48 protein-coding genes (2 of these 48 running past the window's edge) are annotated in these 57,671 nt (G+C 38.4%); 21 read left to right on the top strand and 27 right to left on the bottom strand.

Going from position 1 to position 57,671, the window contains the following annotated elements; genetic code table 11:
* Positions 1-383 carry the 5' portion of a pyridoxine 5'-phosphate synthase gene (locus ACN1CD_RS10660; protein ID WP_419130376.1) on the bottom strand. 334 nt of this gene lie to the left of the window's left edge, so the window shows 383 of its 717 coding nt (coding positions 1-383); its start codon is at positions 381-383; the stop codon falls past the left edge of the window.
* An 84-nt stretch (positions 384-467) separates the two neighbouring features.
* Here ACN1CD_RS10660 and ACN1CD_RS10665 point away from each other — a divergent pair, with 84 nt between their 5' ends.
* From ACN1CD_RS10665 to ACN1CD_RS10675, 3 genes are all read left to right on the top strand, one after another.
* Positions 468-2,108, top strand: a complete 1,641-nt coding sequence (locus tag ACN1CD_RS10665) for an ArnT family glycosyltransferase (RefSeq protein WP_419130377.1) — start codon at positions 468-470, stop codon at positions 2,106-2,108.
* A 1-nt stretch (position 2,109) separates the two neighbouring features.
* Positions 2,110-2,490 (top strand): GtrA family protein, encoded by a 381-nt coding sequence (locus tag ACN1CD_RS10670; protein WP_419130378.1) that lies wholly within the window; start codon positions 2,110-2,112, stop codon positions 2,488-2,490.
* A 175-nt stretch (positions 2,491-2,665) separates the two neighbouring features.
* Entirely contained in the window at positions 2,666-3,649 is a 984-nt protein-coding gene (locus ACN1CD_RS10675) for a polysaccharide deacetylase family protein (protein WP_419130379.1), read from the top strand.
* A gap of 4 nt (positions 3,650-3,653) precedes the next feature.
* Here the strand turns inward: ACN1CD_RS10675 and ACN1CD_RS10680 are convergent, their stop codons facing one another.
* The 6 genes from ACN1CD_RS10680 to ACN1CD_RS10705 all read right to left on the bottom strand — a co-directional run bounded on the left by ACN1CD_RS10680 (position 3,654) and on the right by ACN1CD_RS10705 (position 8,525).
* Positions 3,654-3,875 carry a VF530 family DNA-binding protein gene (locus ACN1CD_RS10680; protein ID WP_419130380.1) on the bottom strand — a complete coding sequence of 74 codons (222 nt, stop codon included), beginning with the start codon at positions 3,873-3,875 and terminating at the stop codon, positions 3,654-3,656.
* Positions 3,876-3,905: 30 nt separating this feature from the next.
* Entirely contained in the window at positions 3,906-4,514 is a 609-nt protein-coding gene (locus ACN1CD_RS10685; RefSeq protein ID WP_419130381.1) for a class I SAM-dependent methyltransferase, read from the bottom strand.
* Between the two features lie 5 nt (positions 4,515-4,519).
* Positions 4,520-4,930, bottom strand: a complete 411-nt coding sequence (locus tag ACN1CD_RS10690) for a RidA family protein (RefSeq protein WP_419130382.1) — start codon at positions 4,928-4,930, stop codon at positions 4,520-4,522.
* Between the two features lie 367 nt (positions 4,931-5,297).
* Positions 5,298-7,274 carry a M1 family metallopeptidase gene (locus ACN1CD_RS10695; protein WP_419130383.1) on the bottom strand — a complete coding sequence of 659 codons (1,977 nt, stop codon included), beginning with the start codon at positions 7,272-7,274 and terminating at the stop codon, positions 5,298-5,300.
* Positions 7,275-7,367: 93 nt separating this feature from the next.
* Positions 7,368-8,108 (bottom strand): hypothetical protein, encoded by a 741-nt coding sequence (locus ACN1CD_RS10700; RefSeq protein WP_419130384.1) that lies wholly within the window; start codon positions 8,106-8,108, stop codon positions 7,368-7,370.
* Positions 8,109-8,177: 69 nt separating this feature from the next.
* Complete coding sequence (locus ACN1CD_RS10705; protein WP_419130385.1) at positions 8,178-8,525, bottom strand: Spx/MgsR family RNA polymerase-binding regulatory protein; 348 nt, start codon at positions 8,523-8,525, stop codon at positions 8,178-8,180.
* A gap of 212 nt (positions 8,526-8,737) precedes the next feature.
* Between ACN1CD_RS10705 and ACN1CD_RS10710 the strand changes: the two genes are divergently transcribed.
* The 5 genes from ACN1CD_RS10710 (at position 8,738) to ytxJ (ending at position 12,137) form a co-directional block, all read left to right on the top strand.
* Positions 8,738-10,276 (top strand): sensor histidine kinase, encoded by a 1,539-nt coding sequence (locus tag ACN1CD_RS10710; protein ID WP_419130386.1) that lies wholly within the window; start codon positions 8,738-8,740, stop codon positions 10,274-10,276.
* A 36-nt stretch (positions 10,277-10,312) separates the two neighbouring features.
* Entirely contained in the window at positions 10,313-10,987 is a 675-nt protein-coding gene (locus tag ACN1CD_RS10715; protein WP_419130387.1) for a LytR/AlgR family response regulator transcription factor, read from the top strand.
* A 65-nt stretch (positions 10,988-11,052) separates the two neighbouring features.
* Positions 11,053-11,544, top strand: coding sequence for a 6,7-dimethyl-8-ribityllumazine synthase (gene ribH, locus ACN1CD_RS10720; RefSeq protein ID WP_419130388.1), 492 nt, complete (start codon positions 11,053-11,055; stop codon positions 11,542-11,544).
* 50 nt (positions 11,545-11,594) lie between these two features.
* The gene (locus tag ACN1CD_RS10725) at positions 11,595-11,717 is read left to right on the top strand and encodes a hypothetical protein (RefSeq protein WP_320466282.1); all 123 of its coding nucleotides are present in this window, start codon (positions 11,595-11,597) and stop codon (positions 11,715-11,717) included.
* Positions 11,718-11,804: 87 nt separating this feature from the next.
* Positions 11,805-12,137 (top strand): bacillithiol system redox-active protein YtxJ, encoded by a 333-nt coding sequence (ytxJ, locus tag ACN1CD_RS10730; protein ID WP_419130389.1) that lies wholly within the window; start codon positions 11,805-11,807, stop codon positions 12,135-12,137.
* A 79-nt stretch (positions 12,138-12,216) separates the two neighbouring features.
* On the opposite strand, the gene ACN1CD_RS10735 is transcribed toward ytxJ, so the two are convergent.
* Positions 12,217-13,725, bottom strand: a complete 1,509-nt coding sequence (locus ACN1CD_RS10735; RefSeq protein WP_419130390.1) for a malate:quinone oxidoreductase — start codon at positions 13,723-13,725, stop codon at positions 12,217-12,219.
* A 435-nt stretch (positions 13,726-14,160) separates the two neighbouring features.
* Between ACN1CD_RS10735 and ACN1CD_RS10740 the strand changes: the two genes are divergently transcribed.
* The 4 genes from ACN1CD_RS10740 to ACN1CD_RS10755 all read left to right on the top strand — a co-directional run bounded on the left by ACN1CD_RS10740 (position 14,161) and on the right by ACN1CD_RS10755 (position 17,992).
* Entirely contained in the window at positions 14,161-15,462 is a 1,302-nt protein-coding gene (locus ACN1CD_RS10740) for a hypothetical protein (RefSeq protein ID WP_419130391.1), read from the top strand.
* A gap of 113 nt (positions 15,463-15,575) precedes the next feature.
* Entirely contained in the window at positions 15,576-16,469 is an 894-nt protein-coding gene (gene lipA, locus ACN1CD_RS10745; protein WP_419130392.1) for a lipoyl synthase, read from the top strand.
* A gap of 114 nt (positions 16,470-16,583) precedes the next feature.
* On the top strand, positions 16,584-17,135 hold the full coding sequence (locus tag ACN1CD_RS10750; protein ID WP_419130393.1) for an RNA polymerase sigma factor: 552 nt from the start codon (positions 16,584-16,586) through the stop codon (positions 17,133-17,135).
* 2 nt (positions 17,136-17,137) lie between these two features.
* Complete coding sequence (locus ACN1CD_RS10755; RefSeq protein WP_419130394.1) at positions 17,138-17,992, top strand: anti-sigma factor; 855 nt, start codon at positions 17,138-17,140, stop codon at positions 17,990-17,992.
* 67 nt (positions 17,993-18,059) lie between these two features.
* Here the strand turns inward: ACN1CD_RS10755 and ACN1CD_RS10760 are convergent, their stop codons facing one another.
* Both ACN1CD_RS10760 and ACN1CD_RS10765 read right to left on the bottom strand, forming a co-directional pair.
* Positions 18,060-18,761, bottom strand: coding sequence for an AIM24 family protein (locus ACN1CD_RS10760; RefSeq protein WP_419130395.1), 702 nt, complete (start codon positions 18,759-18,761; stop codon positions 18,060-18,062).
* Between the two features lie 305 nt (positions 18,762-19,066).
* Positions 19,067-20,557, bottom strand: a complete 1,491-nt coding sequence (locus ACN1CD_RS10765; RefSeq protein WP_419130396.1) for an NAD(P)H-hydrate dehydratase — start codon at positions 20,555-20,557, stop codon at positions 19,067-19,069.
* Positions 20,558-21,372: 815 nt separating this feature from the next.
* Here ACN1CD_RS10765 and ACN1CD_RS10770 point away from each other — a divergent pair.
* The 3 genes from ACN1CD_RS10770 (at position 21,373) to ACN1CD_RS10780 (ending at position 24,643) form a co-directional block, all read left to right on the top strand.
* Positions 21,373-22,068 carry a gamma-glutamyl-gamma-aminobutyrate hydrolase family protein gene (locus ACN1CD_RS10770; protein WP_419130397.1) on the top strand — a complete coding sequence of 232 codons (696 nt, stop codon included), beginning with the start codon at positions 21,373-21,375 and terminating at the stop codon, positions 22,066-22,068.
* Positions 22,069-22,217: 149 nt separating this feature from the next.
* The gene (locus ACN1CD_RS10775) at positions 22,218-24,167 is read left to right on the top strand and encodes a beta-N-acetylhexosaminidase (protein WP_419130398.1); all 1,950 of its coding nucleotides are present in this window, start codon (positions 22,218-22,220) and stop codon (positions 24,165-24,167) included.
* Positions 24,167-24,643 (top strand): CYTH domain-containing protein, encoded by a 477-nt coding sequence (locus ACN1CD_RS10780; protein WP_419130399.1) that lies wholly within the window; start codon positions 24,167-24,169, stop codon positions 24,641-24,643. The genes ACN1CD_RS10775 and ACN1CD_RS10780 overlap by 1 nt, the downstream gene beginning before the upstream one ends.
* A 345-nt stretch (positions 24,644-24,988) precedes the next feature.
* Here ACN1CD_RS10780 and ACN1CD_RS10785 read toward each other — a convergent pair whose 3' ends face one another.
* The 3 genes from ACN1CD_RS10785 to ACN1CD_RS10795 all read right to left on the bottom strand — a co-directional run bounded on the left by ACN1CD_RS10785 (position 24,989) and on the right by ACN1CD_RS10795 (position 28,014).
* Positions 24,989-25,927, bottom strand: coding sequence for an FKBP-type peptidyl-prolyl cis-trans isomerase (locus ACN1CD_RS10785; protein ID WP_419130400.1), 939 nt, complete (start codon positions 25,925-25,927; stop codon positions 24,989-24,991).
* Positions 25,928-25,998: 71 nt separating this feature from the next.
* Positions 25,999-26,967 (bottom strand): FKBP-type peptidyl-prolyl cis-trans isomerase, encoded by a 969-nt coding sequence (locus tag ACN1CD_RS10790; RefSeq protein WP_419130401.1) that lies wholly within the window; start codon positions 26,965-26,967, stop codon positions 25,999-26,001.
* A gap of 36 nt (positions 26,968-27,003) precedes the next feature.
* Entirely contained in the window at positions 27,004-28,014 is a 1,011-nt protein-coding gene (locus tag ACN1CD_RS10795; RefSeq protein ID WP_419130402.1) for a DHH family phosphoesterase, read from the bottom strand.
* Positions 28,015-28,214: 200 nt separating this feature from the next.
* Between ACN1CD_RS10795 and ACN1CD_RS10800 the strand changes: the two genes are divergently transcribed.
* From ACN1CD_RS10800 to ACN1CD_RS10810, 3 genes are all read left to right on the top strand, one after another.
* Positions 28,215-28,634, top strand: a complete 420-nt coding sequence (locus tag ACN1CD_RS10800) for a nucleoside-diphosphate kinase (RefSeq protein ID WP_056088170.1) — start codon at positions 28,215-28,217, stop codon at positions 28,632-28,634.
* A gap of 130 nt (positions 28,635-28,764) precedes the next feature.
* Positions 28,765-29,541 carry an FKBP-type peptidyl-prolyl cis-trans isomerase gene (locus ACN1CD_RS10805; RefSeq protein WP_419130403.1) on the top strand — a complete coding sequence of 259 codons (777 nt, stop codon included), beginning with the start codon at positions 28,765-28,767 and terminating at the stop codon, positions 29,539-29,541.
* Between the two features lie 57 nt (positions 29,542-29,598).
* Positions 29,599-29,772 (top strand): hypothetical protein, encoded by a 174-nt coding sequence (locus ACN1CD_RS10810; protein WP_167515633.1) that lies wholly within the window; start codon positions 29,599-29,601, stop codon positions 29,770-29,772.
* Between the two features lie 55 nt (positions 29,773-29,827).
* On the opposite strand, the gene ACN1CD_RS10815 is transcribed toward ACN1CD_RS10810, so the two are convergent.
* Together ACN1CD_RS10815 and recF are read right to left on the bottom strand one after the other, a co-directional pair.
* Complete coding sequence (locus ACN1CD_RS10815) at positions 29,828-30,118, bottom strand: DUF721 domain-containing protein (RefSeq protein WP_419130404.1); 291 nt, start codon at positions 30,116-30,118, stop codon at positions 29,828-29,830.
* Positions 30,111-31,214: a DNA replication/repair protein RecF gene (gene recF, locus ACN1CD_RS10820; RefSeq protein WP_419130405.1), complete on the bottom strand. Its 1,104-nt coding sequence runs from the start codon at positions 31,212-31,214 to the stop codon at positions 30,111-30,113. The genes ACN1CD_RS10815 and recF overlap by 8 nt, the downstream gene beginning before the upstream one ends.
* Positions 31,215-31,339: 125 nt before the next feature.
* On the opposite strand from recF, the gene ACN1CD_RS10825 reads away from it, so the two are divergent.
* Positions 31,340-32,005 (top strand): tetratricopeptide repeat protein, encoded by a 666-nt coding sequence (locus ACN1CD_RS10825; protein ID WP_419130406.1) that lies wholly within the window; start codon positions 31,340-31,342, stop codon positions 32,003-32,005.
* 128 nt (positions 32,006-32,133) lie between these two features.
* On the opposite strand, the gene pth is transcribed toward ACN1CD_RS10825, so the two are convergent.
* The 3 genes from pth to ACN1CD_RS10840 form a co-directional block, all read right to left on the bottom strand.
* Positions 32,134-32,694, bottom strand: a complete 561-nt coding sequence (gene pth, locus ACN1CD_RS10830) for an aminoacyl-tRNA hydrolase (RefSeq protein ID WP_419130407.1) — start codon at positions 32,692-32,694, stop codon at positions 32,134-32,136.
* 769 nt (positions 32,695-33,463) lie between these two features.
* On the bottom strand, positions 33,464-34,048 hold the full coding sequence (locus ACN1CD_RS10835; RefSeq protein ID WP_419130408.1) for a 50S ribosomal protein L25/general stress protein Ctc: 585 nt from the start codon (positions 34,046-34,048) through the stop codon (positions 33,464-33,466).
* A gap of 153 nt (positions 34,049-34,201) precedes the next feature.
* Positions 34,202-35,143 carry a ribose-phosphate pyrophosphokinase gene (locus ACN1CD_RS10840; protein ID WP_419130409.1) on the bottom strand — a complete coding sequence of 314 codons (942 nt, stop codon included), beginning with the start codon at positions 35,141-35,143 and terminating at the stop codon, positions 34,202-34,204.
* Between the two features lie 364 nt (positions 35,144-35,507).
* On the opposite strand from ACN1CD_RS10840, the gene ACN1CD_RS10845 reads away from it, so the two are divergent.
* Entirely contained in the window at positions 35,508-38,531 is a 3,024-nt protein-coding gene (locus ACN1CD_RS10845; protein WP_419130410.1) for a DUF2723 domain-containing protein, read from the top strand.
* A gap of 223 nt (positions 38,532-38,754) precedes the next feature.
* On the top strand, positions 38,755-41,802 hold the full coding sequence (locus tag ACN1CD_RS10850; protein ID WP_419130411.1) for a DUF2723 domain-containing protein: 3,048 nt from the start codon (positions 38,755-38,757) through the stop codon (positions 41,800-41,802).
* A gap of 779 nt (positions 41,803-42,581) precedes the next feature.
* Here the strand turns inward: ACN1CD_RS10850 and ACN1CD_RS10855 are convergent.
* From ACN1CD_RS10855 to ACN1CD_RS10895, 9 genes are all read right to left on the bottom strand, one after another.
* Positions 42,582-43,544, bottom strand: coding sequence for an acetyl-CoA carboxylase carboxyltransferase subunit alpha (locus ACN1CD_RS10855; RefSeq protein ID WP_419130412.1), 963 nt, complete (start codon positions 43,542-43,544; stop codon positions 42,582-42,584).
* A 436-nt stretch (positions 43,545-43,980) separates the two neighbouring features.
* On the bottom strand, positions 43,981-45,540 hold the full coding sequence (locus tag ACN1CD_RS10860) for a S10 family peptidase (RefSeq protein ID WP_419130413.1): 1,560 nt from the start codon (positions 45,538-45,540) through the stop codon (positions 43,981-43,983).
* A gap of 856 nt (positions 45,541-46,396) precedes the next feature.
* The gene (locus ACN1CD_RS10865) at positions 46,397-47,764 is read right to left on the bottom strand and encodes an MFS transporter (protein ID WP_419130414.1); all 1,368 of its coding nucleotides are present in this window, start codon (positions 47,762-47,764) and stop codon (positions 46,397-46,399) included.
* Positions 47,765-47,994: 230 nt separating this feature from the next.
* Complete coding sequence (locus tag ACN1CD_RS10870) at positions 47,995-49,836, bottom strand: alpha-amylase family glycosyl hydrolase (RefSeq protein ID WP_419130415.1); 1,842 nt, start codon at positions 49,834-49,836, stop codon at positions 47,995-47,997.
* Positions 49,833-52,151, bottom strand: coding sequence for a glycoside hydrolase family 65 protein (locus tag ACN1CD_RS10875; protein ID WP_419130416.1), 2,319 nt, complete (start codon positions 52,149-52,151; stop codon positions 49,833-49,835). The genes ACN1CD_RS10870 and ACN1CD_RS10875 overlap by 4 nt, the downstream gene beginning before the upstream one ends.
* Before the next feature lie 206 nt (positions 52,152-52,357).
* Positions 52,358-53,044: a beta-phosphoglucomutase gene (gene pgmB / locus ACN1CD_RS10880; RefSeq protein ID WP_419130417.1), complete on the bottom strand. Its 687-nt coding sequence runs from the start codon at positions 53,042-53,044 to the stop codon at positions 52,358-52,360.
* 369 nt (positions 53,045-53,413) lie between these two features.
* Positions 53,414-55,333 (bottom strand): glycoside hydrolase family 13 protein, encoded by a 1,920-nt coding sequence (locus ACN1CD_RS10885; protein ID WP_419130418.1) that lies wholly within the window; start codon positions 55,331-55,333, stop codon positions 53,414-53,416.
* A 63-nt stretch (positions 55,334-55,396) separates the two neighbouring features.
* The gene (locus ACN1CD_RS10890; RefSeq protein WP_419130419.1) at positions 55,397-56,428 is read right to left on the bottom strand and encodes a SusE domain-containing protein; all 1,032 of its coding nucleotides are present in this window, start codon (positions 56,426-56,428) and stop codon (positions 55,397-55,399) included.
* 19 nt (positions 56,429-56,447) lie between these two features.
* Positions 56,448-57,671, bottom strand: partial view of a RagB/SusD family nutrient uptake outer membrane protein gene (locus ACN1CD_RS10895; protein ID WP_419130420.1) — the 3' portion only. Its footprint extends 393 nt past the window's final position; 1,224 of the gene's 1,617 nt are visible here — the last part of the coding sequence; its start codon lies beyond the right edge, outside the window; the stop codon is at positions 56,448-56,450.

The raw sequence follows: 57,671 nt of genomic DNA on the forward strand, positions 1-57,671 counted from the left end.
CTGATGCCTTCTTTTTGAAAAACATCAACCATTTCTTTTAAGTAATCTTTATGCTTTATGGTATCCCAACCATGATTAGAGGTAATCTGACCTTCAACATCGGGTACTAAGGTAACTTGAGCTGGTTTATTTGCCAACACTAAATCAACAAATTTATCTTCCCGGCAATTCCCTTCGATATTAAATTCAGTGGCAATTACAGCTTTCAAATCATACACGTCCTGATACCTGATGTGACGCTCATCTGGCCGTGGATGTACTGTAATACCCTGCGCACCGAAACGTTCACAATCTAATGCAACTTTAACTAAATCAGGATTATTACCTCCACGACTGTTGCGAAGCGTAGCAATTTTATTGATGTTAACCGATAACTTTGTCATGCCTCAAAGATAAGGCTTTGCCTTTGTTAATCGGAAACGTTGAGGAAATTTGACTTTTTTTTGCTCATATTTGTTCAAATCAAAATGAATTTAAAGGACACAACACTATATAAACTCCTGATCGTTTTACTTGCACTGGCAAGTATCCCCGCATTGTTTGGAAGCGTAATGGAACCCGATGGCGCATTGTATGCATCGATGTCGAAAAACATCATCCTTTTCCAGGATTGGTTTAACCTTTACGGCCGCGGTAGCGACTGGCTAGACAAGCCACATTTAACTTTCTGGATCACCGCAGCATCTTTCAAAATATTCGGAATCTCTGCTTTTGCCTATAAATTACCTTCCTTTCTTTTTGGCTTACTTGGCGCCTGGTATCTGTATAAACTGGCAAAAGATATTTACGATGAAAAAATTGGATTAATCTCTTCGGTGATCTTTCTAAGTGCGCTCCACATCATCACCTCCACATTTGATGTTCGTGCGGAAATTTACATTACCACCTTTACACTGGCATCCATTTATCATTATTACAAAGCGCATCATGGCTCATTCTGGCAGATTATTACCGGTTCATTTTTTGCTGCCTGCGCAATTTTGATTAAAGGAATATTTGTGCTGATTCCTGTTTTTGCAGGTTTTATTATCTACTGGTTATTCACTAAGCAATATAAACAGTTGTGGCAGCCAAAATGGTGGATCGCAATCGTATTGATCTTTGTCTTCATCACTCCCGAACTTTATTCACTTTACACTCAATTTGATTTACATCCGGAGAAAGTTGTATTTAACAGAACAGGTGTTTCAGGTTTAAAATTCTTCTTTTGGGATAGCCAGTTTGGTCGTTTTTTTAACAACGGACCAATCAAAGGAAAAGGCGATATTTCCTTTTTCCTACACACTACGTTATGGGCATTTTTACCCTGGTCTATTTTATTTTACACCGCGGCTATCAATCTTTTCAAAAAGAAGAATAGGATTAATCTGGCGCCAGAAAGTGTAATGATCTGGGCAAGTGCCGCGGTTACTTTTTTAATATTTTCACTTTCTAAGTTCCAACTACCGCATTACATCCTGATTATTTTTCCTCAGTTTTCGATCATCACAGCACTCTATTTAAGAAAACTGGAAGGCAAAAACCTGAAGATTTTCTTTAACGTGCAAAATGCATTAGCCATTTTAGTTTTCACATTACTTTCTGCCTTAAGCATAGTTTACGGGTTCGATTATCCTTATTTAATGATCGGAATGCTATTGGTGGTTTTAGCTGGCTCATTTCTTTTTTTCAAAGGAATTAAGCTCGAAACCATTATTGCAAGAAGTGCATTTATTTCTGTTGGTTTAATGCTTTACCTTTTTATATTCTTCTATCCGGCCATATTGAAATACCAGGCGGGCAGCATTGCCGGCGAATGGTTAAAGAAAACCTATCCAACAGCAAAACCTGCCGTTTTAAATTATATAGATGCTTTTTCTTTTGATTTTTATGCGCCAGGCGAAGTAATATATCTCCATAATTATGATGATTTAAATAAAATCAAGCAAGAGCAAAACTTAGTCATTTATGTTCCTGAAGCTGAACTTCCAAGATTAAAAAGCGAATATGGTGCAGAAGTTTTAAAATCGTTCGAGTATTTCCATACCACCAAATTAACTGGCAAATTTTTAAATGCGAAAACCCGTCCTCAGGTTTTAGAACATTTCTATCTCGTTAAATTGCATTAGTATGGACGTATTCTTCCGCATCATTAAATTTGGATTAACAGGCTTACTCGGAATGGCAATTGATTTCGGGGCCACCTGGCTGTTTAAAGAAAAAATAAAGGTTAATAAATACGTGGCCAATGCCATCGGCTTTTCACTAGCAGTTACAAACAACTATTTAATTAACCGGATATGGACTTTCCAAAGCACCAACATGCACTGGGGGACAGAATTTGGTAAATTCCTGGTGGTGAGCTTGATTGGATTAGGCTTGAATACTTTTATCATTTACCTTTTCCACCAGCGTAAAAATGGAACAAATTTTTATGTGGCTAAGTTCTTTGCTATCGTAATCGTGTTCGTTTGGAATTTCCTGGCCAATATGCTGTTTACCTTTAAGTAACATTTTTGCCAATAAAGTAAAATACAACGAGCCAGATTAGTCCTTTAATCAGGAAGAATAAAAACCCGATTAAGCCAACCCGCTTAAACCATAATTTTACCTTTTCTTTGTTCATTACCTTATTGGTAAAGATAAAATATTTTCACTAAATTAGAAAGATTTTAAATAAGGAATAATGATTGCAACAAGATTTTCACACTTTGTTTTCTTTGCCTTACTCTTTTTATATTCGAATAGCTTTGCACAGCCTTTCAACAACATCGGACATTATAAAACTAACTTTTCTATCGCGTCAAACGGTACAGAAAAACTCATTGCAATCAGAAGTTTTACTAATGATAGTCAGAAGTATTTCTTATTAGTTAATCCAACAACGTTAGATACAAAAGTCGATCTGGCCAGCCATTATTCTACCAGCAGTCTACAATGGTCAAATGTATTGGCTATTTTCAAAAACAGCCCTTACATCAGATCTTTAGAAATCGCGACAGCCAAAGATTGGCAGTTGCAAAATGCAGGCATTGATCACGCTATTCCCGGCGAAAAAGGCATCGCGCTAACCATTGATTTATGTCCATCGCATAAAAGTTTAGATCGAATTATTTTCCAATCTGTTTTTGATGAATTTAATAAAACAGAACAACCTGCCCCTTTAGCAATTTCTGCTTCTGGCAAATGGATGTTAAAACATCAGGATGATTTAAACTGGCTGAAAAGCCTCGTAGATAAAAAAGAATTAAACATTACCTGGGTAAACCACTCTTATAATCATGAGGTTAATAGTTTGCCTTTGGCAGAGAACTTTTTATTAGCACCCGGAACCAATCTGGATGTTGAGGTTTTAGAAAATGAAAAGCTGATGCTTAAAAATGGGTTAACACCATCTGTATTTTTCCGCTTTCCGGGCTTGGTATCTGATAAAAGTATAGTGGATAAAATAACAGCTTACGGACTAATTCCAATTGGCAGTGATGCCTGGCTGGCAAAAGGGCAACAACCAAATGCAGGCAGCATTGTATTGATTCATGGCAACGGGAACGAAGAAATTGGCGTAAAAGATTTTATTCAATTACTCAAAAACAAGAAAGCTGATGTAAAAAACAAGCAATGGTTATTGTTCGATTTAAGGCAAGGACTAGAAAAAGAATTTGATAGATAAGATGCTATTTATGGAAAGTATCTAAATATAAATCTTCTACCTTTTTACGGGCCCAAGGCATTCTTCGCAAGAAATTTAAACTCGATTTGATACTTTGATTATTGGTGAAACAATCAATCCTGATTAAAGAACCGAGTTTTTCCCAACCATAATGAACCTGCAAATCGGTTACAATTTTTTCGAGGTTGATACCGTGTAATGGATTATTTTTTTGTACTTCCGCCATGTTACAAAGGTAAGTTAATTCACAAAATTATTAAGGAATATATTGCGCCATCCAAACTGTTGCCCCGCCACAGCTTTCATCATTAACGCGATGCTCCAACACCGTAAAATTATGCGTTGATAAAATAGATTTGTAACTTTCTGTATTTAGCGAGGCGTGATGCAAATGCTCTCCACCAATGAATCCCCAGGCCTCTCCATCTTCCGCACCAGAAGTGAACAACAGAACGCCATTCGCCTGAAGATGATCGGTAAAAACACTAAACATATTGGCTTGGTCTGTTGCTGGCAAATGAAAGAAACTGTGCCAGGCAATGATTGCATTAAACTTTTTAGCTAAATGAAGTTTGCGCATATCTTCCAACACAAAAGTGGTATCAGGAAAGTTTATTCGCGCCATGTCTAACATTTTTTCACTGGCATCTACGCCCGTTACGTTAAATCCTGAATGATTTAAATATTCTAGTATAGGCTTCCCGTTTCCACAACCTACATCCAATATTTCGGCATTCGCAGGCATCAGCCTGATCAGTTCATCGAGGTATTTTTTTTCTATTAAATCCCCATCCCGATTATTTGAAAACCAACCGGCAATTTTATCATAAACCTTATAAACATTTTTCCTTTCGCGATTTTCCATGGAAGTTAGGAGCTTACTGCCGTTGCATCGATTTCAATGAGCATCCCATTAAGTGCCAACCTTGAAACCGGAATTAATGTATTCACCGGAAATTTCAAATCGGGCCATATTCTGGTAGATTCTTCAATTAAAATTTCATGTTTTTCATCATCGTAGTCTACAACCAGCGTAGTTAATTTGGCGATTTGATTCATTTTCAGACCCTTGCTTGCCAATGCAATTTCAATATTCTCAAACACGATCTTAACCTGTATCCTGAAATCATCACTTAAAACCCCATCCGTTCTGCTCCCACCCTGCCCTGCAACAAAAACCAATAAATCAGTTGCTGACACCGTTGCTACATGAGAGTAGGCATGATTACGCGGGTCATAAATATCTGCCGGATTGCTTATTTCTAAATGATTATTTTCCATGCTGATCAAATTTAAGCAGCGAATTTATTCATTTCGAAACCTAGAAATGTAGCCTAATTGCAATAAACAAAAATGGTTTATTTTAAAAAAAATGTCACACCTTGCCGCCGAATAACACCTAAAATTTAAGGCATTTCAGCAAGCTTAGTGTGACAAATTGAAAAGGGAGTTTATGAAAAATCTCTTTATTTTTTAAATCTGTATTAATTATTTATTACCATTTACACCCCGGTCTGCAACCACCCTCCGATCCATCGGAGGGAATGGCGATCGTAATTCTCCTCTTTCAGAGGGGTGCCCAAAGGGCGGGGTGGTAAAAAAACAATAAATCGATCAAATATTATTAATCGATCTCAACTTATTATGTTTAATTTGTTCCAGCGGTCCAGATGTTATTGTCTGGGTTGCTATCCGGTAAAACTTTGTTTGGATCTAATGTTACGGAAACAATTTCTTCCGTTGTTGGATAACGAACCGACCAGGTTGAATTTTTCATCCAAACATCAACAGGAAGTTTAATGATATCCGTTTTACCACTTTTTGTTTTTACCTCAAGAATAATAGGCATTGGCATTTTTTCCAAGTTTAATACTTTGATGGTGTAAGCGGTAAGCTTTCCATCGGTTTTAACCTCCTGAACAGCACCGATTGCCTGATCCATTTTCCAGCTATTCAAAAACCAGCTTCTCCAAAACCAGGCTAAATCTTCCCCCGCACCGTTTTCCATTGAACGGAAAAAATCATATGGTGTTGGATGTTTGAATGCCCAGTTTTTGATGTATTGACGAAAGGCATAATCAAAACGGTCTTCACCTAAAATCTGGTTTCTCAAAATATCAAGACCCCAGCCTGGTTTGGCATATAAATTAATCCCAATATTTGCTTCGGTCATTCCATCAGGCATGAGCATGATGTTTTCAAATTTAGGGTTACCAATTACCTGCTTGCCAATAGCATTCATATTGGCATCACGCTTGGCATATTCTCCCTTGTTAAAGTTTTTAGATGAAATACCATTGATAAAAGTATTAAAACCCTCATCCATCCAACCGAACTTGCGCTCATTAGATCCAACAATCATCGGGAACCAGGTATGACCAAATTCATGATCAATTACCCCCCAGGCACTCCCTTTTTTAGCTTTCCACCCACAAAATACGATACCAGGATATTCCATGCCACCAATATTGGTAGCCACATTAACAGCCATTGGGTAAGGGTATTCAAACCATTTTGTAGAATAATGTTCGATCGTTGTTTTTACATACTCAACACCTCTTCCATAAGCGTCTGCACCATTGCTTTCTACAGGATGTGCAGAAACAGCTAACGATTTTTTACCGCTTGGCAAATTAATACGCGCAGCATCTAAAACGAAAGCTTTTGATGATGCCCATGCGGCATCACGTGCATTAATAATTTTGTACTTCCAGGTTAATTTATCTTTCGCAGGACGAGATTTAGGGTCAGTAACTTCAGCTTCTGAACGGATGTGTACGGTTTCATCACTATTTTTTGCAGCATTCCACCTTTTTAATTGTTCGGGTGTAAAAACTTCAGCAGGATTTAATAACTCGCCAGACCCCATCACGATGTGACTTGCAGGTGCTGTAATTGCAAAATTAATATCTCCATATTCACAATAAAATTCACCACCACCCCAATAAGGCAATGTGTTCCAGCCAATTACATCATCATAAACACACATACGTGGAAACCATTGAGCAATTGCGAAAATTTCTCCGTTTTTGGTGGTCAGGTGTCCGGTTCTATCTGATCCTTCTTTAGGCACTACATAAGAATAATCTATCTTAACCGTAATTACATCGCCATTTGCAGCTAAAGGTTGATCCAAACGGATTTGCATCCTCGTATCTTCCACCAGAGAAGTGAACTTTACTGCGCCTGCTTTTTTAGAGACACTTATATTTTTAATTTCATAGCCGCCAGAGAATTTTTCGCCCTGGGCACCATATCGGCTTTGCGAAGGCGTAATCTGCTTGCCACGGGAATCTTCTTTAAATGTATTCTGATCCAGTTGTAGCCATAAGTAAGGCAACTGATCCGGACTATTATTCTTATAGGTTAAGGTAACTGAGCCCGTTACTAAATTTTGGGTTTCATCAAGATTAGCGGTGATATTATAATCTACCCGGTTCTGCCAGTATTTTACACCTGGAGCGCCATTTGCAGAACGAAATTCGTTTCCATTTTGAGTGTAGAACAATGGTCCGAAAGCATCGGCCGGATTGTAATTTGATACCGGAGCAGCCTGTTGCGCAAAAGCAGAGAATGCAGAAGCACAACTAAGTGCGCACAAAGCGACTAGTTTGGTTATTTTCATGTGAATAAGTTGTATTACGGATGTAAATATAAAAAATAAGCACATATGACTACATATGTGCTTATAATGTTACCCCTGAAATATTAGATTAAATTAATTTACCTTCAATTTTGGTAAATCTTGTAGTTTTTTCTGCTGTGGTGTAAGTTTTTGCCAGGCAACGAATGCCCTCGAGATATAATAACTATAGCGATAAGGTCTTTCTGCTTTTACCAGCTCAACCGAAGGGCGATAAATGATCATAAAGTTCTTCAGCTCTTCGCCTTGCAGTTTGGTTAACTCTGTAACCGCTTTCTCGCTAAAGTTTGCATCGATTTCTTCGAGATACATATCTTTTTCTTCAAGCTCTGCTTCTTTGCGTTGCTGCCTTTTATATTTTCCGTATCCTAGGTTTAAATTTAAGCCTCCAACTTTATCGGTCATTCTTTTTCTCTGCAGGTTTCCGCCTGTATTTAACAAAGTATATTTTTCTGCAAGTGGATCTTTTGCGTCTGTAATCTGGCTGTTCATTCTCACCCCTCTCACATCTACATCTGCCAAACTATTAGATTTTACCGGCAAATAGATCGTTCTGTTCAGCAGGTTGGTTAAGTATAAGGTATCGGTGTGATAACCAACCGCAGAAAATTCAATTAAATCGCCAACCGTAGCCGGAATTGTGTATTTACCATCGGTACTGGTAGTGGTTGTTTTCTTACTATTCAGGTTTCGAACTGAAACACCTGGTAATGATATTGTTTTTTTAGAATAATCGAATACGGTACCTGTAGTTACGGTTTGCGCAAACACGCCAAAAGGCAGGGCGAGGAGAAAGAAAATAATCAGCTTATACATAGGTCAAAAGTAATTGAGTAAAGAGTCTAAAGTCTGTATTTAACAAACTTTAACATTAGAACAACTGAGTTAAGCTAGTGTTTGATTATAATGTAATTCATCAAAGGAAATAAGGATCGCATTGCCATCCTTTTCTATAATCGGGCGTTTAATCGCACTGGTATTTTCTACAAGGTATGCAATGGCTTTTTCCTGGTTATCTATAGCAGTTTGTTCCTCTTTCGTTAATTTTTTCCAGGTTAAACCCTTACGGTTTAATACGGTTTCCCAACCAAAAGTATCACACCATTTATTTAATTTTTCCGGCGTAATTCCTTTTTTCTTGAAATCGTGAAACTCGAAATCGACATGGTGCGCTTTTAACCAGTCGAGTGATTTTTTTACTGTATTGCAGTTGGGAATTCCGTAAACGATCATGTGAATATTGAATTAGTGAGTGAGTGAATTAGTGAGTGAATGAATTTTTTTGTGCTCAAAGATAATAAGTGAATAATGAAATACTCTTATTTATACCTTTATATCCATTAAACGGAGAAATCTTACGTTCATCACATTTTTTTAACTATCCATCACATTTTAAATCGCAAATAAATAAGTCTTTGTAGCATTGCAGTATATAACACACCAATATGTACGTTTTATCAGAAAATTTTACGCCTTCAAAAACTAAAAGTATTAACCAGCTGGAATTCTGGATTTCTACTACACTTTACATCCTCGCTATAATCAGCATTTGCTCGCAAACCACTTATGGATCTGGCAACGACCAGCGGTTTTCTGATCAGTTGATAGATTTCTCTGTGATGAAAAATTTCTTCCTACCCGAATTATTTAAGATTAGCACTTTATACATCAGTTTTCTGCTTTTTAATTTTTGCTTCATGCCGCAGCTGGCGCGGAAAAATAACATTACGTTAAATGTGATATTATCAATTTTAGTGACTGCCTTTTCGGTGGTCACCTGGATGGTTGCCAATACCTACTCACAAGCCTATCGTCTGGTTGAATTCGATGATATCGATAATGCCTATGGGGTATTTTTTGGCGAAGCTTTTTATTATATTTTCTTTCTCTACCTGCTCTTTTGTATTTATTCCTTCTTTAACGAACAAGGGATAGTACTTTTAAACAAGATTAATTTATTAAAGCGTTACCACAAAAATATCATTCAGGAGATCTTTACCGTTACCAGGATCTGGTTAATATCGCTAATGGCTTTAACGGTTATGCTCTCAGGCACCTTCAATTATGAATTCCTGCTTTTTTGGTTTGTAGGCCCGCCCATCAATATTATTGTATGTTTCCTTTCTATTTATCACCTTATTCCGATGCTAAGAAAAGAGCAGAAGGGTTTCGGACGATATTTCTGGGGAAACGTAGCGCTAGCCGTTCCTATTGTACTTATTCTCCTCTTATCACTCATCACCTTTACAAGAGGTGGCCCCGCATTACCAATTGCCTTAATTTTAACCTCAATTAGCTTAATCTGTATCACCACCCCTGCCGCCTGGTATATTTATAAAAATAAATTTGAAAAGCTTACCGAAATTCAAATGCTTAAAACAGAACTCGGAAAATCTGATGCCAATTTAAACTTCTTGAAATCGCAGATTAACCCACATTTCCTGTTTAACGCATTAAATACGTTATTCGGAACGGCCTTGCAGGAAAATGCCGAAAGAACGGGAGAAGGGATTCAGAAACTTGGCGATATGATGCGATTTATGCTCCATGAAAATACGCAGGATAAAATTTCACTTACCCGTGAGGTAGAATACCTTAATAATTACATCGATCTGCAGAAATTACGAACATCCCGCTCTGCGGATATTAAAATTGATACTCATATTGAGGAACAGATTAACAACCTGCAAATCACACCGATGCTGCTGATTCCTTTTATCGAAAATGCCTTTAAACATGGGATCAGTTTACAACAGCCATCTTACATCAAAATTACGCTGCAAACAAAAGAAAGCACTTTGTATTTCGATATTAGCAATAGCATTTATACAAAGGCAGATCATGATCCTGAAAAACTTAAAAGTGGTATTGGCCTGGAAAATGTAAAGCAAAGGCTCTCCTTACTTTACTATGGAAAACATGAACTGATTATCCGCGAAAGCGCAAAAGAATTTTTTGTTCATCTAACCTTACAATTGGATTAATCTAATCCTTATATTGCTGCTTTGAATAATTAAAAGATGATTGCTATTGCCATAGATGATGAACCCATTGCGCTGGATATTGTAAAATCACATGCGGCAAAGGTTCCCTTTTTAGATCTTGTAGAAATGTTTACAGATGCTTTTCTGGCAATCAGCTTTTTGCAGCAAAATAAAGTTGACCTAATTTTTCTAGACATTAAAATGCCCGACATTAGCGGCATCGATTTCCTTAAAAGTTTAAGCAATCCACCGATGGTTGTTTTCACCACCGCCTATACAGAACATGCCGTGCAAAGTTTTGAGCTCGATGCGATCGATTATTTACTAAAGCCTTTTTCCCTCGCCCGTTTTTTAAAGGCTTGTAATAAGGCTCAGGAACTTTATAACCTGAGAAACCAAAAGCCGGAAACTAAAGCAACGCACATTTTCATCAAAGATGGTTACGAACAAATTAAAGTAGAATTGGCCGATATCCTTTATGTTGAGGCCTCTGGAAACTATACGCAGATACACTTGAAAGAGAAATTGCTGAGCTCCAGAATAACCATTAACGATTTGGCAGAATTACTGCCGAAGAAAGATTTTATCAGGTGCCACAGGGCCTTTATTGTTGCTAAAAACCGAATCTCTAAGTTCGACCGCAATCAAATCTGGATAGGAGAAAAAATTATCCCGGTAGGTGCAACTTATAGCGGCATCCAGTTAACGTGATTAAAACTTACAACCGTTAAACATTTATGTTTCCAACATTCAAAGCTTAGCGTTATCTTTGCCCCATGTCAACACAATTAAAAAATCTTTCAGATTTCTCTCACACTACTGTACCTAATGGTGCAAACTATAAATTCGGAATTATTGTAGCCGAATGGAATGCAGAAATTACTGGTGCGTTATACAATGGTGCTTTAAAAACTTTAATAGAGAATGGTGTAAAAGAAGAAAACATTGTTTCTTTACCTGTTCCGGGAAGTTTCGAGTTAACTGTTGGTGCTGAAATATTATTGAGTAAGAGAAATGATATCGATGCGGTGATCTGTTTGGGTTGTGTGATTCAGGGCGATACTAAACATTTCGATTTTATTTGTGATGCAGTAGCGCAGGGGGTAACAAATGTTGGTATAAAATATAGTAAGCCCGTTATTTTTGGTGTATTAACTACAAATAATTTAGAACAAGCTCAGGATCGTGCTGGCGGTAAGCATGGCAATAAAGGAGATGAAGCTGCAATTACCGCGATTAAAATGGCCGATTTATCTGCAAACATTTAAATTGTATTTCGTAAACTATTTGTACCTTAGCTCATTAAATTAACCATCTAATGAAAAAAGTAGCCATCTTACTCTTGGCGGTGTTTAGCACCATTACCATTTTAGAATCTTGTTCTTCTAAACTTTGTCCGGCTTATAGCTCTTATCCCGAAGGCAAACGTAGAAGGAACTAACCTACAAAACTTTTCAATTTTCATTTTTACGTCATTTGCAGAACATTATCTTCAATGCAACTGTTGTGCCTATAAACAATACTTACTATGACTTGGGTTAATTTAACATCGCTGGATCAGTTAAACGAAATAAAAAATGCAGATGGCTACAGCTTGATATTTAAGCACAGTACTCGTTGCTCTATTTCAATGATGGCAAAAAGAAATTTCGAATTTAACTGGGAAGTGATTCCAGTGGATACAAAACTTTACTTTTTAGATTTGATCAGCTATCGCGAAATCTCAAATTCAGTTGCTGAGGTTTTTAACGTGGCACACCAATCTCCACAAATTTTATTGATTAAAAATGGCGACTGTGTTCTGGAAGCATCACATAGTGATATTTCTGCAGATGAAGTTGCAGAAGTAATTGCTGCTTAAAAATATTTTTATTTAACGATAAAAAAAGAGGACGTGAAAATTTAATTTTCACGTCCTCTTTTTTTGCTTAATTTATTGATTAAACGTTTTGAATTTCAAGCACCCTGGAAGTTCTTTCTCTGGTTGTTTTGCTAAGTGTAGCATCATTAGCCAGTTCTTTTCCATAGGTAGGAATCATTTCTTTGATTTTATTCTGCCACTCGTCAGTTGCTAAATCTTCTTTAAAACAACGTGCCAGCAACTCAAGCATAATAGAAACTGCAGTTGATGCGCCTGGCGATGCGCCAAGTAAAGCGGCAATGGAACCATCTTCTGCACTAACCACTTCGGTACCAAATTCCAGCACTCCACCTTTTTTCTCATCCTTTTTAATCACTTGCACCCTTTGTCCGGCATATTCCAGTTCCCAGTCTTTTAATTCTGCTGTAGGTAAATATTCTTTCAAAGCTTCCAGCCTATCTTCCGGAGATTGTCTCACCTGCTCAATAAGGTACTTCGTTAAATCTAAGTTGTGTAATCCTGCCGAAATCATCGGGCGGATATTATTAAACTTAATTGATTTTGGAAGATCCAGAAATGATCCGTTTTTAAGGAATTTTGTAGAGAAACCTGCATAAGGGCCAAAAAGCAATGCTTGTTTACCATTAATCATTCTGGTATCTAAATGCGGAACAGACATTGGTGGTGCACCAACTGCCGCCTTGCCATAAACCTTTGCATGGTGTTTGGCAATAATTTCATCATTGGTACATTTTAACCATTGGCCACTTACAGGAAATCCTCCGAAACCATTACCTTCCGGAATTCCAGATTTTTCTAATAATGGTAATGAACCTCCACCCGCACCAATAAATATGAATTTGGCTACGCGCTTACGGGTTTCCTTCGTCTCTAAATCTTTAACTTTAATGATCCAGTTACCATCTTTATTTTTCTTTAAATCACGGATTTCATGATTGAAATAAAGATTTACATTTTTTTGTTCCTTCAGGTGGTTGAATATATCACGGGTTAGAGAACCAAAATTAACATCAGTTCCTAAATCCATTTTTGTAGCGGCAATCTTTTCGTCTTTTTTGCGCCCATCCATAATTAAAGGAGCCCAGGCATCGATTACTTTTGCATCTTCTGTATATTCCATCTCGCTGAACAAATTGCATTTCTGCAATGCATCATAGCGTTTTCTAAGATATTCTACATTCTTCTTACCCCAAACAAAACTCATATGAGGAATCTTACGGATGAAGTTTGCAGGATTTGAAACCAATCCTTTTTCAATAAGATAAGCCCAAAATTGTTTTGATACCTCGAAATGCTCAGCAATCTGAACTGCTTTCTTCGTTTCAACGGTACCATCAGCCTTTTCTGGCGTATAGTTTAATTCGCAAAAAGCAGAATGACCTGTTCCCGCGTTATTCCAGGCATCAGAACTTTCAGCTGCAGCAATATCTAGTCTTTCGTAAATTTCTATACTTAAATCAGGCTCTAACTCTTTTAATAAAACACCAAGGGTTGCGCTCATAATACCTGCGCCAATTAGGATCACATCTGCGTCAGTTTTGCCAACTGTCTTTTTCTTTTTAGTCATTTTATATTAAAGGAGTTACAAATTTAGAATCATTTTAAACATACAACGAATTATGATGGATTAAAACCTGGAAATAATAAACATTTCCATGCTATAAACCAATAGCACCACACAAAGTTTAAACCAAATATTGCTTTCAATACGCATAACATTAAAAACGACATTAAAGCAACATTAAAAACTTAAAATAGCACTCATAAATTTTCATTTGGTTAAAGTATTTTCAGATAAACCTACTGTATGATTGAAGCTAAAGGTAAATCCGGCATAAAACGTTCGCCTAAAATTATAAATTTTATGGCTAAAAATTATCATTTGGGTAGGATAATGAAATAAAACCGACAGAAATGTGAAATTCTGTAACTCGCGCTTACCTCCATTTTAACTTTATTGATTTTACAACTTTAAGCGCTTAAACCATTACTTTAGCTTATTATGAAAATAAGAAATTTAACGCTTCTGATAATATTCATTTTTCTGGCCAGCTGTGGAGGCGAAAAAACTGATCAGATGATGCTCGAACTTGATCAGGTAAAACTCAATGAAAATTTAAATTATGATAAAATTGTTTTCTATAAGTATGCAAAGCTCGCCATTCGGTCTGCCGCGATTCAGGATACAACTTTGCCCGAATACCAAAAGTTTTCCAGACAAGCAAAAAGTACATTACGCACCTTAAAATCTATTGATCCAAATAGCAAAGAACAGATTTCTATTCTGGAGGCACTGAGACTTTACAAGGAATATCGTTCGGTAAAAGATTTTGTTAAGACAACTGATGAAGACGTCTTTCCTACCTTAGTAGATGGGATTATTGCCATGCAAACCGGTAAAATATCAGCAAAAAGTTTTTACCCCGACGAGAATAAAGTTAATAACCAAAACATTGAACACGCTGCTTTAAGTGTTGCAGTGTTAACTACCAGAGATCTGGGTCAGCCCATTGCACTTTACGAATGTTCTAAAACAGCACCAGAAAAACTAGAGGATGGTGAAATTAAAACACTGCTCGAGTTTATAAGGGGATTTCTTTTCTTCAGCAATAACTTATACTATCTATCAGAAGATGGCCTGACCAGAAACATCAAGTGGCTGGATAAAAACCAACAAATTGCCCTCCCTTATACTAAAGCATTTTTCGGCTGGAGGAATTTAAGTGATGAACAAACGCATCTTGCCTTTCATGGCATGAACTATCTTTTCAGAGGTTTTGACAGGATGCGCATGACCAGGAAAATTGACGAGGAAAGATCATTGGAAGATTTTGATCTCTTTTTGAAAGATATGAACACTCTTGGTCTGCAGAACGAGATTACGTGGGCAATAGATAGTTATCTGAATCTAAAAAGGGAAAATCCGGAAAAGGCTATTCAGGCACTAGAAAAACTCAGCAAAAGCAATCTGTTATCTGATGATGAACGGGAAGCAATTCAGAAAACAATCGATTATCAGAAAAACAGGGATACTGATGCTGCTTTAAAAAATGTGTATGACATAGCTTTTCTCACGAAGATCGGAACCAAATATATGGTTGCCATTTTTGCAAAAATTGATTGGGAAAGCGTGATGCTTGAGAATAATATTCCACACGCTAAAGAAATTGTTTCCGGAATAAAAAAAGTTAAGCAACTTTCTAACGCAGTGAGCAGTTATACTTCAAAGGCAAAAGGAAGCACGAAAACATTGAAGGAAACAGGCGGACAGTTTTTGGACCGGGCAAAAGATTTATTAAAATAGCAAACAACCTTTATCTCTTTTTATAGCGCAGCACTTTATAACCCATTGTTTTATTACAAGCGCCAAACATTTTAACCTTCTAAATTTTGCCGTGGATTGTTTAACTTTGCGCTATGATTGATTTACCAGTAGTACCTGCTGTAACTGAAGTTAAACGTAAACCGGATTGGTTACGTGTTAAATTGCCTGTAGGCAAAGAATATGCTCAAGTGCGCAGTTTGGTTGATACACATAAGCTCCATACCATTTGCGAAAGTGGTAACTGTCCGAATATGGGCGAATGCTGGGGTGCAGGCACTGCAACATTCATGATTCTTGGAAATATTTGTACCAGAAGTTGCTCATTCTGTGCCGTAGCAACCGGCCGGCCGTTAGCTGTTGATGTTGATGAACCCAACCGAATTGCCGATTCTGTAAGATTAATGGGCGTTAAACATTGCGTTATTACATCAGTAGATCGTGATGATTTGAAAGATGGTGGTTCAATTATATGGGCAGAAACGCTACAAGCCATTCGCAGAGAAAGCCCGGTTACTACATTGGAAACCTTAATTCCAGATTTTAAAGGCCAATGGGATAACTTATATCGCGTATTGGAAGAACGTCCTGAAGTCGTTTCGCACAATATGGAAACGGTTAAACGCTTAACCAGACAGGTAAGGATACAGGCAAAATACGACAGAAGCCTTGAAGCTTTAAAAAGGATTTCTGAATTCGGATTAAGAACTAAAACAGGCATCATGCTTGGATTAGGAGAAACCGACGAGGATATTTTCGAAGCAATGGATGATCTTGTTGCAAATGGTGTACACATTCTTACTTTAGGTCAGTATTTACAGCCAACCCGTAATCATCATCCGGTTATCGACTGGATTCATCCTGATCAGTTTGCCATGTATAAAGAAGTTGGCTTATCGAAAGGATTAAAATACGTGGAAAGCGGGCCTTTAGTGCGTTCATCTTATCACGCAGAGAAACATCTTTTCCCTATTGAAGGAATAGCTTAAAGCTTTATCTTACAGAAGATTTAAAAATGTTTTAAAAATAGCACTCCTACAGGGAATGTGTTTTCAAAACATTTTTTTGCTTTATGTGTTCAGTATTGTATCTTAGTAATCGAAGTGACTGCACTAAAAAAACCTACTCTAACCGAACCTGAACTCGTTCTCGCACTGCAATCGAAAGATTCTACGGTGTTAAAAACATTGTACAGCATGTATTCTTCGGCACTTTATGGTGTAATTTCCAGAATTATTACCCATACAGAACTGGCGGAAGATGTACTGCAGGAAACCTTTGTAAAAATATGGCAATCTGCTGAGCATTACGACAACTCTAAAGGAAGGTTGTTTACGTGGATGATGAATATCGCCCGCAATTTATCCATTGATAAATTACGTTCTAAAGATTTTAAAAATTCACTCAAAAACCAAGATATAGAAAATAACGTAAGTTTCGTTGATGAACAAAACAAGGTAACCTTTAATCCAGATGTACTTGGGATAAAGCAGCTTGTTGAAAATCTAAAGCCGGATTTACAAGCCGTTCTTGATTTAGTTTATTACAAAGGCTACACTCATGTGGAAGCCGCAGAAAAGTTAGATCTGCCATTGGGTACGGTGAAAACCCGCATTCGTTTGGCCATTATTGAATTGAGGAGGAGTTTTAATTAAGCGTGGAAAATTTAAAAGCATATATCGAATCTGGAGTACTTGAACTGTACGTTTTGGGAGATTTATCGCCCGAAGAAACGTTACACGTAAAGGAACTGGCATCGCAACATCAGGAAATTCGGGATGAACTGGCCGCTATTGAGTACGCGATGGAAGAATTTGCTATGCAAAATGCAGTACAACCTTCTGAAGATGTTGAAACAAAGTTATTTGAAAAATTAGGGATTAATATAGATGAAGAAGCTAACTTAGTTTCTGATCAGCCACTGCCAGTAGAACCAAAAATTATTAGGTTTGATAACAGTGATGGTAAAGTGAGAAGCTTACGTTATGCACTTGTTGCTTGTGTAGCACTTTTAATAATCAGTACGGCTGCCTTATTTATTACTTATAGCAAACTAACTGATGCGCATGATCAAATTGCAAGCCTGAATTTAGATAAAGAGAAATTTGCTGGAGTTGTTAGCAAACTAGAATATAACAACCGTGGATTAAACAATCTGGTTGAAATGAACGACAGTAAAGATTGGGCAACCGTAAGGATGCAAGGCCAGGCGATTAGCCCACAATCAAAGATGAATGTTTATTGGAATAAAAAAGATAAAAGTGTTTTAATCAATTATCTGGCAATGGATCTACCCAAAGCAGATGCCAAACATGAATATCAGCTTTGGGCTTTGGTAAATGGAAAACCAGTAAGCCTGGGTGTATTTGGCAAAACGGATTCAACCTCCAGAGAGGCTTTATTAAAGATGCAAACCATACAAGAAGCACAGGCTTTTGCTGTAACACTTGAACCAATGGGCGGAAGTGTAAATCCAACAATGGAAAAACTAACTGTAATGGGTGGTGTTTAGAATAAAAGGTATTTAAAAATAAAACCCCCGATAGCTTGAAAACTATCGGGGGTTTTTTATTGGTTTATTATTTTTGTGCGTATTTCACTTCTTCGTAAGGCTGAACTAAAACCCAACCTTCGCCAAAAAATTCCAGTTGAAATGATTCACCACTGCCTCTTCCGATAAATGAACCAAAAGTAAGGTTAGTTTTAATGTTAGGAGATAAATTTTCTGACCATGCTACTGTAGCATTCGGATCGGTGTAAACCGGCTGATTGGCACTCACCCTTAATAAGATAGGTTCGCCGTGAGTGGTAATTGCAATGTAACCACTTCCAGATAACTTCACCTGAAAAAGACCTCCACTCATCATTCCCGCAACACTTTTTAGCATTTTAATTTCATTTTTGATGGTGTCTTCAAGTGCTAAAACATCATTACCATTTACAAAAACAGATTCGTTTTGAAGTTTGATAATTTTAACCTTCTTACCTTCGTCTGCTAAGTAAAGTTTGCCAGTTCCAGAGGCATGCATTAATGATGTACCTTCTCCGGAAATGGCTTTTTTTAACAATCCGCCCAATCCCTTACTTAACAGGCCTTCGCGCTTAAAGTCAACATTGCCAATATAAGCAACCATTGAACCTGCTTTAGCCATAATTTTCTGGTTTCTCAGGTTTACTTCGAGTAGCGCTGGTTTTTCTAATTCAAAAAAGTCATTTTCATTTGGATCTTCTGCAGATTCATGAATGAGTTCCTTTAAGGTATACTCTTTTTTAGTTTCCATAATTTAGTGATATTGTTTTTCGGTTTTGACAATCCTAATCAATTCCTAAGCCAAACACAGCAAAAAATATTTTACTTTTTATCAAAACGTCTGTGAATGAGATAGTCGATACTCTTATTATGACCATTTAAATATTCTCAAAAGGGGTTTTACCAGATAGCCGGTCGAAATTATTTTTATTAAAAAAAACATAGAAGAAGGTGATTTAATAAAATAACAGCAATAATTGAATAGTTTTGAAAACAGTGGTGAAGGCCTTACCAGAAAAATATTTTTAACGGTTAAGAATACAGAATGGAAGTTGCCTACAGTAGTTTTTGTATTGTGGTGGAAATTCCGCTGGCAACTTGAGATGCTGTTACCACGATCTGATTTTTAGCCAATTCATCGCCAGTTTGCCCATGCACAAAGCAGCCTAAAATGGCGGTATCAAGCGATGGATACCCTTGAGCAACAAATGCCGCGATTACTCCTGTTAGTACATCCCCCATTCCACCTTGTGCCATGGCCGGATTACCAGTGGGATTAATATATACTTTCCCTTCAGCAGAGCAAATAAATGTAAATTGATTTTTAAGCACAATCACTATTTTCAGTCGCTTCGCTTGCGCGCTTGCTGTTTGCAATCTATCCCACCAACTATCATGATCCCCAAAAAGTCTGTCGAACTCTTTCATGTGGGGAGTTAAAATAGAATAATGCGGAAGTTTAGCTAACAAATCTCGCCTTTCTGCCAATAAATTGAGGCCATCAGCATCAATAATTAAGGATTGGTTGGCAACGATTAAGCTTTCCAGCAAATGCTCATTCTCAGTAGATATCCCCAAACCCGGACCAATAGCAATGGCCTGGTATTTACTTTGGTCTTCAATTCTGGTGTATTCATCACGTGGCAAAGCCATTACCTCGGGAAGCGTGGTGTTGAGTGCAATTAATCCACTTTGCGGAATGCAGGCAGTTGTTAGCCCTGCACCGGTATATAAACAAGCCATTGAGGCTAACAAGGCTGCGCCCATCGTATTCGTATTTCCGGCAATAATTAAAGCGTGTCCATAGGTACCCTTATGGCTAAATAACTTTCTAGGCTTTAAGATTTTTTTAACATCTATTTCTTCCACGAGATAAAAATCAGTGCTTTGCTTCACAATGAAATCTTCATCTAACCCAATCTCTACGACTTCAAACTGCAAAGTTGCTTCAGCTGATTCTGGCATAAAAAAATTAATTTTCGGCCGCTGAAAACAAATCGTTTTAAAAGCCTTTACACCATTATAGTCATTCGGTAATTTTCCTTCTGCGAAAAAACCTGTTGGTACATCTACCGCGTAAACTTTCTTTCTTGATTTATTAATTAGACTGGCCAGTTCCGCATACGCTCCTGCTAAGGGTTTATTTAATCCTGACCCTAAAATAGCGTCTATAATGATATCAGATTTAATACCTTTTAAATCGGCAGCATGATTTATGATAACTTTCTTACATCGGGATTCTTCCAACCGCTGCAAATTGATGGTAAAATCTGCGCTTTGTTTACTGCTAAAATTGACGATGTAAACCTTAATATTGAAATACCCATTACTGAATAAAAGATGCGCAATGGCTAATCCATCTCCTCCGTTATTTCCTTTTCCACAAAAAATAGCGATACTTTTTTGGGTATCAAATTCATCTCTCAGAAAGCATTGCACGAAAGCACGAGCAGCTTTTTCCATTAAATCAATAGAGGCGATTGGTTTATTTATAATGGTAAATTCATCAGCTTCGCGCATTTGCACTGAAGTAAGTAGAGTCTGCATAGCACTAAGTTAGGATTAAAGTATAATAAAGATTTGTTTATTAAACTGAGTTGGATAATATTTGCTTCCTTTTATACCTTGGTCTGCGACCACCTTCCGATGCATTGGAGGGAATTAAGATCGCCATTCCCTTCCTTTGGACTATCATTTGGACATAATTAATTTGTAAAGGTCTTTTATCCGCTCTTTGCCGCGGAGGCATGGTAATTTTTCACAGTTAATATTGTTTTTAGCGGTGTTCAAGAATGCTGCGCATTTTGGAGCGCCAAAGTACCCAAAGCGCTTTGTCAATCCAACTAGGGGCCTTTCACAAATCCCACACACATCAAAAAAACAGAGGCACTTCGTTTTGTGTTCAATACCTTTTAAAATTGAACCCGCATTAATGAACACAAAACCACTACGTTTAAGGTTTGTTAGTGCTATTTATACTATTGTACAACTGTTTTTTTGATTTCTCCGGCCCTTAGGATTGACGGCACTCTTCGGTATAACCTATGTTTTTATTAAAGTCAGTTAGCATAATGCATAAAACTATACCCAATACGATAGCGAAAGAAGGATGGTACGATCGCTATTCCCTTCCTTTGGAGGGGTGCCCAAAGGGCGGGGTGGTTAAAACACAAATAGACCGTTTAAATGATATTTTAATGCATATTATTACTCAAACTCGGGTTTTATTGTTTGGGGATAGCTATAACAACGCCTTATTTTTTTGGCTAAGACCCATTCTCATAACTAAAATTATATATCTTTAAAATCAGGATACTTATTAAGTGAATAACGTTTTTTATTAAAATTATGCCAATTGAATCATGTCTGAAAAAATAATCATTGGGGTAATCGACTGTAGTAAGTTTTCTATTTATCGCGACTGGGTTTTATCTTATAATAATCGGGTAGAAGTAATCCAGTTGGGTTATAAACTAGATAACTTTGAAGAAATTAAGAAATGTCAGGGTATTGTATTAACTGGTGGAGAAGATGTTCATCCACGATTCTACCATCACCCGGAATATTATCCTTATTGCCATGCTGATGATGTTGACGAACTTCGTGATGAATTTGAATTTAAAGTTTTAGCTTACACAGAAGAAAATCAGATCCCGGTTTTAGGCATTTGCCGTGGAATCCAGGTTGGAAATGTATTTTTTGGTGGCACTTTAATTCCTAATATTGCAACATGGGGTAAATTCGACCACTCTAAAATGCCAGATAAAAGCGACCGATATCATGAAATTCTGATCAATCCAAGTTCATGGCTTAAACAAATTGTACATACCGATCGCGGTTTAGTGAATAGCAATCATCATCAAAGTACAGATAAAATAGGGAAAGGTTTGGTAGTGAGCGCCATCTCTCCCGATGGAATTGCAGAAGCGATAGAACGGCTTGAACCATCTGGCAAATCATTTCTCCTATTTGTGCAATGGCACCCTGAACGTTTAAATAATCAGCAAGGTGTATTTAGCAAGAACCTGCATGATGCATTCATAAATGCAATAATTTAACCATACATCATTTAATCGTAATACCAGAAGTACTAAATCGACTTAGTTATGCTACTAACTGATGATTAGTAATCGTAATCACAACAAGTTCCAAATTTTTAATAAATTGCAGACTATACTTTTTCAATTAGTCTATAGTTAAATATTTAATGAGAAAACTATTCCTTTTGTTATCCTGCTGTATTTTTACGGCCAACAGCTATGCACAAACACTGGTAAACGAAACCGAAATCGGCGATGCTGAAACTGCTATTTCACAGGCTCAAATTGCCATTATTCCCGAGCCAGTTTCTTTAATGAAAAAAGCCGGGAGTTTTACTTTACCCGAAAATGTAAGTATTCAGGCCACTAAAGGTGAGGGATTACAACAGTCTGTTGCATTCCTATCTGAAAGAATTACCACTGCAACCGGCAAGTTTGTGAGTACGGTTTCAAGTGCTAATCACCCGACGATCAAATTGATTCTCAATACACAGAATGACCCAAAATTGGGCTTAGAGGGATATAAATTAAATGTAAATACAACACAAATTGTGATTACTGCGAATAAACCCGCAGGCATTTTCTGGGGTGTTCAGTCATTAATACAACTTTTTCCGGCAGCTATAGAAAGTAAAGAACTGGTAGATAACGTAAAGTGGAAATTGCCTTGCGTTGATGTGGTTGATTATCCAAAACTAGGCTGGCGAGGATTGATGTTTGATGTCGCCCGTCACTTTTTCACAAAAAACGAGGTAAAGCAATTCATTGATAACATGGTTCGCTATAAATTTAATCTGTTGCATTTTCACTTAACGGATGATGAAGGCTGGAGAATCGAAATTAAAGGCCTGCCTAAATTAACCGAAGTTGGTGCATGGAGCGTTAAAAAGACTGGCACTTTTGGTGACTTCATTCCGCCTACCGCTGATGAACCACGTAATTATGGTGGTTTTTACACACAGGAAGATATTAAAGAACTAGTACAATATGCACAAGAGCGTTTTGTAAACATCATGCCTGAGATTGACGTTCCAGGGCATAGTTTAGCGGCGATTGCTGCTTACCCTGAATTATCTTGTACGCCAGATGCCGTAAATTACAAAGTGCGTTCTGGCGAGAAGATTATGGACTGGAGCCGTGGCGCACCTCCCCTTGCCTTGGTAGACAATACACTTTGTCCGGCAAATGAAAAGGTTTATGTGTTCCTTGATTCTGTGATTACACAAGTTGCTAAGCTTTTTCCGTTCGAATATATTCATATGGGTGGCGATGAAGCAGCACATAATTTCTGGGAAAAGAATGATCAGGTAAAAGCACTGATGCAGCGTGAAGGGTTGAAAACAATCCCCCAGGTACAGGCTTATTTTGAAAAACGTATAGAGCAAATCGTGGTTTCTAAAGGCAAGAAATTTATGGCCTGGGATGAAATTCTGGAAGGAGGCGCTTCACCTACTGCCTCTGTAATGAGTTGGAGAGGTTTAAAATATGGCATTCAGGCTTCAAAGGATCAACATAATGTGGTGATGAGTCCGACTGATTTTGCCTATTTAGATTACATGCAGGCCGATCCGATCACGGAACCGAAGGTCTATGCCTCACTACGTTTAAATAAAACCTATCAGTTTAATCCAATACCTGCCGGCGCAGATCCCAAATATATTATCGGTGGCCAAGCCAATCTCTGGACGGAACAAATTTTTACCTTCCGCCAAGTACAATATATGGTATGGCCACGTGCCTTTGCCATTTCTGAAGCTATATGGAGTCCTATTGAAAAGAAAAACTGGACGAGTTTCATTAACCGTACAGAAGAGCATTTCAAAAGATTAGATTTAGCTGAAGTGAAATATTCACCTGCTATCTATGACCCAATCTTTACGGTAAAACGCAGTGCGGATAAACAATTGATGATTGAGTTAACACCGGAAATTGATGGTCTGGATATTTACTACAGCTTCGACAATTCTACACCAGATCGTTTTTACCCTAAATATACAACGGCACTTACTCCTCCAAAAGACGCCAGCATGCTTCGCGTAATTACATACAAAGGCAAACAACCAATTGGAAGACTAATCAGCATGCCAATTGCTGAATTACAAAAGAGAGCAAAATAATGGGGAAAGAAATTGAAAGAAAGTTTATCCTAAATCGTGAGGAATGGGAACAATTGGTAAAGCCTGTTGGGAAACATTTAAGGCAAGGTTACATCTCTAAGGATCCAAAGAAAACCATCCGCGTGCGAATTGCTGAAACACAAGCCTGGCTAACGATAAAAGGCATAACCGTAGGCGCATCCCGATTAGAATATGAATATGAAATCCCATTAGAAGAAGCAAAAGAATTGCTTGATAATTTTTGTGAATCAGAACTGGAAAAGATCAGATATGAAATTGAATACCATGGAAAAACCTGGGAGGTAGATGTATTCTCAGGTGATAACGAAGGATTGATTGTAGCAGAAATTGAACTTTTATCAGAAGATGAAGATTTCGAACGCCCTATCTGGGTTGATGTAGAAGTTACCGCTGATCAACGATACTACAATTCAAATTTAACTACTTATCCTTTCAAAGCCTGGGGGATTAGATAAATTTTTAATTTCTTAATAGAAATTACTTTGGAGGTATGAAGCAATCTAATGTAATCGCAACGTTTAGTCGTAGCGAGACGCTACAACTAGTTTTTTACTCTTCGTAGTTATAAAGAATTTATACCCATTTTCGTCTTTGCGAGAAGGCTTCTTCAGCCGACGAAGCAATCTTAATGCGATCGCTATCTACGTTTAGTCGTAGCGAGGCGTTACAACCAGGTGAGATACGATGCAACTCTTTTCCTTAATCAATATCATAAATGAGATAGCCTCAATCGGTGAAAAATCGATTGAGGCTATAATGGAAAATAAAAACGTCTATTATGAATGCAGTTCCTCTACATTCTATTTAATTGATTTTAAGGAAATATCAAATACAAGTGGTGTAAAAGGATTGATTGGACCACCACCGTTTTCTCCATAACCTAATTTGGAAGGAATGATAATTTTGATTTTACCACCCACACCAATTAACTGTACACCTTCAATAAATCCAGGAGCCAATTGACCTAAAACTAACGGACGGGCAGAATACTGTGCCATTGGCGAATAAATCCCAGCATCTTTTGCAATTTTAGCATCCGAAGTATCAAATACATTGATTTTTCCATCGGCTTTTTTATTGGTGAACTGACCAGTATAATCAACCATAATCGTATCTGTTAAGGTAGCGCGTTGAGCATTTCCTGGCGCTTCGATTATATATTGCAGGCCTGATGCTGTTGTTTGTGTTTTCAGGCTATTATCAGCAATGTACTTTGAAATCTTTGAGGCTTCGTTCGCCTTATTTTTAGCGATTAAAACTTTATATTCCTCTTCAAAAAATGACCTTTTCTTTTTTTCAAAGGTAGAATCTGCCTCATTTGCAGCTTTGTGTAAAACCTTTTCAATTTTGATAGTAAAAGTAGAGAAGTTATCTTTTGCACCTGTTGGTTTAGGCTGACCAGAATATTTGGCCATAGAATCTAAATTCAATTTAAAAACTGCACTATCTCCTTCACCTAGTAACTTCAACGCAGAAGCTAAATCTCCTTTAAACATCGATTTACCAATAGGGAAAAATGCCGGACGTTCGTTGTCATAGGTATTTACCAAAGTAGAATCTCCACCTTTAGTTTCAATGATCTGAATACCGTTTAGCTTTACAAAATCGCCCTCCTGGATTTTCGCCTTTCCTTCGCTATTGTAAATTTTGTAGGTCATATCGCCCTCGCCTTTTTCAAACCTATTACAGGCAGATAAGCCTAAAGCTGCTGCCAATAAAATAATAACCCCTTTTTTCATTTTCTATATGCCGTAATTGAACAAAAAAAAAGTGTTGCTCAATTGGAACAACACTTTTTTCTATTTTAAATTTATTTTTTAATTGCTGCTGCAGCAGGTGCTTTTTTGATATCAGTAATCTCGATATCGAAAACAATTGGATTGTAAGGCATGATCCCTACTTGTGGAGCACCTTGCTCACCATATCCTAGTTTAGAAGGAATGATTGCCGTAATTTTCCCACCTTTACCTACTAATTGTAATGCTTCAGTAAAACCTGGTATGGTTCCGCCTAAAGCCATTTTAGTTGGGCCATATGGTCTGCCAGCCTGGAATTTATTTTCCGCTTTCGCAATTTTTTCATCACTGGTATCAAATACCTTGTATTTACCTTTAGTATCTTTTTTAGCCAATCTACCCGTGTAGTTTAACGTAACAGTATCACCTAATTGTGCACGTTCTGCGCTTCCTGGCGCAGTAATGATGTATTGCAAACCGCTAGCAGATGTTTGTGTTTTTAGATTGTTATCAGCAACGTAAGCCTTGATTTTACCATCTTCAGCGCCTTTCTTTTTCTCAGCTGTAGCTTTGAAGTCAGCCTGGAAGAATTCACCTGCTCTTTTGTTAAAAGTAGAATCAGCTTCGCCAGCATTCTTTTTGAAAACTTTCTCTACTTTGATGGTGAAAGTGATGTATTTATCATTTTTGAATTGCTCTGGTTTAGGCTGTTTGCTGTAAAAAGCCATGGTATCCAAATTAACTTTAAATGTTGCGCTATCACCTTCTCCAAATAAGGTTAATACATCATTCATATCACCAGCATACATTTTCTTCTGAACAGGAAAAACTTGTGGATTTTCGTTGTCATAAGTACTTCCTAATACTGAATCTTTATCATTTTTCTGAATGAAGTTCATCTTAATGATATCTCCTTCTTTGATTTTCTCTTTACCTTCAGAATGGTGAACGGTATACAATAAACCACCAGCACCTTTTTTCTCTTTGTTACAAGCCGCTAAACCTAATGTAGCTGCTACAAGAACAATTATTCCTTTTTTCATTTTGTATTTAAACTTTATTTAATTTGGTTATTTGCTTTACGCAATTAATTGGTTTTTATATTCTTCTAAAATGGATTTAAATTCATTTACCACTTCATTTAAAGGCTTCTCTGATACGCCGCCTGCAGCATTTCTATGTCCACCACCGCTGAAATATTTTTTACAAATCTCATTTGCAGGAAAATCTCCGGTAGACCTTACTGAAAGTTTCACCTTATCTGTACGCTCAATAATTAAAGCTGCCAGACGGATTCCATTGATAGAAAGTGCATAATTTACCACACCCTCTGTATCGCCTGTGGTACTGCTAAAGCGGGCAAGTTCTTCTTTAGTTACCGATATTATAGCGGTATTGTATTCTCTGATGACTTCCAACTTGTTAGACAAGCAATAGCCTAAGAAGCGTAAACGATCTTCACTTGCATTATCGTAAACCAGTTGATGAATTTTCCAGTGTTCTGCACCTAGATCAATCAGATCGGCTGCGATTCTATATACATTAGATGTGGCAGACTGAAAACGGAATGAGCCAGAATCTGTCATAATTCCAGTATATAAACAGGCAGCAACATCTTTATTAATGCCAGCTTTATCTTCCAGTTGATTTGCAATGAAATCATACACCAGTTGTGCCGCTGCACATGCATTAATATCCCAATGGCGATAATCATCAAAATCTTCAGGCTCTAAATGATGATCGATCATCACTTTTTTTGCACCTGCAGCTCTTACCAATTCTCCTAATTCATTAATGCGACTAAGCGTATTGAAGTCCAGACAAAAAATCAAGGCTGCTTCATCGACTAGTTTGGCTGCTTTTTCCTGCTCCTCTGTAAAGATAATCACGTCAGAATTATTTGGCATCCAATGTAAAAAGGTTGGATAATCTGTCGGCGTAATTACTTTGACATGATGACCTTTTTGGATTAAGTATCCATATAAACCTAGTGAGGAGCCCATTGCATCACCATCTGGTTTATGATGCGTGGTGATAACAATTCGCTGTGGCGTAGCCAGTAAAGATTTTAACTCAGGTAGTGTAAGCATATATTTTTTGCGTTGCAAAGCTAAGGATTTTTAGTATAGGATTAAAGGATTTTAAGATTAGCCAGATCATATATCATAAATAAGATTTTATGTCACTTTACCAGATCACATAAATGCTAAGCGTAGCAGGATCTTATACAAGGCTGTTGGTTATTCATCAATTAAAACGTAGTTTTGCAGCAAATTGATATTCAAACACAATGAGCACTAACAGAACTTTTACCATGATCAAGCCTGATGCAGTTGCAAACGGCCATATCGGATCAATCTTAAATGACATTACCAATGCGGGTTTTAAAATCATTGCATTAAAATATACTAAGTTAACTGATGAAACTGCTGGCCAATTCTACGCAGTTCACGCTGAGCGTCCTTTCTATAAAGATTTAGTAAGCTTCATGTCTTCAGGACCAATTGTTGCCGCTATCCTGGAAAAAGATAATGCAATCGAAGATTTCAGAAAATTAATCGGTGCAACTAATCCAGCTGAAGCTGCTGAAGGTACTATCCGTCAGAAATATGCTAAATCTATTGATGCGAATGCAGTGCATGGTTCAGATTCTGATGAAAATGCGGAAATTGAAGGCAACTTCTTCTTCAAAGCTGATGAGCGTTTTTAATTGCTAATCAAAAACATTTTTTTTTAAAACCTCGATATGTTCGGGGTTTTATTGTTTTATCAATTTTGTATCTTTCGAACTTAAAATATTCAAACATCCAAATCGTTGTAATAACACACCTTAATAATAAATGAAAACAATTCTCTTAGCGGCATGCCTTTCAACAGCTACAATTGCATCATACGCTCAAAAAAAACCTGTAGCTAAAAAGCCAGTCACTAAAAAAACGATTACCACCACTACAACCAGAACCACCACAATTGTGTCTGGTTTAAGATCGCCATTAGATTCAACCAGTTACGCTTTTGGTACATCCATTGGTTCTGGATTAAAATCTACCGGATTAACAACACTTAATTATGAAGTACTTTTAAAAGGTTTAAAGGATTCATTTACGGGTGGAAAAGTACTTTTAACGCAAGCACAAGCTCAGGAAGTAATCAATGGGGCAATGTCGAAAGCATCAGCAGTAAAAAATAAAGCAGAAGCTGCAGCAAATAAAATTAAATACGGACCAATTATGAAAGAAGGACAAGATTTCTTAGACGAGAACAAAAAACGTGCTGGTGTACAAACTACTGCCAGTGGGCTACAGTATGAAGTGTTAACTGCCGGAACAGGTGTTAAACCAGTGGCTACCGATTCGGTATTGGTACATTACAAAGGAACTTTATTGAACGGAAAACAGTTTGACAGTTCTTACGATCGTGGCGAACCCATTAGCTTTCCATTAAACCGTGTAATTCCAGGTTGGACAGAAGGTGTGCAATTAATGCCAGCAGGATCAAAGTATAAATTCTTTATTCCTTACCAATTGGCTTACGGAGAGCGTGGTGCAGGAGCAGATATTCCACCATATAGCACTTTGATTTTTGAAGTAGAATTGCTTAAAGTTAACGGCAAATAAGCTTTTATTAAAACATTCTTTACGCTTCGATGTTAGCTATTAAAAAATTAGCATCATATGAAAAGAATATTTCCAATAGCACTAATTGCATTTTTATGCACTACCTTAAGCAGTTGTGAACTGGTGGGAGGTATATTTAAAGCTGGACTTTGGTCTGGTATAATTGTAGTAGTAATTGTAGTTGCACTACTGATCTGGATCCTGTCGAAAATATTTGGCGGAAGAAGGTAAAATAAAAAAGGGTTAATTTTTCTTCAAAAATTAACCCTTTTTTGTACCTGAATATTTACAGAAATACCATTTCATTAATAACAATACTGCCAGCGTGTTCATTCAGCTTTTGGATAATTCCCTGGCGAACCATTACCAGTTCATTTTTTATTACTGATGATTCTATTCTGATGAATAACTTCTTATCCTTAATATAAATCTGAGTAGTTCTGTTTGCGATGGCTGTGCCCATAATTTCTGGCCAGATCGCCAGAATGGAAGTCTCATCAAATTTTCGGCGTAAACGGTATACATCCAGCATCTTGCTGATGGCATCCTTCATCGTTATATCATTCGGTTTACGCATGGCTTATTTGTCCCTCCTTAACTTCAAACAAAGTTACATCAACTTGTATTTTTTCAAAAACTGATTTCACTCTTTCTTTCCCCGTATCAGTGATAAATATTTGTCCGAAATCTTGGTGGGATACCATTTGCATTAATTTTTGCACGCGGTGATCATCCAGTTTATCAAATATATCATCGAGCAGCAGCAAAGGTTTAAAACCCTTATTTTTTGCCAGATAAGCATATTGAGCAAGTTTCAAAGCTATTAGAAAAGACTTCTGTTGTCCTTGCGAGCCGAACTTCTTCAACGGCATTTCACTAATTTCGAAGGCAAGCTCATCTTTATGAATCCCCGTTGTGGTACGCTCCAGCACCCGATCTTTTTCTACCGATTTTTTCAGCAAAGTTTCGAAAGGGAAATCAATCAGCTGTGATTGATAATTTAAAGAGACCACTTCTTTGTTTTCGGTAAGGTAAAGATAATATTCATTGAAGAGCGGAATAAACTCATCCATAAATGCCTTTCTGATGGCAAAAATTTTATTTCCGGCGATGACCAGTTGCTCGTCTAAAATCTCCAATAAGGTTGGATCATATTTTCTGGTGATCGCAATTTGCTTTAGAAAAGCATTTCTATTAAGAAGAATCCGGTTATAAGTAATCAACTGATCTAGGTAATGTGAATCCGTTTGAGAAATCACGTTATCAATAAACTTTCTCCGCTCTTCACTGCCTTCCATGATTAAGTTAACATCGTAAGGCGATACCATCACTACAGGAAACAGGCCAATATGATCGGCGAGTTTTTCATACTCCTTTTTATTGCGTTTAAATTGTTTTTTTTGATTTCGCTTAACACCGCAGGTAATTTTATCATTGCGTTCGTTTCGATCGAAATCGCCCTGAATCATGAAAAGATCCGATCCGGTTTTTATTTGTTGCCCATCAATGGGATTAAAATAGCTTTTGCAAAGGCATAAATAATGAATTGCATCGAGCATATTTGTTTTACCAGACCCGTTATTACCTGTAAAAACGTTTACAGTGTCAGAAAATTGGAGATCTGCATCACAATAATTTTTAAAATTTAGAAGCGTAATATTCTTTAACCACATAAATATGGCGCAATTTACCGTTTTTTAACCTCTAAATAACTAATGTTTAATTAAATACTTCTAAATAAAGATTGATACTTTGATTGAAAAATGTATTTTTGCAATCTTAAATTTTTTAAACAAACATGTCTACAATAGATAACCAAACTACTCAACCTATCAAAAAAGGTTCATTTTTACAGGAAAATAACAAGAGCTTGCTATTTATTGCCGGCGCTGTTGTTTTATTAATTGGTGTATATTTTTGGTATCAAAATGTGTACTTAAAAGGTCGTGCTGAAGAAGCTGCAAGCAAAATGTTTAAATCTGAATCATATGTTGGCATCGATTCATTGTCCAACAAAGCGGTTAAGGGCGAAGGCGGTTATCCTGGTTTAGAGCAAATTGCTAAAGAATACGACAATACAAAATCTGCTAATTTAGCTAACCTTTATTTAGGTGGGATTTATCTACGTAAAGGTGAGTATAAACAAGCAATTGATGCATTAGGAAAATATAGTGCTACGGGTAGCCCGGTTGCAGATCCATTAGCTTTAGGCTTATTGGGCGATGCTTACAGCGAATTGAAAGATTACAAACAAGCAGCTACTTACTACAAAAAAGCTTCAGATAAGGCAAGCAAATTTACTTCACCAATGTTCCTTAAGAAATTAGGATTGGTAAACGAAAATCTTAAAGATTTTGGTGCCGCTGTTGATGCTTATACTAAAATTAAAACACAATATCCTGAAAGTGCTGAAGCCCAAATGGTAGATGCTTATCTTGCAAGAGCTCAGGCGCAAGTTAAATAATAAACTTGTACGAAATTATAAAGTATTGGAGACCATCGAAAGATGGTCTTTTTTTGTGTAAGAATATTTTGAATGGTCTGTGAGCCACAGCGCATGGGATGTACAGCACAAGTAACCTGTGTATATGCCTATTTATTAAAAGCCGTCATGGTATGTGCAGGTCCAACGGTTACATAACTTTTAATGAGCTCAACGCTTTTATCAATCAGCGCAGGAAGTTCAGGTTGTTCATTTTTATCAAACAACCCTAATACAAAATCTATTTGTCTTCCTTTTGGATAATCATTTCCAATTCCAAAGCGTAACCGGGCATAGTTTTGCCCGCCACAAACTTCTTCTATACTTTTTAAACCATTATGGCCAGCACTTGAGCCCTGAAGTTTCAAACGCAGTTTACCCAATGGCAGCGCCAGGTCATCTACAATTACCAATACGTTTTCCGGGGCGATCTTTAGCTCCTTCATCCAGTAGTTTACAGCTTTTCCACTCAGGTTCATAAATGTGGTTGGTTTGATCACATGAAGTTTTTTCCCTTTGAAACTTACTTCAGCATAATAAGCCAAACGAATATTATCAAAACTCCCACCCAAGCCTTTCACCAGTTCATCAGCAATATCAAATCCAATATTATGTCTGGTATGTGCATAATCCGGACCAATATTACCCAAGCCAACTATAAGATATTTCATAGCGGCAAAGGTAGAAAAAAAGGTTGAGGGCGGAAAGGGAGAGGGTAGAAAGGCGGAAAGCGGAAAGGAAAAAGCTTAAAGACTAAAGACCAAAGCGAAAAGACTAAAAAGCGATCCTGCCTTCGAAGCAATCTTCTCAAAGATCGTCATGCTGATCCGATAGCTATCGGATTTAGTCCAGCACCTATCTGGATAAGACCCTGAAACAAGTTCAGGAGGACGAGTCTTAATCAGCGCATCGTCACTACGAGATGGCATTTCCAGCCTTCGAAGCAATCTCCTCAAAATCGTCATGCTGAATTTAGTTCAGCACCTATCTGGATAAGATACTAAAACAAGTTCAGGAGGACGAGTCTGAATCAGCTAATCGTCAATTGCGAGAAGGCTTTTTCAGCCTTCGAAGCAATCTCCTCAAAATCGTCATGCTGAATTTAGTTCAGCACCTACCTGAATAAGACCCTGAAACAAGTTCAGGAGGACGAGTCTGAATCAGCTAATCGTCAATTGCGAGAAGGCTTTTTCAGCCTTCGAAGCAATCTCCTCAAAATCGTCATGCTGAATTTAGTTCAGCACCTATCAGGATAAGATCCTGAAACAAGTTCAAGAGGACGAGTCTTATCAGCTCATCGCCAGTAATGACGACTGTTTGAGGAAAGACAAAAGCTGAAAGACTTTGCTGATCCTGAAAATCCTTAATTCCTAAAAATCCTGATCACAAAAAAACGGCTTGAATAAATCCGAGCCGTTCCTTCTAATCAAGTTATTCTGATTATTTTTTACCTTTAGCAGCTTCAGTTTCTGCTTGCTTCAATGCTCTACTCATTCCTACAGACACGATTGTATCTTCTGGAGTATTTGTAATTACATATCCATCACCTTCGATATCACGAACGCGAACCAAACTACCAACTTCTAATTTAGCAATGCTCACTTCAACGCTTTGTGGCATTTTATTTGGCAACGCCTTAACACGAAGTTTACGTAATTTCTGAACCATTTTACCCCCCATTTTAACACCTGGAGAAGTTCCTGTTAGTTTAACCGGGATTTCCATAACGATTTCTTTTTCATCAAATAATTGAAGAAAATCGATGTGCATTAAAATATCAGTTAATGGATGAAATTGAGTGTCTTTTACGATAGCTTTAGTTTTTGTACCGTTAACATCAAGCTCAACGAAGTTTACTTCAGCAGTATAAATTACATCTCTCAAATCTGAAATTACAACAGCGAAATGTTGTTGTTCTTTTCCACCGTACAATACCGCCGGAACTTTACCTTCGTAACGAAGTTCCTTGGCATCGCGTTTCCCTACGTTCTCTCTTGGAGAACCGCTAATTGCGATTGTTTTCATTTTATTTATATTTATTTATTAGTAGTAAGTATTTAGTATCAAGTATCAAGACCTTAAGCCATAAACTATTAACCTCCAACTTTTTTAAACTCTCTTTTTGTTCAGCTTTAAGTCGTTTTGCCCTTTTAAACGCCTATCGCAATACGCTTAACGCTATACTCTAAACAAGTCGCTAATTGAACCATGTTCGTTTACATTGGCAATTGCCCTAGCAAATAAACTAGCCGTACTTAGCACCCTGATTTTTTCACTTTCCATTCTCAATGGAATGGTATCTGTAACGATCAACTCTGTTAATACAGAATTTTCTACTGTTTCTATAGCTTTGCCAGATAATACCGCATGTGTACAAACTGCCCTTACACTTGCCGCACCGTTCTCCATAATTAAAGCCGCAGCTTTAGATAAAGTTCCCGCAGTGTCGCAGATATCATCTATTAATACTACATCCTGTCCGGTTACATCACCAATAATCGACATTGATTCGATTTCATTGGCACGTTTACGGCGTTTATCACAGATAATTACTTCAGCATTAAAAAACTTTGCAAAAGTACGCGCTCTATACGAGCCACCCATATCTGGCGATGCAATAGTAAGGTTTGGCAGATTTAAGCTTTTGATATAAGGCACAAAAATAACCGATCCATCTAAGTGATCTACCGGAATATCAAAGAAACCCTGAATCTGAGCAGCGTGCAAATCCATTGTCATGATGCGGTGAATACCCGCAGATTTCAATAAGTTTGCTACCAATTTAGCGCCGATTGCTACACGGGGTTTATCTTTTCTATCCTGACGGGCTAAACCATAATAAGGAACAACTGCTGTAATATAATGTGCCGATGCTCTTTTAGCAGCATCAACCATTAACAAAAGCTCCATTAAGTTATCGCTGGGCTGACAAGTAGATTGGATTAAGAAAACATCGCAGCCGCGGATTGATTCGTCAAAAGAAGGTTGGAATTCTCCATCGCTAAATTTGTGGATTGTAACATCTCCGAGTGCCTTGCCATAATTTTCAGCAATTTTCAGCGATAATCCTCTAGAACCTGTTCCGGAAAACAATTTTACCGGGTTAAACTGCAATGGCATAATCCGCGTAGTTTACGGTTAAAAAAAATCGGATCATGTTATTTAAAAACACGATCCGATGATAAATTTGTTGTCCGACCTGGATTCGAACCAAGACAAACAGTACCAAAAACTGTCGTACTACCCTTATACTATCGGACAAACTTTCTCGAGGTAACCCCTCGAAAGGGAATGCAAATGTAGGAAGCTTATTTGAAATATGCAAGAGTGATTTTAAAATATTTTTAATTTCTTTCCTGCTCTTCCGTTTTGCATTGCAAAGATAAAAAAATCATCATATGCTGTGCAACATTTTATTTTTTTCTACGACATTTTTAATCGAGAACCACCTAAATCATTTATTATCAAAGACTAAATTTTCACTATGAATTATCCGAAGATCAACACCATTGGCGGTTGGCTATGTTTTATCATTGCTGCAACCACTTATATCCTAACTTTAGATCAATCTGTAAGCTTCTGGGATTGCGGCGAATTTATTGCGTCGGCTTATAGACTAGAGGTTGTTCACCAACCTGGTGCTCCAATGGTTTCGATGATTCAGCGGTTATTTTCTACACTTGCTTTTGGCGATAAAACCAAAGTTGCTTATTTCATTAATATTTCTTCAGCACTGGCAAGCGCCGGAACCATCATGTTTTTATTCTGGACCATTACGGCTTTAGCAAAAAAGACAATCGTTAAAAAGAATGAAATCCTCACGAATCAAAACATCATTAGCATTATTGGCGCTGGTTTAGTTGGCGCATTGGCCTATGCCTTCTCTGATAGTTTTTGGTTTTCTGCAGTGGAGGCAGAAGTTTATGCCCTGTCTTCGCTTTGCACCGCTGTAGTTTTTTGGGGGATTTTGAAATGGGAATCGCAGGCTGATGAACCAAAAGCAGATCGTTGGCTCCTTTTTGTGGCCTACATTATGGGAATTTCCATCGGCATCCACATTTTAAACCTTTTAACTATTCCGGCAATTGTTTTTGTTTATTACTTTAAGAAAGTAGCCTCACCAGATTGGAAAGGCATTCTAAAAGCTTTCATTATTTCGATTATGGCATTGGCTGTTGTGCAATTTGGCATTATTCAATACCTCGTTTCTATCGCCGCAAACTTCGATTATTTCTTTGTAAATACGTTGGGCTTTGGCTTCAGAACTGGCATCATATGCTTTGCCATCTTATTTATTTCTGGTTTAGTCTACGGCATCAGGTATTCGATCCTTAAAAACAAAAGGGTTCTCAACCTGATTATGCTCTTTACGGTGTTGCTCGTTTTCGGATATAGCTCATTTGCTTTACTCATCATCAGGGCACAGGCAAAACCGAATCTCAACAATTACAATGTAGATAATGTATATTCCTTTTCCAGATATGTAGGCAGAGATCAATATGGCGACCGCCCTTTGTTATTCGGGGAAAACTACAACTCCCAAAAAATCGACATCAAAGAAACCGGAGAAATTTTCCGCAAAGGCGAAAAAAATTACGAGCGGGCAGGTAAAAAGTCTGCTTATGTTTTCGCAGATAAAACGCCTTTGCCAAGAATGTATAGTGATAAACCTGAGCACATCAGATTTTACAAAAATTATATGGGTTTTGATGATGAGCATCAACCATCGCTCACCGATAACCTAAAATATCTATTTTCCTTTCAGGCGGGACAAATGTATGTCCGCTATTTTATGTGGAACTTTGTGGGCAGGCAAGATAATGAAGATGGGCAGCATGGCGGAACTGATGGCGCTTGGTTAAGTGGGATAAAACCAATTGATGCCATTCGCTTAGGTGAGCAAAAAAATCTCCCTCCTTCTATTATCGAAAACAAAGCTTATAATCGCTTCTTCTTTTTACCACTCATTATCGGATTAATCGGAGCCATTTGGCACTTCAAAAGAAATCAAAAAGATGCAGGAATTATTGGGTTGCTATTTGTTTTTACCGGCGTTGCGATCGTAATTTACTTAAACTCCGTTCCGGTAGAGCCCCGGGAAAGGGATTATGCTTACGTTGGCTCTTTTTATGCTTTCGCCATTTGGATTGGCTTAGGTGTTTTTGGGTTGAAGGAATGGTTTTTCGAAAAATTTACCCCTCGGCGTGCAGGCATTTTCGCATCAGCCTTAGCTTTATTTGCCGCGCCAATGATTATGGCTAATCAAGGTTGGGATGATCACGATCGGTCTGACAGTTCTGTTGCCAAAGATATGTCTGTGAATTACCTGAAGGCCTGTGCGCCAAACGCTATCTTGTTTACCTATGGCGATAACGATACTTATCCGGTTTGGTATGCACAGGAAGTTGAAAATATCCGTCCGGATGTGCGGGTAGTTAACCTGAGTTTGTTTACTGCAGACTGGTACATCGACGGGATGCGCAGAAAACAGAATCAATCGGCACCGCTTCCTATTACTTTAAAACATGAGCAATATGTGGAAGGCACGAGAGACATCATGTACTTTCAGGATTATAAAATTGCACAGCATGTGGAGCTGCAGCAGATTCTGGATGTGCTTTTATCAGATCACGATGAAGATAAGGCAACAATGAGTGATGGTTCGAAATACAATATTTTGCCTACGAAGAATCTGAAATTGACGGTAAATCCTCAGCAAGTGCTTGATACCGGAACCGTTCCTAAAGAAGATGCCGGAAAAATTGCAGATAGTATTCAATGGACATTTAATCAGGAATATGTAACCAAGGGAACATTGGCTTTATTCGACATACTGGCGCACAACAATTGGGAACGCCCGATCTATTTTACAGGAGCAATGCCAACCGAGCAATATATTGGGCTTGACAAATATCTTTACACAGAAGGACTGAACAGAAGGTTGCTTCCGCTCAAACCAGATCTAACTTCGGATAACCCGGAACCTTTAAACCTGAAGCCGATGTATAATAACCTGGTGAATACCTATGGTTACGGCAATATCAAAAATGCGCATCATTTAGGTCGGCAATCGGCTGATGATGTGGCTATGTTTTCAAATATGTTTGCCAGTTTATTAAGTGGATTAATCGATGAAGGAGATATGGTTAAAAGCAAAAAAGTGGCCGCTAAGTATTTTGATATGATCCCGGATCAGTTTTACACGCCCAGACAAGCGATGAGCACTTTTTATTTTACAGAGGGTTTATACCGGATAAACGATTTAAAGCGTGCAAATGAACTGATTAACAAATCAACAAATTATTTTGATAAGGAGTTGATTCATCTGGCTGATGTATCTGAAAGTAAAGGCTATCTGGCTTCCGAGCAAAATGTTAGAATCTACATGAGTGTGATGAGCCAGATGATTAAATTGACTGAAACCTTTAAGCAAAGAGAACTAAGCAAAAAGATTGAAAACAAATACTTGATCCTTTTAAATCGCTTTTCGCCATTTGTGGCTGGCTAGCCACTAAATATTCAAATCTCTACCTGTAAACAGATCTCTATTTTTGTTTACAGGTTTTGCGGTTTGGATACGATTTTAAAAAATATAATTAAGCATGAGTAATCGCTTAATTTGGTTAAGAATTGTTAAATCAATCTAAAAATTTACCAGTTTTATCGTCTAGAATAGTTAATTTCGGCTGCATTTTCATGTAAAACAATTTTTAATATCATTAAAAGAACCAATGAATTATTCTAAAGTCAATAATATAGTCGGCTGGATCTGCTTTCTAATTGCAACAATAACTTACGTTTTAACTCTTGAGCCTTCTGCAAGCTTCTGGGATTGCGGCGAATTTATAGCTTCAGCGTTCAGAATGCAGGTTGTACATCAACCCGGCGCTCCACTATTTTTAATGCTTCAACGCTTTTTCTCCATCTTCGCCTTTGGCGAGGTAACCAAAATTGCTTACTGGATGAACGTTGGCTCGGCAGTATCAAGTGGTGCAACTATCCTATTCTTGTTCTGGACCATCACGGCATTGGCTAAAAAAACATTGGTTAAAGCTGGCGAAGAAATTTCTAAAAGCGACTTGATCAGCATTATTGGTGCTGGAGCAGTGGGTGCTTTGGCTTATACATTTTCTGATAGTTTTTGGTTTTCGGCAGTAGAATCTGAGGTTTATGCACAATCTTCCCTATTTACTGCAATTGTATTCTGGGCAATTTTGAAATGGGAATCTCATGCAGATGAACCCCGGGCAGACCGTTGGTTATTGTTCATTGCTTATATTATGGGTTTATCAATCGGAATCCACTTATTAAACTTACTAACAATCCCGGCAATTGCCTTTATTTATTATTTCAAAAGAACTGGCAAAGCCACCACGGCAGGCATTTTCAAAACCCTTGTTGCAGGTATCTTAATTTTAGCGGTAATCCAATATGGAATTATCCAGTACCTGGTCTCGTTTGGTGCATATTTTGATTTATTCTTCGTCAATACCTTAGGCCTTGGTTTCGGAACTGGTGTTTTGTTTTTTGCCATCATTGTAATTGGCTTATTGGTTTGGGGAATCAGATACTCCATTAAACACCAGAAAAAATTATTAAACCTGGGTTTGATTTCTACAGTATTGATCATTTTCGGTTATGCTTCTTTCTCGATGATCATCATCAGGGCAAAAGCTGATCCTAACTTAAATAACAGTGCACCGAAAGATGCTTTCTCTTTCTTAAGCTACTTAAACCGCGAGCAGTATGGCGACAGACCTTTGGGTTACGGGCCTAACTACAACTCGGAACGTGTGGGTCTTAAAGAGGGTGGAAAAACAATCTGGAGAAAAGGTGCCGATAAATATGAGAAAGCCGGTACAAAAACCGATTATGAATACAATAACAACACCTTGTTGCCTCGTATGTATAGCGATGATGCCCGTCATGCTTCTTTCTACAAAGAATGGATGCACCTGGATGATGCAAAAAAACCGAACGTAGTAGACAATGTTGGCTTCTTATTTAGTTACCAGATTGGCTACATGTATATGCGCTATTTTGGCTGGAACTTTATTGGTCGCCAGAATGACGAACAAGGCCAGGGAAGTGGTTATGAAGGCGAATGGTTAAGCGGAATCAAAGCCTTTGATTCATGGAAAATTGGCGATCAGAGTCACTTGCCTCCATCTACAGTAGATAACAATGCTTACAATCGTTTCTTCTTTCTGCCTTTAATTATTGGTTTGTTGGGTGCCATCTGGCACTTTCAACGCAATCAAAAAGATGCAGGTGTGGTTGCCTTGTTATTCTTCTTTACGGGTATTGCCATTGTTTTATACCTCAATCAAAAACCTTTAGAACCGCGTGAGCGTGATTATGCTTATGTAGGATCGTTTTATGCCTTTGCGATATGGATCGGTCTCGGCGTGCTCGCCATTCGGGAATGGGTACTCAAGAAGCTAACCCCAACTGTTGGTGCTATTACCGCTACCGTAATTGGTTTACTGGTTGCTCCGGTAATTATGGCAGAGCAAGGCTGGGATGATCACGACCGTTCGACTAAAATGGTTGCCCATGATATTGCATTGGATTATTTAGAATCCTGTGCACCAAATGCAATTTTGTTCACCTATGGTGATAATGATACTTATCCACTCTGGTATATTCAGGAGGTTGAAAATGTTCGTCCTGATGTGCGGATTGTGAATTTAAGTTTGTTCGATACGGATTGGTATATTAATGGTTTAAGACAGAAACAAAATGAATCTGATCCATTGCCAATCACAATGAAACCTGAACAATATGTTCAAGGAGAAAGAGATGTAATGCCTTTCGATGATTATAAAATCGCTGGCAGCGTTGAACTTAAAAACATTGTAGAATTGTTGTTATCGAATGATGAAAATGATAAAGTTGCGATGCAGGATGGTACGAAATCTAACTTCCTGCCAACTAAAAACTTTAAAATCACCATTGATCCGCAACAGGTCATCAGTACAGGAACGGTTTCGGCAGCCGATGCGGCGAAGATTACTCCTGAAATGGACTGGACTTTCAACAAAGGATATGTAACCAAAGGTACTTTAGCCATGCTGGATATTCTTGCACACAACAACTGGAAACGTCCGATTTACTTTGCTTCTACCGTACCTTCTGAGCAATACAATGGCTTAGATAAGTATTTATACAGTGAAGGATTGGCTTTACGCTTAGTACCATTTAAGGCTGATACAACTGCGAACGAAGAAAGAGCAGAACAGTTGAATACCCCAGTATTGTACAATAACGTAATGAATAAGTTTAAATGGGGTAACATGAAAACGGCTACCTATTTAGATCCTCAATCATCTGATGATACCTTTATTTTCACTAATATCTTCAGCAATTTAGCCGGAAGCTTAATTAAGGAAGGTAAGAATGCAGAAGCGAAAAAAGTGGTAGATAAATATTATGATGTAATGCCGCAACGTTTCTTCGGAATCCGTACAGTAGTAGTGAAATACTACATGGCAGAAAATCTTTATAAGCTTGGTGAAACGGCGAGGGCAAATGAGATTTTAACTCAATCTGGAGATTATATCAATAAAGAACTAATTTTCTTAAGTGATATTTCACAATCAAAAGGATCATTAACGGGTTCGCAGAATATTCAAACTGGTTTGTACTATTTAGATAGAATGATCAAAGCCAGTAAAGCTGCCGGACAAGAGAAGGTAAGTACACAATTGGAGAAGATATTTGCTTCTTTAGAAGCTAAATTCTCTGGTTATTACGGCCAGCAAGGACCAGCACAATAATCCCATCTTAAAACGATATCAAAGCAGCTGCATTCATTTGTAGCTGCTTTTTTTATGCCATCAACTTACGAAGTCTCAAAGGCCTAGAGCGCGGAAGGACTTCGCAAATTTTAAAGATGAAGCAAAACTGAACTCAATTAAGACTGACGAAGTTTCCCCTACACACCACCCGACTAAACTTCGTAAGTCGACCAACTTGCGAAGTCTCAAAGGCCGGGAGCGCGGAAGGACTTCGCAAGTTTTAAAGATGAAGCAAAACTAAAAACTCAATTGAGACTGACGAAGTTTCCCCTACACACCACCCGACTAAACTTCGTAAGTCGACCAAATTGCGAAGTCTCAAAGGCCGGGAGTGCAGAAAGACTTCGCAAGTTTTAAAGATGAAGCAAAACTGAAAACTCAATTGAGACCGACGAAGTTTCCACTACACACCACCCAACTAAACTTCTTAAGTCGACCAACTTGCGAAGTCTCAAAGGCCGGGAGCGCAGAAAGACTTCGCAAGTTTTAAAGATGAAACAAAACTGAAAACTCAATTTAGACTGACGAAGTTCCCCTACACACAGCCCGACTAAACTTCGTAAGTCGACCAACTTGCGAAGTCTCAAAGGCCGGGAGCGCAGAAAGACTTCGCAAGTTTTAAAGATGAAACCAAACTGAAAACTCAATTGAGACTGACGAAGTTTCTCCTACACACCATCCTACCAAACTTCGTAAGTCAAAAAAAAATCCCGCTCGGCCAGGCCAAACGGGACAAAAAAAATATAGTTAGTTAATGATTATTCGTTTACTACACCCATTGCACAGAATTTCTCGATTCTTTGCTCGATAAGTTTGTCAGTCTTTAGCTTACCCAATGAAGCTAAATCTTTGATGATATAATCTTTTAAAGTATTTCCCATTAATTCCGGATCCTGGTGCGCTCCACCAATTGGCTCTGGAATAATTCCATCAATAAGTTTGTTACCAAACATATCATCTGATGTTAATTTCAAGCATTCTGCCGCTTTCTCTTTGAAATCCCAGCTTCTCCATAAGATAGAAGAACAAGATTCTGGAGAAATAACCGAATACCAGGTGTGTTCCAGCATATAAACCCGATCGCCAATGCCAATCCCTAAAGCTCCACCAGAGGCACCTTCACCCACAACAACACAAATAATTGGCACACGAAGCACAGACATTTCCAGTAAGTTTCTGGCAATTGCCTCTCCTTGTCCACGTTCTTCGGCCTCCAAACCAGGATAAGCCCCCATGGTATCGATAAACGAAACCACTGGCTTATTAAACTTTTCTGCCAGGCGCATTAAACGTAAAGCTTTGCGGTAACCTTCAGGGTTAGCCATACCGAAATTGCGAAACTGACGCTCTTTGGTATTTTTACCTTTCTGATGACCGATAACCATTACTGTTTGGCCATTTATCGTAGCAAAACCACCAATAATTGCCTTATCATCTTTAACTGTTCTATCGCCATGAAGCTCAATAAAATCATCACAAATCATGCTGATGTAATCGAGCGTTTGCGGACGATCCGGATGGCGGCTCATTTGAACCTTATTCCAGCCTGTTAAATTTTTATATAAGTTATGGGTGGTTTCATTTAATTTACTATCAAGCTCTTCTAAAGTGGCAGACATATCTACCTTAGTTTTATCGGCAACTTGCTTAACCTTTTCTATTTGCTGAACTAAATCTGCAATAGGTTTCTCAAAATCGAATGATGTTTTTATTTGCTGCATAATTGAACTACAAAAATAAGTAATTATTTTTAGTTTGCAGACAACAGTTTTATTTACTTTAAAGGGAGCATAAAGCTTGAGTTACCTCCGGCCTGGGTAGTGGGCAGCTTACCATCCCATTTTGTAGTACCAATAGTATCTCACTACCGTCGGATTTAGCTTACCTAGGTTATTCTACTATGAGGGGTTTCCAAGCCACAAGCTGAAGCGATTTAGCCCTGATTGAAGCGGCATCTCCCGATTCTTCATCGGGAATACAGCGCAAAGCAGGAACAAACATTAATATTTGCACTGCCTTTGCGCTGCCCATAAAAAATGACAGACTTTAATTTAGTTAACTGTATCTCTGCATTCTGATCTTAAAACTTTTAAATCCTAACCCATTCCTGCCTATTTACACCCTGATCTTAAAATCCTATAATCCCAACCATCATAGCTAAAACTTCGCTGCCTCCCCATCTTTTGGTAACGCTTTTTTAATAAACTCCCTGATGTGGTTGTTTGCTGTTTTCAAATCATCTTTACGCAGGTACATCATGTGTCCGCTACGGTAGCCTTCCCAGGTCATTCGATCTTGTAGTTTACCTGCCCCATCCAACTGCCACATGCTGTATTTTGCGTTGAAATAATCGCAGGCACCATCGTAATAACCAGATTGTACCAATAAATGTAGATATGGGTTTTGTGCCATTGCCTGGCGAAGATTGTCTCCGGTTTGATCGCCCGTTTTATCCCATGGATAAACGGAACCGAACATATTATACTTCAAATCTGTTTTATAGTTCAGCTCATTGCGGATGTACATATTAATGGCTGGCGTAAACGAATGTAACCACGATGTTAATTCGGCATTATAATCCGGACCTTCGCCAGCGCTCATTTTATCGATACCGCGGTAACGTGAGTCTAGCCGGCCGACAGTGAAACCTTTATCTCTCATCAGCTCTTTCCAGAAGAAATCTGTTGGCACATTGAGGTTATAATCCATAATTACCTTTTCTGATAAACCAGAATATCGAGCCATTTTAGTCGCGATGACTTTCTTTTTATCTGCGCTTAACATGCCACCTTGTGCAATGGCTGGAATTAACTCGTTTATGGTAAAAGTTTCTACCTCTGGCAACATGGCTGTTAAATCTTTCGATTGCAAATCTGCTGGCAACACTTTATGGTACCAGGCAGTAGCCGCAAAATAAGGTAAACGCAAAGCGGCATCAACCGGGCCACCACGCTCAATGCCTAGCTCGGTTGGCGAAACTAAAACTACACCATTCAGATACATCCATTGGCTATTTTGAAGCTCAAGGGCCAAACCAGAAACCCGTGTAGTACCATAACTTTCGCCTATAAGAAACTTTGGAGATGCCCATCGATTATTTCGGGTTACGAAAGTATTGATCCACTCGGCTAAATATTTGATATCAGCCCGAACGCCAAAGAACTTTTCTTTTGGTATATCCTTGCTAGTGGCACGAGAATAACCGGTATTCACTGGGTCTACATAAACAATATCGGCGACATCGAGGATAGAATATGGGTTTTCCTTGTAGCCATACGGCTGTACGGGATAGCCTTCATCATCTATATTTAAAACCACCGGACCTGTGTAAGCAATATGCATCCAAACAGATGCTGAGCCAGGACCGCCATTAAAGGAAATCACCAATGGTCTTTTATCGCGGTTTGAAACATCGCTGCGCTCATAATAAGTATAAAACAAGCCTGCAATTGGCTTTCCTTCTTCATCCCATACTGGTAAAGTACCTGTTGTAGCTTTATAGGGAACTGATTTTCCATTAATATTTACCGCGTGATTAGTAACCACAGCACTTTCAACTTTAATGGTTCTTTCATTTGCTACAGGCTTCGGCTCATCCTTAACCGTAACTTCTGTGGTGGTTTTAGTTTCTTTTGATTGGTTTTTCTTCGGGCCTTGTTGTGCATGCACAAAAAAGCCAGCACATAATAATGTACTGAGTATAATTTTGGATTTCATTAAAGGTTTGGTTTGAGTCTTTAAATATCAAATTAAAGAAGCGTTAATCAAAGATCGTTGTAGAAATGTTACCAAATCTTACGTCCTCCTAAACTTGATTCAGGTTTTTTTTTGAATCGTACAGTTTTTTCCCACTGCGCTGGCTTGCCTCGGCTTACCGCCGAAGGGCTTTCTTCTTTTTCTTAACAAAAAGAAGCAAAAGTCAAGGCTTGGAACTGATGTCGGATAAATTCGTTAACGCTTTGTTTCGTCAGCACAAGCACCCGATGAAAAATCGGGAGAGAACGTGCTGCCTTGGGTTGTAGTGGTTTGAAAGATTGTGGTAGAAGCTTTAAACGTTTTCTCCATCCATCATTTCCTAGGCCGGGCAGCAGGATGGCAATAGCGAGGTGTAAAGTTACATTTATAAGTTTTCTTTCTAGGTTAGGCGGCTTTTTGAGTTGGTATGAATAGGGGGATTAATACGGTCGTCTTCCTGAACTTGATTCACTGTTGTCCGGTTAAAGTTTAAACGATCCATTAAATCCTTTAAATCAAGCTAAAAAAGCTGTTTTTATCTCATTTTTAAAAGGTAAGCCCATTGTTTTATAGGTTTCCTAAAAATCTTGAACTAATTCGGCTGTCCGGTAAAAAACTATCATTTTCAGAGGTTTTAATATTTTAAACCGCTCATAGCTTCCATATCCTGCAAAATATTCTTTTGGTTAAGGAATATTGCAGCCATTTGTGATTAGGCTGTCCGGTAAAAATTTGTTCAAAAAGTTTTACCGGACAACAGTGAACTTGATTCAGGATCTTTTCACAGAAGCCCAAAAACGATCGACGAAAAACTAACAATGATCAAAGTAAAAACAATTTAAACAGACCTATTCTCTTCAACCCCCAACATCGCCGTCAACACATCATCTGTTTTCTTCGGTTCTCTGATGAATACATAACAAATTATCGCGGCTAAAATCATTAAACCACCACCGAGCTGAACGGCTAAAAGGCGATCATTATTTAATACATTCCGCATTAACCAGCCAAATCCCAGTGAGGCTATAATTTCTGGCAATACGATAAAGAAGTTGAAAATCCCCATGTAAATACCAATTTTATCCTTCGGTAAAGAACCACTCAGCATGGCATAAGGCATGGAAAGAATACTAGCCCAGGCAACGCCAACGCCTGTCATACAGAGGTATAACATATTTTTATCATGTACCCAGGCTACGCTAATCAAGCCGATGGCACCACAAATTAAACAAATGGCATGGGTTGTTTTTCTTCCCAGCGCATCGGCAATTTTAGGCAGTACCAATGCAAAAAGAAAAGTAATTACACTATAGTAGGCTAAAGTTAAACTTCCAAAATCTGCGCCCTGGGCGTAAACTGGATCGGCGGCATCTTTACCTCCAAAAACATTTACGGCTACGGCTGTAGTATAATAAAACCACATGAGGAATAATCCCGGCCAGGTAAAAAACTGGACCAAAGACACAATCTGCATGCGCTTAGGCATATTTCTTAATGCACAGAAAATTTCATTCACTCCATTTTTAAATCCTCCACTGCCTTTATCCTGAAGATTTTCATCCTGCGGCGGATATTCTTTTGTAGTAAAGACAGTCCACAATACTGCTGCGAAAAAGAAAAATGCACCGATATAAAAAGAGAACTTCACATTTTCAGGAATGCTTCCCTTTGCGGCGGTATTTTGTAGATGAAATACGTTATTCATGAGCCAGGGTAGTGAAGAAGCCACACTTCCGCCTAAACCGATCATCATACTCTGCATAATGAAACCACGGTTCACCTGGCTATCTGGTAATTTATCGGTAACGAAAGCACGGAAAGGTTCCATGGCAATGTTGCCAAAAACATCTAAAACCCAAAGTAATCCTGCGGCCATCCAAAGGACACTACTATGTGGCATCACAATTAAGGCAAGACTACTCACAATCGCTCCGATCATAAAATAAGGTCTTCTTCTCCCCCATTTTGGATGCCAGGTTCTGTCGCTCAGGTAACCGATAACAGGTTGCACCAGCAGCCCGGTTAAAGGCGCTGCCAAAAACAACAATGGAACCTGATCTGGATTGGCACCAAGATTTTCATAAATACGCCCCATGTTGGCCCGTTGTAAATCCCAGCCGAATTGAATTCCGAAAAACCCAACACTCATGTTGATGATCTGTACGAGGGTTAATTTCGGGTTCTCGAAAATTGTTTTTAAGCTCATTGTATTTGGTTATGGTTAACCGCAAAGGTCGCAGAGTGAAATGCGCAAAGGTTGCAAAGGCGGGTTTTCATACTATGTTCTTTGCGAAAGTCTTTGTCTTTGCAGGTTTCTTTTACTAATTGTTTGCATTAACCGCAAATGGCGCAAAGTGAAAAGCGAAGGTTGCAAAGGCGGGTTCTCATACTTTGTGTTCTTTGCGAAATACTTTGTGTCTTTGCGGTTTCTTAATTTTAAAATTCTATCACCTGCGCCGAAACCGGTCCAAGCTTCACAGGAATGCTCGTTCCTGCCGGAATGTTTAATTTTTTATTCGTCAGTAAATCTGTTACTGGCGAAGAACTTTTCATTTTCAAAATATAATCCGGGATTTCGATATTGGCATCTAACGTTTGGTTTCTATCGAAGTTCACTACGATTAATAAACGCTGTTTACCAGAGTAACGGATAAAGGCATACATGCGGTTATTCATGTTTCCGGTTTGTGGAACATCATAAATTTCGCCATGTAAAACGGCATCACTGGATGTTGTTACTTTTAACAGTTGCTGATAATAAGCCCGCAGCTCTTGCTGATCTGCATTTAATCCATGCCCATCAAACAAGCCACCATTCATCCATTGTTGATGGTATGGAACGCCCCAATAATCAAAAATTGTGGTGCGGTTATCATCACCACCAAAACCCTCAGCACCTTTACCTGGTTCGCCAACTTCTTGTCCGAAGTAAAGCATTACTGGTCCGGTACCTAAAGTTGCCGAAACCACCATTGCAGGTAGTGCCAGTCCGGCTTTCCCTGCAAAGCCATCAGAAGCAATTCTTTCCTCATCATGGTTTTCTAAAAAGCGCAACATATGTTTACCAAAACCAGCGCTTTCTACCTGCCATACGTGACGGATGGCTGCAACATCTGCATTTGGTTCGTTTCTGATTAATCTTTTTAAGCCATCATACAAACCAACTTTATCATATAAATAATCAAATTTACCTTCCACCAGATACTGTTTGTAAACCTGAGGATTGTAAGCTTCACCCAGAAAAATTAAATCCGGATTTACTTTTTTTACTTGAGGAATTACCCAGTTCCAGAAAGCAATTGGTACCATTTCGGCCATATCGCAACGAAAACCATCGACACCTTTTTTAGTCCAGAAGATTAAAATATCCCTCATTTTTAACCAAACCGGTGGAATCGGATCGAAATATTGTTTCTCTCCATTTTGATAATCCACACCATAATTTAGTTTGATGGTTTCGTACCAGTCATCATATTTTGGCGCAGCAGAGAAAACATTATTGCCTGTGGCCTTTGCCGGATTTTCATTAAATTCCCCATCCTGCAGAGCAGAAAGCGGCGTTTTTTTTCCGTTTGTTGGCACTACAAAAGGCTGACCAGGAACATAGTAAAAGTCATTTTTAGCACTAAAACTTTTGCTTACATCGTCTTGCTCACCAAAATCAATTACATTTTTTGGCTTGGCGTATGAATGATAACTTCTGGCTACATGATTTGGAACGAAATCGATAATTGCTTTCAGGTTTTTGGCATGTGTTCTTTTGATCAAAGCTTCAAACTCCTGCATCCTGTTTTTCACATTAACTGCTAAATCAGGATTCACATCATAATAATCACGAATGGCATAGGGCGAACCTGCTCTGCCTTTTACCACATCGGCATCGTCAACCTTAATCCCATAAGCAGCATAATCTGTTAAACTTGCATGGGCAATGGCGCCGGTGTACCAAACATAATTTACATGAAGTTCTTTAATTCCATCTAAAGCCTTATCGGTAATGTCGTTGAATTTACCCGAACCATTTTGCTCTATAGTTCCGTAAGGGATATTACTGGTGTTTTTATTTCCAAATAGCCGGGGCAATAATTGATAGATCACGATTTGTTGATCGTTCATTTTTTTACTCTTTTTTTGTGCAAAGGATGATAATGAAATTAGTAAAAGGAAAAATGCAAATACAGAAATCTTCGAAGCGAAATTGCTTCGTCGTTCCTCCTTGCAATGACGACCTATTGAGTGGTTGCCATCTTCCATTTTACGTTTTACCTCTACAATCATACCAGTTCCGCATTTTTAACTTCAATTTCCGTGTTACCTGCTAATTTGTAAACCTGATTTTTAATTCCGATTTCTAAATCAACGGCATTGTTATTTTTAATGTTGATACCGTTTTCAGTGATGTTTATTTTAAGCGTTGCGCCTCTGAAACCAATTGTAAACGAGAACGATTTCCACTGTGTTGGCAAAAACGGATTAAATTGTAATTTTCCATTTCGCACACGCATTCCGGCAAAACCTTCTACCACACTCATCCAGGTTCCGGCCATCGATGTGATGTGTAAACCGTCTTCGGTATCGTTATTATAGTCGTCTAAATCTAAACGGGCAGTACGCAAATAAAATTCGTAAGCACGGGCCTCATCATTTAATTTCGCTGCCAAAATACTGTGTACGCAAGGCGATAAGGAACTTTCATGTACGGTACGTGGCTCGTAGAAATCGAAGTTTCTTCTGATGGTTTCCAAATCATAATCCTCTTCGAAGAAATATATTCCTTGTAAAACATCAGCTTGTTTGATAAATGGTGAACGTAAAATTCTATCCCAGCTCCATTTCTGGTTAATCGGGCGATCGCTGGCAGTCAAATCTTTCACTAAAATCTGTTCTTTATCTAAATAACCATCCTGCTGTAAGAAAATTCCCTTTTCCAGATCCTCCGGATAGTACATTTTTTCGATGATATCTGCCCAGTCTGTAAACTCCTGATCTTTAAAAGATAAGCTTTTCTGCAAGCTGGCATATTTTTCCGGTTGTTGCGCTTTAACAATTTCTGCCGCCTCAGTTGCATATTTCATGCACCAGGTGGCGAGTAAATTGGTGTACCAGTTGTTGTTGATGTTGTTTTCGTATTCATTCGGACCAGTTACGCCAAGCATCACATATTTCTGCTTGTCGCTGCTCCAGTTTACGCGTTGTTTCCAGAAACGGGCAATGCCGATTAACACTTCTAAACCAAAGTCAGACAGGTAACTTTCATCACCAGTATAACGGATATAATTGAAAATGGCGAAAGCAATGGCACCATTACGGTGGATTTCTTCAAAAGTAATTTCCCACTCGTTATGGCATTCTTCACCATTCATGGTTACCATCGGATATAAAGCCGCACCATCTTTAAAACCTAATTTCGCCGCATTCTCAATTGCCTTCTGTAAATGTTTATGGCGATAGATTAATAAGTTTCTGCTGACTTCCTGCGGAGCAGTAGCCAGATAAAACGGTACACAATAAGCTTCGGTATCCCAATAAGTAGAGCCTCCGTATTTCTCGCCCGTAAAACCTTTCGGACCGATATTTAAGCGATCATCTTTACCTGTATACGTTTGGAACAATTGAAAAATATTGAACCTGATGGCTTGCTGCGCAGAAACATCACCTTCAATAATGATGTCGCTTTCTTCCCATTTGGTTGCCCAGGCTGCTGTTTGTTCTTTGAGCAAAGTAGCGAAACCCTTGGCGGTGGCTTTTGCAATTACCGATTTAGTTTCCTTTAAAAGTGATTCTTTCGGATAGTTTTCTGAAGATAGATTTGCTGCAATTTTAATGAGCGTAATCTCTTCGTTGGCCTTTACATCCAGCGTTACAGTTTGTCCGACGAATTTCTCTCTACGAACTTCCTCTAACTGGATAGTAAGCTGTTCACCATTTTTATAGATTTCGATGTTACTTCCCGTACAGACTTCAAACGCTGTTTTTTTCGTTCTTAGTTTAATATAAGCTTCTGTTCCTGAAAACTCATCAGCTACCAGATCCCAGAATTTTTCATCGTAATTGCTATCCTGATTTTTAACATCACCATCAATAAATGGCATTAATGTTAGTTTTCCATCAAAATCTACTGGCGTGATGGTGTAACGAATCGCACCCACTTCATCATCAGCAATGCTACAAAAACGGATCGCTTTTACCTTCACCGTTTTACCGCTTTTTAGCTTAGCGGTGAAAGTACGCTCCAAAACACCGGCATGCATATTTAACACCCGTTTGAAATCGCTTACTTCGGCAGTGGCTAAATCTAAAACTTCATCATCTAATTTTACTTCAATTCCTACCCAGTTTGCTGCGTTTAAAACTTTAGCAAAATATTCCGGATAACCGTTTTTCCACCACCCCACACGGGTTTTATCTGGATAGTAAACACCAGCAACATAGTTACCTGGCAAAGTTTCGCTGGTATAAGTTTCTTCAAAATTAGCCCGCTGACCCATCCGGCCGTTGCCTAAACTGAAAATACTTTCTGAAATTTTATTTAAATGTGGATCAAAGCCTTCTTCGATAATGTTCCACTCATCTGCTTTAATGTAGTTTTTCATAATTAGTATCAAGTAGGTAGTATCAAGTAATTAGTATCAAGTATCAAGACTTTGAGCCTTACACTCTGCGCCATAAACCTTTACTTTAAACCCTATACCTTAAACCTATAAATTCTCTAAATCTTTAACTTTTAGATAGTATTGAGTATCAAGTATTAAGATTGGATATTCACTTGATACTTGATACTCAATACTTATTACTCCTTTTACAACTCTTCTAAATCTTTAACTGTTAATTTATCCAATCCGCTTACCACCACATCTGCATCGGTAAGCACACTTTTTTCACCAATACCAATAGCTTTCATCCCGCCTCTTTTTGCAGCTTCCACGCCAGCAACTGCATCTTCAAAAACTACACATGCTGCCGGTTCGAAACCTAAAAGTTCAGCGCCTTTTAAAAATACTTCTGGATCTGGTTTTGATTTCGTTACCATGTTTCCATCTACAATTTCATCAAAGAAATGAGCCAGATTAGTCCGTTCTAAAATGATTCCTGAATTTTTGCTGGCAGAACCTAAAGCCAGTTTATAACCTGCCTTATGAATTTCAGTTAAGAAATCTACCGTTCCTGGTAAAACTTCAGCTGGTGTCATTTTGGTGATCATTTCTACATACCAGCTATTCTTTAACGTTGCCAGTTCTTCCTTTTCGGCGTCGGTTTTCTCAACACCGCCCCAGGCTAAAATTTTATTTAAACTTTCTACCCGGCTAACACCTTTTAACTGCTCATTTTGCTCTTCAGTAAAATCGAAACCCATCGTGTTTGCTAAACGTTTCCAGGCCTGATAATGATAAACTGCAGTATCTACAAGGACACCATCGAGATCAAAGAGACAAGCCTTTATTTTAGTTGGGAGTTTAGCGTTTGGGGTTTGGAGTTCTTCTTGCATTGTTTGTTGTAGTTAGTATCAAGTATTTAGTATCAAGTATCAAGATTGGGTGCTTTACCGGGCTTTCTGCATATTAGTATCAAGTAGCGAGTATCAAGTATCAAGACTGGGCGCTTTACCAAGCTTTAAGCTTTAGTCTTTTTGCTTTCCACCTTTTTAGTATCAAGTACCAAGACTGGGCGCTTTATCGGGCTTTCTGCTTTAGTCTTTCAGCTTTCCACCTTTTTAGTATCAAGTACCAAGACTGGGCGCTTTATCGGGCTTTCTGCTTTAGTCTTTCAGCTTTCCACCTTTTTAGTATCAAGTAGCGAGTATCAAGTATCAAGACTGGGGACTTTATCAGGCTTTAAGCTTTAATCTTTGTTCTCTCTAATTCAATTCTAAAATTAGCGTTGTCTTTGCTGGCACTTTAATTTCATTGAATGAAACGTTTTCGTTAGTGATGATGTTTCTTGCCGAGGTAGTTCCGAGTGTTCTTTCTGCGAACCGATCGGTTTTTAATATTTTTTCTTTTTCGGCATTGTTCACCACTACCATTACTGTTCCTTTAACGCTTTCCTGGTAGCGGAAGTAAACATAAATATCATCTTCCGGCACAAATTGCATTAATTTTCCGCTTTGTAAAGAAACACTGTTTTTTCGATAATTTGCGAGTGTGCGTACAAAATTAAATGCATCATTTTCTTTATTTGTTCTGCCCTTGGCGATGAATTTATCTTTTTTGTCGCCATTCCATCCGCCAGGAAAATCAGCACGCACCAAACCATCAGGATTGGAAAAGTTTTTCATCAAAATTTCGGTACCATAATACATTTGAGGAATACCTCGCATGGTAAGCAATAGGGCCATTCCCATTTTATATTTTTCAAAATCTTCATTCACTACAGAATAAAAACGACTCATGTCGTGATTATCTAAAGCAATACAATTTTGAGTTGGATCTTTATAAAGAAAATCGTGAGCAATCACATCATACAAACGGTTCACGCCGTCTGTCCAGCCATTTTTACCATTTAAAGCTTCGTAAATCCCTTCTTTCACTGCCATATCGGTAATCCCTGGCAAGTGCGTATTAAAACCACGGTTTACAGTATTTCCTTCTGTGAAGTAAGCCTGATTTGGCACACCGCTTACAAAGGTTTCACCGAAGATGGATAGATTAGGAAATTCAGCTTTTACCTTCAACGCCCAATCTGCCATGTAAGCAGGATCGTTATAAGGATAGGTATCTAAACGTAAGCCATCAATACCTGCATATTCGATCCACCAGATGTGGTTTTGGGTGAGGTAATTTTGCACATAAGGATTCTGCTGATCCAAATCGGGCATAGAGGGTACGAACCAGCCATCGAGCATTTTTTTGCGATCGGCTTGCGAGGCATGCGGATCCATTACGGTCTGATCACGGTAGCTCGTTTGGGTATAAGCCGGCCATTGATGCACCCAGCTTTTCATCGGTAAATCTTTGAAAAACCAATGTCCGGTACCAATGTGGTTGTGAACAATATCTTTGATCACCTTCACGCCTTTCGCATGAGCGGTTTCTACGTATTTCTTAAAAAGCTCGTTTGTTCCATAACGGGGATCAATTTTATAATGGTCGGTTACGGCATAACCATGATAGGAAGCTTTCTCCATATCATTTTCAATTTCGGGCGTCATCCAAACGGTGGTGATGCCTAAATCTTTCAAATAATCCAGGTGATTGATCACACCTTGAATATCGCCACCATGACGGTAATACATACTGTCGCGGTTTAGTGTCGTTTCCGCTAATCCCTTAACTATATCATTACTTTTATCGCCATTCGAAAAACGATCTGGCATTAATAAGTAAATAAAATCTTTTTGTGTTACGCCTTGAATTCTGGTTGCGTTTTTATCGCGGTTCCTTAATTCGTACGGGTAACTGAATATCTTTTTTCCGTTTACAGTGAAGTTAATGGGGAATTTCCCTGCCTTGGCAGTTGGAGCAATGGTTAAATCTAGAAAAAGGTAATTCGGGTTCTCCACTTTATTAACCTTTACCAGTTTTACACCTGGATAAGTTAATGATACGGTACTGGCCGAGATGTTTTCGCCATGTACAATTAATTGTAATGCAGGGTTATGCATGCCTGTAAACCAAAACATCGGTTCGATACGCTCCAATTTCTGTGCGAATAAATGGCTACCTGATATCAGAATCAGTAAAGCCAGAAACATTACTTTTTTCCCTGCAAAATGCAGAAATTTTGTTTGAGCATTTGATAATAATGGAAGAAGCGAAAAATTTTTGGAGCTGAACATGCTGAAACATTAAAGGATAAAAGCCCTGCAGAACTTGCGTTTTGCAGGGCGAAATATAAATAACTATTTTTTTATCATGGTATAAGTACCGCCTGTTACTTTATCGCCCGCTTTTACCAGGGTTAAAGTAATACTGTAAGTACCAGGAGTTTCCACTTTAATATTGCCACCACCCAAAGCGAGCGTAGTACCTCCGCCTAAATCAATTGCCCAGTCATGACCAAAGCGGAATTTAAATTCGCCTTTAACCAGAGTTGTTTCAAGCGTGTAAACCATCGATTTTCCATCGTTGATTACTTTCATATCGGTATCGATAGCCCAGCCACCCGGAGTAGCGTCACCAATAAGAGACCATTCTTTTGGCGTGGTGATGCTATAAGTTGATTTATTTAAATCGACAGTTACTTGTTTAACCACCGCATCTGGCGAATTTATATCTCCACCTGAAGTACTGATTGTGCCAGCACCCGCATCACCATAAGAAAGATCCCATTTTTTTGCAGGCGTAATTTTAAAGGCAAGCTTACCGGGAGTAAACGCAATCATTCCGGTATAAATACCATTGCTTGATAAGGAAATTAAACTATCGGCAGTAGCTGGGGTCCAGCCCTGATAAGCACCAGGAGCATAAATCCAGGCCGAAGCCAGGTAAGGTGTTGCGCTCAGGGTAACCACATTAGAGTAACTCATATCATTTGCGGCTGCGCCGGATTTTAACCTCACTTCAACCTGTGCCGGTGTACCTACTACGCCGCCTAAAGCCAAAATCATGTTATTTAACGCCGTAACTGTTGGTGCATAAGTACCCGCTGTTACATTAATTTCCCGGGGGCTGCTAAAGTTTTTACCTTTTAAATCAAACTGTAAGGTAGAACTTACAGGAACTACATAACCAGTAGCGGCAGATAAAGGATAATTTAAAGTGACTGCGGTTTGGGTGCCATTTGATTGCACCAGGCTAATATTGGTTGCCGAAGCCGCTAGCGTTCCTGCAGGTGTAATATTGGAAACCGTTTGTGTTTCCTCCTTTTTGCAAGACCAAAGCGATAGCGCAATTAAGCCCAACGCAAAGGATTTGAATAATTTTGATTTCATATCTTATTAAAAATTAAGATTAATAACCTGTATTTTGAACCAGATTTGGATTTGCAATTAAATCCGCAGTTGGGATTGGATATAAATTTCGGTAAGCTGGTACATTGGTTCCGGCCCTCACACCACCTTTAAATGGCCATAAGTAAGTAGAACCAGTAAATCTGCCATAGCGCACTAAATCGGTACGGCGATGACCTTCCCAGTATAACTCGCGACCGCGTTCATCCAAAAAGAAATCAGTTGTTAATGCTGCAGCGCTCACATTACCATTGTTATTGCCATAAGCACGTTGGCGGAGTAAATTAACGTAGGTTAAAGCTTGTGCTGCTGAACCGCCAGAACCACCACGGGCCACGGCCTCTCCATATATTAAATACTGCTCAGCCAAACGGAATAAAGCAAAATCCAATGAACTGAAAGTTCCGTTTAAGGATGGAGCAGGAACATTTGCAGAAGTAACATTTCTAAATTTAGTTACTTTTAAACCATCAATAGGGTCTGTTATGGCATCAACTTCTGCCTTCGGCCCTACAAAAGCCCCTCTTCTGTCAATTGTTCCGGTTGTATTCGGGAACAATGCCGGAAGGTTTTGACGGGTACGATTTCCGGCCCAGCCGCCATTTGGAACACCAAATGCTGTAGCAGACATGCCCGCAGCATCTGCTGAAGTATAAATACTGGCGTTAATTAAGAAGGTAGTACCGCCATAGTTTGTACTATTCACCCCATCATAATTAATGGTTAAAATATTTTCTGTATTACCCATGTTATTATCTGTTCTGAATAAATTGGCATAATTTGGATTCAGACTGTAATTTGATGCAATCACTTTGCTTGAATAAGTAATGGCTTCAGTATATTTTGCAGTACCTGTATAAACCTGAGCATTTAAATATAAACGGGCTAACAATGCCCAGTCTGCGCCTTGATTGGCACGGCCATATTCACTATCAGCACTTCCGGGAGCAGCTAAATCATTTTCAATGGCTTTCAACTCCGATTCTACATAAGAAAATAATGCTACCCTTTGAATTTGTTTGGGAGCGACCTTACCAATTGCATCATTTTCTGTTACGAAAGGCGGATTACCAAAGGCATCCAACAATACCCAATACTGGTAAGCGCGTAAAAACCGGGCTTCTGCACGGTAGCGTTGAACGTTTGCCGCATCTGCACCAGTAATGTTTCTGGTGGTCAATAATTCTGGCGTACTCTGGCGAAGGTATTCGTTAACCAATGTAAT

The sequence above is a fragment of the Pedobacter sp. N23S346 genome, from assembly GCF_048515415.1.
GTDB lineage: Bacteria > Bacteroidota > Bacteroidia > Sphingobacteriales > Sphingobacteriaceae > Pedobacter.

Excerpts from the sequence above, each read along its gene's own strand:
- ACN1CD_RS10810 (WP_167515633.1), top strand. The coding sequence starts at position 29,599 with ATGAAAAGAATATTTCCAATAGCACTAATTGCATTTTTATGCACTACC.
- lipA (WP_419130392.1), top strand. The coding sequence starts at position 15,576 with ATGATTGATTTACCAGTAGTACCTGCTGTAACTGAAGTTAAACGTAAA.
- ACN1CD_RS10675 (WP_419130379.1), top strand. The coding sequence starts at position 2,666 with ATGATTGCAACAAGATTTTCACACTTTGTTTTCTTTGCCTTACTCTTT.
- pth (WP_419130407.1), bottom strand. The coding sequence starts at position 32,694 with ATGAAATATCTTATAGTTGGCTTGGGTAATATTGGTCCGGATTATGCA.
- ACN1CD_RS10840 (WP_419130409.1), bottom strand. The coding sequence starts at position 35,143 with ATGCCATTGCAGTTTAACCCGGTAAAATTGTTTTCCGGAACAGGTTCT.
- ACN1CD_RS10725 (WP_320466282.1), top strand. The coding sequence starts at position 11,595 with ATGAAAAAAGTAGCCATCTTACTCTTGGCGGTGTTTAGCACCATTACC.
- ACN1CD_RS10845 (WP_419130410.1), top strand. The coding sequence starts at position 35,508 with ATGAATTATCCGAAGATCAACACCATTGGCGGTTGGCTATGTTTTATC.
- ACN1CD_RS10685 (WP_419130381.1), bottom strand. The coding sequence starts at position 4,514 with ATGGAAAATCGCGAAAGGAAAAATGTTTATAAGGTTTATGATAAAATT.
- ribH (WP_419130388.1), top strand. The coding sequence starts at position 11,053 with ATGTCAACACAATTAAAAAATCTTTCAGATTTCTCTCACACTACTGTA.
- ACN1CD_RS10865 (WP_419130414.1), bottom strand. The coding sequence starts at position 47,764 with ATGAGCTTAAAAACAATTTTCGAGAACCCGAAATTAACCCTCGTACAG.
- ACN1CD_RS10740 (WP_419130391.1), top strand. The coding sequence starts at position 14,161 with ATGAAAATAAGAAATTTAACGCTTCTGATAATATTCATTTTTCTGGCC.
- ACN1CD_RS10785 (WP_419130400.1), bottom strand. The coding sequence starts at position 25,927 with ATGAAAAAAGGGGTTATTATTTTATTGGCAGCAGCTTTAGGCTTATCT.
- pgmB (WP_419130417.1), bottom strand. The coding sequence starts at position 53,044 with ATGCAAGAAGAACTCCAAACCCCAAACGCTAAACTCCCAACTAAAATA.
- ACN1CD_RS10670 (WP_419130378.1), top strand. The coding sequence starts at position 2,110 with ATGGACGTATTCTTCCGCATCATTAAATTTGGATTAACAGGCTTACTC.
- ACN1CD_RS10665 (WP_419130377.1), top strand. The coding sequence starts at position 468 with ATGAATTTAAAGGACACAACACTATATAAACTCCTGATCGTTTTACTT.
- ACN1CD_RS10790 (WP_419130401.1), bottom strand. The coding sequence starts at position 26,967 with ATGAAAAAAGGAATAATTGTTCTTGTAGCAGCTACATTAGGTTTAGCG.
- ACN1CD_RS10715 (WP_419130387.1), top strand. The coding sequence starts at position 10,313 with ATGATTGCTATTGCCATAGATGATGAACCCATTGCGCTGGATATTGTA.
- ACN1CD_RS10735 (WP_419130390.1), bottom strand. The coding sequence starts at position 13,725 with ATGACTAAAAAGAAAAAGACAGTTGGCAAAACTGACGCAGATGTGATC.
- ACN1CD_RS10795 (WP_419130402.1), bottom strand. The coding sequence starts at position 28,014 with ATGCTTACACTACCTGAGTTAAAATCTTTACTGGCTACGCCACAGCGA.
- ACN1CD_RS10705 (WP_419130385.1), bottom strand. The coding sequence starts at position 8,525 with ATGATCGTTTACGGAATTCCCAACTGCAATACAGTAAAAAAATCACTC.
- ACN1CD_RS10885 (WP_419130418.1), bottom strand. The coding sequence starts at position 55,333 with ATGTTCAGCTCCAAAAATTTTTCGCTTCTTCCATTATTATCAAATGCT.
- recF (WP_419130405.1), bottom strand. The coding sequence starts at position 31,214 with ATGTGGTTAAAGAATATTACGCTTCTAAATTTTAAAAATTATTGTGAT.
- ACN1CD_RS10805 (WP_419130403.1), top strand. The coding sequence starts at position 28,765 with ATGAAAACAATTCTCTTAGCGGCATGCCTTTCAACAGCTACAATTGCA.
- ACN1CD_RS10760 (WP_419130395.1), bottom strand. The coding sequence starts at position 18,761 with ATGGAAACTAAAAAAGAGTATACCTTAAAGGAACTCATTCATGAATCT.
- ACN1CD_RS10770 (WP_419130397.1), top strand. The coding sequence starts at position 21,373 with ATGTCTGAAAAAATAATCATTGGGGTAATCGACTGTAGTAAGTTTTCT.
- ACN1CD_RS10695 (WP_419130383.1), bottom strand. The coding sequence starts at position 7,274 with ATGAAAATAACCAAACTAGTCGCTTTGTGCGCACTTAGTTGTGCTTCT.
- ACN1CD_RS10815 (WP_419130404.1), bottom strand. The coding sequence starts at position 30,118 with ATGCGTAAACCGAATGATATAACGATGAAGGATGCCATCAGCAAGATG.
- ACN1CD_RS10825 (WP_419130406.1), top strand. The coding sequence starts at position 31,340 with ATGTCTACAATAGATAACCAAACTACTCAACCTATCAAAAAAGGTTCA.
- ACN1CD_RS10835 (WP_419130408.1), bottom strand. The coding sequence starts at position 34,048 with ATGAAAACAATCGCAATTAGCGGTTCTCCAAGAGAGAACGTAGGGAAA.
- ACN1CD_RS10765 (WP_419130396.1), bottom strand. The coding sequence starts at position 20,557 with ATGCAGACTCTACTTACTTCAGTGCAAATGCGCGAAGCTGATGAATTT.
- ytxJ (WP_419130389.1), top strand. The coding sequence starts at position 11,805 with ATGACTTGGGTTAATTTAACATCGCTGGATCAGTTAAACGAAATAAAA.
- ACN1CD_RS10850 (WP_419130411.1), top strand. The coding sequence starts at position 38,755 with ATGAATTATTCTAAAGTCAATAATATAGTCGGCTGGATCTGCTTTCTA.
- ACN1CD_RS10855 (WP_419130412.1), bottom strand. The coding sequence starts at position 43,544 with ATGCAGCAAATAAAAACATCATTCGATTTTGAGAAACCTATTGCAGAT.
- ACN1CD_RS10775 (WP_419130398.1), top strand. The coding sequence starts at position 22,218 with ATGAGAAAACTATTCCTTTTGTTATCCTGCTGTATTTTTACGGCCAAC.
- ACN1CD_RS10710 (WP_419130386.1), top strand. The coding sequence starts at position 8,738 with ATGTACGTTTTATCAGAAAATTTTACGCCTTCAAAAACTAAAAGTATT.
- ACN1CD_RS10860 (WP_419130413.1), bottom strand. The coding sequence starts at position 45,540 with ATGAAATCCAAAATTATACTCAGTACATTATTATGTGCTGGCTTTTTT.
- ACN1CD_RS10780 (WP_419130399.1), top strand. The coding sequence starts at position 24,167 with ATGGGGAAAGAAATTGAAAGAAAGTTTATCCTAAATCGTGAGGAATGG.
- ACN1CD_RS10890 (WP_419130419.1), bottom strand. The coding sequence starts at position 56,428 with ATGAAATCAAAATTATTCAAATCCTTTGCGTTGGGCTTAATTGCGCTA.
- ACN1CD_RS10680 (WP_419130380.1), bottom strand. The coding sequence starts at position 3,875 with ATGGCGGAAGTACAAAAAAATAATCCATTACACGGTATCAACCTCGAA.
- ACN1CD_RS10870 (WP_419130415.1), bottom strand. The coding sequence starts at position 49,836 with ATGATTGTAGAGGTAAAACGTAAAATGGAAGATGGCAACCACTCAATA.
- ACN1CD_RS10875 (WP_419130416.1), bottom strand. The coding sequence starts at position 52,151 with ATGAAAAACTACATTAAAGCAGATGAGTGGAACATTATCGAAGAAGGC.
- ACN1CD_RS10800 (WP_056088170.1), top strand. The coding sequence starts at position 28,215 with ATGAGCACTAACAGAACTTTTACCATGATCAAGCCTGATGCAGTTGCA.
- ACN1CD_RS10690 (WP_419130382.1), bottom strand. The coding sequence starts at position 4,930 with ATGGAAAATAATCATTTAGAAATAAGCAATCCGGCAGATATTTATGAC.
- ACN1CD_RS10700 (WP_419130384.1), bottom strand. The coding sequence starts at position 8,108 with ATGTATAAGCTGATTATTTTCTTTCTCCTCGCCCTGCCTTTTGGCGTG.